Source organism: Oxalobacter paraformigenes (genome assembly GCF_000158475.2).
Lineage (GTDB): Bacteria > Pseudomonadota > Gammaproteobacteria > Burkholderiales > Burkholderiaceae_D > Oxalobacter > Oxalobacter paraformigenes.
Genome location: NZ_KI392031.1, coordinates 862707 through 920377 on the forward strand (window position 1 = coordinate 862707; position 57671 = coordinate 920377).

Here is a 57671-nt window from a genome sequence, read left to right on the forward strand (position 1 = left end):
CTGCAAAATCCCTCACGGCTCACAACAGAGAAACTGATGCACATGCTATCCGGACGCCGGATATTGCTGAATTTTTCACATTATGGAGACGTGAAAATAGATCTGATACCGCATAAAGGCTTTTTCACCACGCACGATGAAATACCGAGCATGATCCGGAAATTCCCGGATTTCATGTTTCCGGAAGAAGATGTGCTTCAGATTGCAAAAGCTTGTGTTGAACGCCTGGAAGTCGAAAGAAACAGCAGGAAGAAATCCCGGGATGAAACTCTGAACAGATCAAGAGGCGCGAAATGATTGACCGCATTTTCAATTGTATTGGCTGGCTTCTGGTCTTGATAGGCATAGGGGTTTACTGGATTTTGTAGGACAAGGCCCGCTCAATGCGGGCTGACTGAATGCGATTAAAGGATGAATAACCTGAAAAACGATTTGCGGTGCCTTGACAGTTTTTTTGGATGGGATCCGGAAGAAAAACATGAAATATGGAATGCGTCGCAAAACAGCGAGGAATTATGCCAGTGGTGGTCCCGGCTTGCAGCAGCGTACAGGGCCGGTTACCGCCAAACAGCTGAAAACGCTTATATCCGGCTCGTACAGTGGGAAAGGCAGCGTAAAGAACAGGGAACAAAAAATGGAAACAAAAAATAATAAACCGAAAGGAAAACAGGGTATTGCATTTGATCTCGTCAAGAAGTTTCCTGGCATTTCGTCCGTTGAGATGAAATCGATAGCGGGTTTTCCATGCGCTGCGATTTTATCGCATCTTTATACGCAAGGTTTTCTGATAAGGGTGGGGAAAAAAGCGAATTACCACTATTTCGTGAATCCGCAACCAGGGAAAAACGAAGTTTTGCATTGCTCGCGAGTAGAGGCTAAAGGCGCAGGATGGAACAGTTTTATTGAAAACTGCAAGCTGTATGACAGGCTGCACAGTAATTTCGTGAGGATGTCGGTATGAAATCAAGAATTCTTGCACTTGGACGTCTCAAAACAGGACAGATGAACAGGACAGAATCTGAATATGCACAACATCTTGAATGGCGGAAACGTGCAGGAGAAATAGTCTGGTATCGGTTTGAAGGCATGAAATTCAGGCTTGCAGACAACACGTTCTATACACCAGATTTCTCGGTCATGCGCTCTGATGGCGCATTGGAAATGCATGAAGTCAAAGGGTATTGGCTCGGTGATGCCCGAGCCAAGATCAAGATTGCGGCAGATCAGTATCCGATTGTGTTTGTGGCCGTCAGAAAAAAGGCGAAAAAGGATGGCGGCGGATGGTCTGTCGAAACATTCTGATGGGGAAACGACCATGACCACGATTCATATCATCCGTCAGAACATGGAAATGCCGGACAGCAAGGCACTTGAAGGTGCGAGGAAACTGTTATTTGGAGTGATTGACGGACATACCGACCAAGATCGCAGAGCATGGCGACGTTGGTGGAAAATGATCTTCAGGTCGCAAATCGGCGAGTTGTTCGTCATGGAGTACAAGTTTACCCGGTCCAGTAAATTCCATCGCTGGTCCATGAAGATTGAAGGCGCTTTTTTTGATGCACAGGAACGTTTCAGTGACAGGGAACAGTTCCGGAATTGGGTCAAGATCGGAGCAGGTTGGGTGGATTGGGTGCCGGGTCCGGACGGAGGTATTGTGCCATTGCCGAGATCAATATCTTATGCTGCAGCGGACGACCAGGAATTTCGGGAATACCACGAAAAAATGGTGAGCTTTTTCCGGTCCGGACGTGCGTCGGCATACCTGTGGCCGCATCTGACAGAACAGCAGGCAACAGATATGGTTGAAACGATCTTACAGGAATTCGAAGATGACGACAGTCAGAATTTTCGCTAATGGCAAATGCATCAAGGTTGACCCGTTACTGCATCCAGATCGTCTGTGTTATGGCCAGAACTGTTATTTGCGTATCAAGGGATGCAGAAATGATCAGCGAACGGTGGTGCCTTGTCACGCCAATCTGTTGGAACTGGGCAAGGGTAAAGGCATCAAGGTACCCGATATTTATACCGTTCCGGGATGTTTTTATTGCCACCATGAGCTGGATCAGGGTTCCAGGTTGAGTAAAATCCAGCGGCGACGGACATGGCTTGCCGGATATGCACGCTGGGGGAAATTCCGGGAAAGGCGCTACGGAGTCAAATACTGCTCGCTGGATTTGGTTTGACATTTTTACGGAGGTGCAGGCATGGAAATTGGCTATACAACAATGGATGGGATCCCGGGACAATACTTTTTCTGTGCCGCATATCAGGCAACTATAGCGGTTTCGCGTTGTGCCTGTATGTATAAAGCCTCGAAAAAAATCAGGGTCGGCGAATATCACACACTGCAGAAATGTATCGGTTGCAAGATTGGCGCCTTGCATGCCGGAGAACAGCCGATTGTCATGCGAAGCGGAAATCTGCCAAGACACATGTGCGTCAGATGTCATTGTTATGCCGATCGGCTCCTCTCAAACGGGGTATGCGTCTCATGCAGCAACCGGGCCGCAGAAGTGAAAAAAGGGAGAAACGCGAAAGGATGCACACCTTCTCCGTCAGACTGGTTCTGGCGGCGTCCGGAACAGATAAAAGGCAAGGGGAAAACCGTATGGTTATACCCGGTCAGGCTGACGACGAAACAGGGCAGTGACGTCCGTTATCAGGTTATCGATGATGCCTCGAATACGCTTGAGGCCATGTTGAGGATTTTGCGCCTTGAGCGCGAAGAAATCGTTTTCGGGCGTCGTCCTGCGATCAAGGTAGATACAGTACAGATGTCATTGTTCGGAGGGCTGCATTAATGCGCAGATTTGTATTGCTGGATCATGTATGTCGTGTTTGTTACGGACGGCTGGTCGCTGAAATCAGTGTCGAGGGGAAAAGGACTGGAAAGGTCAGGTGTTCCGATTGCGGCCTAGAAGAATCGGGAGGCTATCGGGCATTATGCTGTTGCGGGCTGAAATTGAGAAACGGCAAAGACGCCGGTTTCCGATGTGTCCTGAATCTGGATATCACACCGGAAATGCCGGCGGAGATAATCGTCAAACATGTGGATGAATGAATTCGTTCGTGACGGAATAATGGGTTGATTACGATAAACGGATTCGTGAAATGCCTATTTATCTCCTGCTTAAAGCTACAACCACCAAGACAATTACGGTTCCGGCATATACCCGCTCAGACGGGACGATAGTTCCGGCACATCAGAAAACCGTTCATGTGGATCCGGATAAAGATTCACACGAAGTTGTGTCCGGTAAAGGGACGTATTCACAGAAACTGGCGCATAAAAAGCTCTCGAAAATGCCAGGATGGGAGAATTTGCCTCATGAACACAAACTGGCGCATATTCTCTCGTCGGCGACAAACCTTCAGAAACAGGCATCGTTGAAGTCCAGTATCGCCGGATTCAAAAAATTTATTGTTGCAGGAAAGGTCCCGTACAACAGTCAGACAAGTGCCTTCGTGTCACAGCCGAAAGACAAGATGCTTGGCATGATGACAGAGCTGAGCGACAAAGTCGGCGAGGAAAAATTCAATGGATTGTTTGCGAGCGCCTTGCGGAAACTGAAGAAAGAGGAACTGCATAAAGAAGGGCAGAATAACGAGAATCCAAAAGTCGAACCTGAAAAGCCGAAAAAATCGGAAGAGGATATTCAGGCTTCACAAAAAATTTCGGAGGTGTTGAAAGGGCAGTACGGTTACTATGTCAAAAAAGCTGCCGAATCGCTGTCAAACGATGCAAAGTGGCAAATGTCCACGCCGGTTAATCAGTTGAAAGTGATCATCGAGAAAGGCAAGGAGTTGCAAAAGGACGCGGCCAATGTCCATGGTTTCCATCAGTCTATCCTCAGCGCTCAATTGCCGACAGCCGAACAGTATGCAGCATTTGACAAGCTGGCGCCGGAAAAGAAAGAAGCGGCCATAGCGGAGTTGACGCGTGGTGTCGGTAATGAGGCGGAGAAACTGCTTGGGGAGGCAAAACAAAAATATTCGGGCAGTCCGGAAGAAAAAACAGAGCTATCGGAAGTGATGGAATCATCCGGACAGGCGAAACCGGGTAACGAAGTGCCTGTTCCGGCTGCTGTCAGAGTTGCCAATCAACCGGATTCTCCTGTCGAGAACGCTGACGATAACGAAAAACAGTCCCCAGTCAAAACCGAACTTGAATTCAAGGATGACAAGTCCAATAAATTCTGGTCGATCGAAGTGGACGGGGAAAAAATCATTACATCGTGGGGCAAGATCGGCACCAAGGGAGTACAAAAAGAACAGTCAGCGCATTCTGCCAAGGATGCAATGGACACGGCGAAAAAGCTGCTTAACCAGAAACTGAAGAAAGGGTACAAAGTCACTGGAAAAGACGAGTTGTCCAATGGCATGAAAGAAGAGGCCAATTCAGTCAATGTCATGGATGGGAAGAATGATGAAGTGACTTCCGGAAAAGCTGCAGCAGAACCGGAAAACACCGGTCCACAGGACGGCGATACCAAACAGGGGGCGGAAGGCACTCTTGTATTCCAGAATGGCAGGTGGCACAAGACAGAAAATCATTATGCGCCGAAAGTGGTATCGATCCACGAGGTAATACGGCAGGATGAAAAAGACATAAGCGGCTGGAAACAGGTCGGTGCGCAGGAAGGATCGAATGAAGGCGGTTATTTCGAGGACGAGGCCGGACAGAAGTGGTATTGCAAGTTTCCGTCCGATGAAAATATGGCCAAGTCTGAAGTACTGGCCGGAAAACTTTACGAGGCGTGTGGTATCGAAGTGCCGGCTCTGTCGCTCATCAAGCGAAACGGAAAGGTCGGGGTTGCTTCGAAATTTGTTTCGGGCTTGCAGAAAGACAAGGACAAGTTGTCGAAATTATCGGGTGTTGCAGAAGGTTTTGCTGTCGATGCATGGCTCGGTAACTGGGATGTAGTCGGTCTCGGATACGATAACCTGCAATGCAATGGCAAAAAGGCAATACGAGTCGATGTCGGGGGTGCCCTTGAATACCGGGCACAGGGCAAAAAGAAGGGAAATGCTTTCGGTTTGACCGTTTCCGAAGTCGATACCTTGCGCGATGCATCGGTGAATCCGCAAGCCGCACATGTGTTTGCCGGACTGACGCAGGACCAGATAAAGGAATCGGTCAAAAACGTCCTGAAGCTGTCTGACAATTCCATTCGCAGCTTGTGTTTTGCCTATGGGCCCGGATCGAAAAAAGAGATAGGAAAACTGGCTGACAAACTCATCCAGAGAAAAAAGTATCTGGCAGTGAAATATCCGGAAGTAGCAAACGAATTCCGCCCCAAAACGGAAATCGTCATTCCGGGAGCGCCGAACTTTCTGGAGTGGCACGGAAAAGGGAAGGGACTATCCAGCAAAGCGCACCTGAATCAACAAAACCAGGAGCTGGCCAACCAGATTCATTCTCTGGGAAAAGAAGGGAATCTGCAAGCGCTGCAGGATTTCAAATTCCAGCCGATCAGTTACGATAACGGTAATGCAACAGGCGATCTGTCTCATATTCAGAATCACAAGTCACAGCATGTGGTCAAATATTGGCAAGACGTGGTACATGCCATCGAGAATCCGATAAAGGTAGCGCCAAAAGGTATTGTTGAGGTTGCGGTATCCACTGTTGGCGGCATCTTCGGTTCGCTGGCCAACCTTTTCAGGGATACCCGCAAACTGGTCGGCCACAGCCACAAGTTGGGCCGGTATGCCGTTCTCGGAAAAGTGGTCGGAGGCGATTTGTTTCAGGGCTGGCAACCCAAGAAGAGGTCGAAAAGCGAAGTGTCCATGAATACACACGAGATGTACATACAATCCAAGCAATCCTTTGCGGCCATGTCACAGACGCACCAGCAGGCACTGATGGATTATACAGGGAGCGCTTACACAAAAATGAATAACCCGGCTACAGGCGTGGGTACACATGGCAAAACCGACTATGTGATCGATTGCGTTGACAAGGCAGCCGTGCATATTCCAGCCGGAACGGTTTTATCGAGGCGATTTTCATTCCACGAAAATCCCAGCTTTAATATACAAAAATTATTGGAATCGGAAGGATCGGTTATAAAGGACTTCGGAATTATTTCAGCCAGTACCAAACCGAACACATGGAGCGGCGATATCCAGTTGAGAATTGTATGTGGGGAAGGGGTCAGGGGACTTTATGTCGGTCAGGATCCCAAAGGGAATGGGAGTGCCATTTCGCATTTTGCCAGTGAATCGGAATGTATTTTGCCGTATGGCAGTAAATTCTACGTCCGGAAAATCCATAAAAATGAGGTGATAAACGATGAATACGGGACGTGGGGAAAACATTGCAAATATTTGGTGGAAGTCGTTGCGTTACCGAATTGAAAGGGATTAAAGCATGTTTGAAGAATCATTGCGGGACATGGGAAGCAACCGGAATCTGGGTTCCACCGAAGTGGTCGATCAGCTGGTCAGGAAGTTTGTCCATGACGTGCTGACGGCAGACTCGATTGATGATGTTTATGGTGCCGTAAACCGTGCTGCAGAAATTTTTTCCGGGACGGACACGTCATATCGGACGATTGACGGCTGGTCGGGAAAAGCCGGACTGAATGACGAGTTGGCAACCCGTTTGCAGATCGACTCCGGTCAGTCGGATATGGATATGCTGAGATCGGCTTTCGGTCTGTTCGCCCAGTATCTTTTCGGGATAATCCGGAAGAACAGGGGGGAAGAAGAGATCGACAAACTGATCGTTTATATCGATTCACTGATGCTGGGAACGGTCAGTACGCTTTACCCGCACGCAAGATTCTGGTTCGAAGGGCCAATTGAGACTGGAGAAGCGCTGGCAAAGGCGCATAACCCCGGATATGTCAGAAAAGACGGGACAGTCGTAAAACCGTTCGACGATAGCAGAGCATCCCGAAGGGACAATGATTATCCCGATGCGGAAGATCATCCATCGCCTGATGAAAACGGGAAACCGGTCAATATTCTCCATCCCTCAAAACCGACCGGCCCGGAAACCTGGAACGATCCGCGATCGATTGCCGTTTTTGTTCCGTCGGGAAAGGCGCCATCTGAACTGAACGGGATCCCATTTGCAGAATGGGCAGACCATCCGGAAGGCGAGGATTGGGAGAACGTTCCTGGCATTATGGAAGATCTGGATGAGCCACCTTTGCGAATCCCGCAAAACAAGGAAGCGGCGACAGGAGTTGTCATTGAGGAACCGGATGGCAGAATTTGGCTGGTGTCTCCGACAAACGGTTTTGGCGGCTATAAAACCACTTACCCGAAAGGGCGGCTTGAAGACGAATTATCGTATCAGGCAAACGCAATCAAAGAAGTATTCGAAGAAACCGGCCTGAAAGTTGAAATAACCGGTTACATTGGCGATTTCGAACGGACGACGACGGTTACCCGGATGTATCGGGGACGGAGAATAGGAGGTTCACCGGTTGATGTTGGCTGGGAGACGCAGGCGGTTCAACTGGTACCGAAGAGCCATCTCGAACAGGCTGCGGCAAACAAGACGGACCAGCCTATTCATGAACTGGTCAAGAAAATGTGAGGTAAAAACATGTGGATTATGATGTCAGATTGCTTTTTCAGTATTGTTCATAAGGATTGTGCTGAGGACGAATTGCTTGTACGTGCACGACGACCGGGGGATATTGAAAGGGTATTCCCGGAAGTGTTTGTGATGGAAACACCAGATAATGATTACCGGTACCGTGCGATCGTCAAACGTATAGAAGTCTGCGATGCGATGAGTGATGCTATTTACAATATTTCATATCCGAATTTCAAAGACAGCGTGTATGAAAGGGATTTGCACAATGCATACATGCATGTCTGGAACGATATGGAACAAATTCAACCGGATGGCGCATACGGGCGGAAACGATCGTTACAGTGATGATGGAGAAGGATAAGGGAGCTTTCGTAAGCTCCTTTTTTGTGTTCCGGAGGTATGGTCGCAGCTTGCACGTCGTGATGGGAAAATAGTTGCAGATTGCTGCAAGGAGATCGTACATGGCAAAAATGGTAGCGCCGCAAATAAAAGTGGAAAGCTGGTTTTATCTCGTCCCAAAGCCGATTGACGGTTTTCCTGAAACCGCTTATCCACGGTTTTACAAAGTAGTGGAAAGGGATGAGGACAGTGTCGGTATGCGTGAGTTTTCTGCTATGGCTGAGCGGCTCGAGACGACGGAAACAAACGAATATGCCTTTTCACCCATCGAGACGAGATACCATACCTTTGACAAAGACATATCAACGTATGCGCTGGAGCCGTCTGGCGTGATCAAAGTCGAATCCGGTACCATGCAACCGTACAACCGGAACAAGAAGATCATCGTTGATGTGCCGATTCAAAGATGGAAACCCAAAAACCCTTACCTCAAAGATGGTGTTCCGCCGAAAAGAAACACAATTTTTTGCCCTGTCGTGATGAAAGAATAGTTGCAAAGTTGCAATGCAAAGAGTTGCATTAGTTGCAAAGTTGAACATCACGGAGGAATCCAATGGCAAAGTTGACCCTTGAGCAATGGCAAGAGATCAGGGCGAAACGGGAAGCGGGCGCGAAGTTCCAGGAGCTTGCCAGGGAGTATAACGTCACTCATCAGGCTATCCAGAAACGGGCAAAAGCCGAGAACTGGGGTGACGGGTCCGACGTGGAAGACGTTATACGGCGAAAAGTTGCAGAAAAAGTTGCACGAATCCGGAGGACTGAAAATCCGGAGAAAAAAGCGGAAGCCATTGACGCAGAAGCCGAACGGAAAGCCGCGGTAATCAGCCGTCACAGGGAAGAATGGGGGAAGGTGACGGATGTCATAGAAGCGACCGTACAAAGTCTTGAGAAAAAGGATAACAGGACAGCATCCGGTCTGGTCAAACTCGCGAAAACAATGGCCGAAGCCACCAAAATCCAGCAGGAAGGTGAGCGCAAGGCGTGGGGGCTGGATATCGTTATCGATCCGGCTTCGTTGCGAAAAATGACCGACGCCCAGCTTGAAGCATTGGCTTCCGGCAAAACGATTCTTTAAAAGGCGGAAATGGCAAGGCCCAACATATCCCTGATGGCGGCTGCGGAAATCGAATTGCGGCGTCGACGCAGGCTGAAACTGGAAATGCCCCATAACATCCTCATTCCGGAAGAGCAAACCTTTACGCAGTGGTGCGAACAGCTGGGCAGAGAAGGCCTGCGTGTTGATGGTATTCCTTTTTCACTGGAAAACCGGCCAGCCATGCGGTTTCTCTATGATCTGCTGCCGTCTACGCCCGAAGAAGCCTTCCGGAAAACCATCGTGCTGCAGAAATGCGCCCAGGTCGGGTTTACTGTCATGGAAATGCTGTATGCCATTTACGTAGCCATGAAATGGATGCCTTGCAAAGTCGGGATGTATCTGCCCGGACGCGATCTGGCGGCCATCAAATCGTCAGAGCGTTTTATCCCGATTGTCAGGACCATTCCGGTCGCCCATAACTGCCTGACAGATGGCAAGGCGTCCGAAGGCAATGTCCTTGTCCGCAGTATGGGGGATTCCCGGTTTCATTTTATGTGGACGTCGGGGAAGACTTCAACCGAATCCATACCGCTGGATGTGTTGACGTTTGATGAAGTGCAGGAAATGCTGGTGGAAGATATGGAAAAGACGCAGGAACGTCTGTCAGCGTCTTCCATAAAATGCACGTTGATGGGATCGACGGCAAACTGGCCCGAAGCCGATATCAATTGGTGGTATTTGCGTGGATGTCAGTACCGGTTTCATACTTCTTGTCCGCATTGCCGGAAATCGTTCATTTTTGACGATCATTTTCCGGCGTGTGTTGCTTATAACCATGGTCAAATAGCGGGTGCACCGTCAGACGATTACTGTTATGTCTGCCCTTATTGCCAAGGCTGGATTGCCGATCCTCAAAACGGGGAGTGGATTGCCGACAATCCGGGCGCCGAAATCATTTCGGCCCATTTTTCGCAGTTTCTGTCGCCGACTATTTCTCCGAGAGAAATCATCGAGAGTTTTTACAATGCCAAAAATCTGAAGAATTTTTACAACCGCAAACTGGGAAAACCGTACATGGATCCGTCTCAGGTACCGGTTACGATGGCCATACTGGAAGAGTGCGAGCGGCTGGGTATGAAAGCCGGATTGCAGTGGAAAAAATCGTCAAGGGAAGCGTTTATGGGCGTGGACAATATGGGCGGTTTTGCCTGTGCGTATCTGGCGGAAAGAATGCCGGACGGACGGATGGCGGTTATCCATGCCGAGGCGATTTACGGACTTGACCCATGGTCCCGTCTGGATGAATTGATGGACGATTATCATGTCGTAGTCTGCTGTTGCGAGCAGCTACCGAATTATGACAGTGCAAAACAGTTTGCATCCCGTCATGTCGGCAGGGTGTTTCTTGTATCGTCCTATACCAATATCGAAGACGACATGATCCGTTGGGGAGACGCCAGTCTGTCACAATCCGACCGGAAAACGGCCGAAGAATACCGGGACAGATATACCTTGTCGATTGACCAGTACAAGCTGATGTCATGGGCGATGGCGAGGATAACCCGGAAAATGACACTTTTCCCGGCATCGGGAGAATTGACGCAGGAAATCGATATCAAGGGCCGCATGGAAAAACGTCCGATTCTCCGGGACATGGTCTGGCCACATTTCACGAAAACGGCGCTGGTGACAGAAACGAGTGAGGATGAACACAAAATCAGACGCAAGGTCGTGAAAGTCGGTCTGGACCCGCATTTTTCTTTTGCATACATGTTGTGCTGTGCGGCATGGTGCCGTGCGTATGGCTCGGCAACCTTTTTGATGCCCGATACCGGGAAAAGCGAACAAAGAAAAGAACTCGAAAAGCAAATGCCAGGTTTGCCTGAAAAGGTGCTGGATATTCTTGAGGACAACACTGAAAGCCATACCTGTTCAAAATGCCTGCATTATCAGGATGGCCGGTGCATGGAAAGGCAGTTCCGGACACGAGCATCAGATGTCGCATGTGACTGGTTTATTGCCAAATAGCCGATGTCGTGACGGTACAGTGATCTTTGTATCAAACACTCAGACCCGTCATGTCCGAACCCACAAATAATTCTGCGCATGAAGACGCTCAGGCTGCCCTGAAAGAGCGGCAGGCGTTACACACGCCCAAGTCCGACTCCGATCTGATTTTGCCTTTTAATGACCTTGTCTCGATCGTCAATGGCATAAAAGAGGATTTCGCGCAAATGGATATGGCAAAAGCCGCCAGAATTCTCGATTACGCCAATGATTACCGGCATTCAGACAGGGGGATGCAGTCCGTCAGCCTCGATCAGTTCCAGCTCCAGCAGTCTGGCGAATACTACGAACGTCCCTCTTACCTGACCTACGAAAACATGCGACGGATGGTCCAGCAAACTCCGATTCTGGAATCCATTGTATTGACCCGGACACGGCAGGTGATGCGGTTTTGCAAGATTCAGGAGAGCGGTCATGGACTGGGATTCGTTATCCGGCATGTCGATAAAGACCATCAGTTAACTCAAAGCGAACAGGAAACGATTTCCCTGCTGCAGCAATTCATCATGAATTGCGGATGGGAGTTCAAGCCGCGGGAGAGGAAGCGTCTGAAGCGGTCCAATTTCGCTACATTCATGGCACGGTCGGTACGTGATTCGCTCATCATGGATTCGGCGCCGATCGAGACCGAGATGAAAAAAGACCGTTCGCTTGGGATTGACGGCTTTTATACGGTGGATGGGTCAACGATCCGGCTTGTCCCGGAATCGGGTTTTCGGGGTGACGAAGATGTGTTTGCGCTGCAGGTTATCCAGGGGAGGATTATGACGGCCTATACCCTGGACGATCTGATTTACGAGCCGCGCAATCCCCGAACGGATGTCGATCTGGCCGGTTACGGCATGTCGGAAGTCGAGTTGCTGGTCAAGATCGTGACGGGTTTTTTAAATGCCTTGCAACTCAATTTGAGGGGATTTTCCGAGAATTCCATTCCACGGGGTTTTATCAATTTGATCGGCGATTACAAACCGGATGATCTGGCGTCGTTCCGGCGGTACTGGAATTCGATGGTCAGCGGCGCAAACTCGTCGTGGTCGTTACCGGTACTGGTTGCCAAGGATCCCTCTTCCAGGGCGACGTTTGAACGTTTCGGTATTGATTTTGACGAGATGTATTTCAGCAAATGGATGACGTTTCTGACGTCCATTGCCTGTGCTGTTTATGGCATTTCCCCCGACGAAATCAACTTCGAATCTTTCTCGGTCGGGAAATCGTCTCTTTCCGGTTCGGATACGGCAGAAAAACTGAGCAATTCCCGGGACAAGGGATTGCGGCCGTTGTTGGCCTACTATGAATCGCTGATATCCGATTACATCATTTCTGATTTCGACGAGAAATACTGTTTCCGTTGGACCGGCATTGACGACGAAGATGAAACACAACGGCACGAAATGCGCAAACTGGTCATGACCGTAAACGAGGCCAGAGCACGCGAAGGAATGGAAGCCATGGATGGCCCGATCGGTGATGCCCCGCTGAATCCATCCCTGATTTCTCCATGGATGCAGATGCAGAAATCCCAAAACGACACAGAAGAGACGGAAGAAAATGATGACGAGAATTTCCGGCAGGGAGATCAGAACGACGAAGACAACAGCGAAACTGAAGGAGATGACGACCCTGAAGAGGACAGCGCCGAACAAGACGAGCAAGGCCCGATGGAAGCGGATCAAACGTCTTCTGAAAAAGAAGGTTTGCAGAAATCGGAGGATGCAGGAAATGGCGCTGTTCCGGTGATTTATCGGCTTGGAGATTACTGAAAGGATAAAAACGATGGACGAAACGGATTACGCAAACGATCTGGCCATGCGCACGACCGAACTCGCTATCCGGGAACAGCGTGAAAAAGCGGCCCAGATTCCGGCAGGGAAACCCGGAGAATGCGATTTCTGCGGAAAATGGTCCGGTCGTTTGGTGGATGGAGCTTGTGCTCCCTGTCGGGACAGGTACCATCTGAAATGAGTATTTTGATCGATATTGAACCTCTGTCGTACGGTTGCGCTGACCATGCACTCGAAGTCCTGCATAAGGCAATGTCCGAAGACGACGATATCTGGCGTGAGCACGAGAATGTCTTTATCCGGGAATTGGTCAAACGGGTATCGGAAAAAGGGATCGCTCATCTGGATAACCTGAAAAAGGATTTGTTGTCCTGGATCGGGAAAACGCCTACAGGACCGAGAATGGCAAAGCCAGTTGTCGGAATGGTGGGCCGATGGACCGTCAATGAAATGGCTGCGGCATATGCCTATCTGTCGGGGATCCCGAAAACGGCGTGGAAGGCAGAGGATTATCAGTTGCTGGTCGATTATCTCGTCCAGCGGCATTTTCCCGATAATCCCATACAGTGGGCCGATTACATCGTTAAACGGTCCGTTATGATGGGAAAAATACAGGCGGTTTCGGAGTCAGTGACAGAGCATCAGGCAAGGCAATTGCTGAACCACTTTTCAAACGGCAAGATTTTTGAAACTCTCGGACAGATGGCCGGGCTGAACCAGACGATTATCGATTACGGTATTGCCCATTGTGCCGATCTGATACAGTCCATCGAGGATTCCTCCAGACACCAGATCAAACGGATTGTGCTTGATCACCAGAAAAACCTTCAGCTCGGCATCAAACCGGAGCAATCTTTACAGACAAGGTTGTTTGACACGTTTTCACAGCTCAACCGCGATTGGCGCCGCATCGCCGTGACCGAACCGGGCGAAATGGCCAATCAGGGATTTGTGGCGTCTGTTGCTGCAGGCGAAAAGCTCAGGAGGGTAGAGCAGTATCACGGCGCCTGTCCATTTTGCCGGAAATGGGACGGGAAAATCCTGACGGTCGTTCCGCCTGACAAACCCGACAAGGATTGGGAAAAGGAAATCTGGATCGGAAAAAACAATTCCGGACGGTCCGTGTCTCCCTATAAACGTGTGGACGGGAAACTGGTCAAAAGAAGCGCAAATGAATTGCTGATGCCTGCGGCCGGTTTGTTCCATCCCCATTGTCGGGGGATGTGGCTCAGGGTTGCGAAAGGCGCGGAACCTGATGAGTTTACCGCCTGGCTGAATAACTTTCTTAAGGATATCAAGTAGGCAAAAGGACAAATTGTCGTGACGTTACGCTGTGTCCATCATGAACACAGGCAAACTTTATTTTCTCATCAAGGGCGGACAAGGTTCCGGAAATTTCGGCCATAAAGGACGGGCCGGCAAGGTAGGCGGAAGCGCCAAGAATGACGGACTGTCCAGCATTAAAGAAACCATCATCGCCCATGCTACACCATGGCGCCATCTCGATTTTTCAAAAGAAGCGTGGAAACAGGAATTTCCTGATGGTGGCGTACATACGCCAATCGGTTTTGTGAAACTGGGTGAAAACCAAACTGAAAAGCTGTTAGATAGAAAACGAAAGACATATTTTGGTTTGATAAAGCCGACCTTGGAAAAGCCGCTTTATATTGTTTCTGAACGCGAAACACCGGAAAAAATTCAGGAAAGGAAAGATAAGGGAGAGGGTGTAGAACGGGAAAACGTTATACATTTCATCAAACCATTCATAGTAGCTGATGGCAATGTACAGTGTTTTTGCTGCATTTCTATTAAAAGAGGGGAATTTGAAGTCGCGATCAGCTCATCGCCCAGAAAGATAAAGCAAGTTTTCAACGCGATCAGAAAACATGCACTGATTATTCCGCAGAGAAAACCGGGCATCGTCCAACTGCCAAAGCAGAGCTCTACCTTAACAGATGATGCCGCTTCATCTGGGAGGGACGATGACCTGGCTAAGGCGGCAACCTGTGTATATTCTATAACAAAATCCACTGAAAACAACGAAATATATGCCATTTGTTTGCCTGAATTGCATAAAGCCATTTGCGAAATTCCGGATGACACGCTTTTAAAGGGCGGCAAGGGATCAGGCAATTTCGGGCATGCTGGTCGCCTAGGAAAAGTTGGCGGCAGTAGCGCAGGACACGGTATATCGAGGGTTACTGACGAAAGCGAAAAGCAATACAGGGAAATAGAAGCGAAGTACAAGGGAACCAACGCATGGATGAAGGCCCCGAATGGGAAGCCCACCAAACTGACCGAACGGCAGTGGGTACAAGTCAGGACTCACAATTTCAAGCGATGGTTCGGCGATTGGGAAAATGATCCCGACAATGCTTCAAAAGTGGTGGACGAGAATGGCGAGCCACTGGTTGTTTATCATGGGACGGAAGCAGGGACCCGAAATGAAAGAGTCCGAAAAACGCCATCCCCCGAGTATTTTGAAAAAGCCCGGGAGATTTACCGTCAGTTCGGAGAAAAATATGAAGCTCTTCGCGCCGGAAGAGACTGGAGCGAGCTGAACAGAGATGAGAAATTTATTTCCGAAAGCCATGCCCTTGTCGAGTGGCGAGAGAGTGAGATAGCGAAACTGGAACGCGAGTATCCAGCGGTCGAAGTCAGGGAAATTATCGAACGGGAGCCGATTCAGGTATTTGACAAAAAACGTCTCGGACAGAACACAGAAGGCAACGCGAGCAACTTTGGACTGACGGGAACGGCATATACAGGGTTCTGGTTTAACGTAGGCGGTGACGTGACGATGGTGGGCAACAATGTGATATCGTTGTTCCTGAAAATCGTTAATCCTCACGATACAGGGACACTCGATGATCTGGCCGGAGATATCTCGGCAACCGGCAAGAAAACAGCGAAAGCTGCCGCCAAGGCGTATCTGGAGACACTCCGTTACGGGAAATACGACGGGCTTGTTCTGGAAGATACGGAGATCGGTGGCACGTCTTATGTCGCGTTCCGGCCAAACCAGATCAAATCCGCCACAGACAATCCCGGTGCCTTTTCAGCCAATGATCCGTCCATAATCAAGTCCTATGCCGACGTACTGTCCCCTGAAGGCAATCTGCTCGCATCCGGTTGCCTGATCAAGGAATCTTTTATGAAGAAGGCCCTGGAGGAGGGTGAACGGTGGGTAACGGTCCACCCCAATGGCGACGGAGCAAAGGGCGTCCCTGTGCTGATCAGGGAACATCCGGACGGAACGGCCACTGTCATTGGAGGCGCCGGCGGCAAGCTCAACCATCTCAAACTGCGAGGGATCAAACCGGAATCTGACTACAAAGAAGCCTTGCGTCAGAAAGAAGAAGATCGGAAGGCGGCCAGAAAACAGCAGATTGAGGCAGACAAGGCGTCGGGTATGCACGCACTTAAAGTGGCCGAACGGAAGAAGCTACAGGAACGGATGAAAAGCGAACGGGCGGAATTCGTCCAATCCGTTGCGAAACTGGCTGGCTGGAAACCCGAAGAACTGGATTTTGATGAAGAAAAACACGCTGGTTTGTCACCTAACGCACTCGAAAAGGCACGTTCAGACCATGAAAAGGCGCTTTTCCGTAAGGCCAAAGAAACAGTTGATATTAACCGCAAGCGGCTGATTGAAGATGCAGAGGCGAGAGCACAGGCTGGACTGGGAGAAGTGCCGTTGCATTCAAGTTCTCCTGATAGTCTTTCAGTTCAGGACATTGCTCCATTACCGGAAATCAATGCATCAAAGCTTGGCTTCAATCCGGAATACCAGTCCCGATCCGGGATAAGTGCCGATCAAGCAAAACAGGAAGGCGCTTTATTTTTATCTCATCCAGATTCTGATGATCAGAATTCAAAGGATGTAAAAAGCGATTTAAAAGAATCCATTAATAAAGAAATATCAGAATTCACTTTAAATAATCCCGATTCGGTTTTACCGAAACCACGGATTCTTGAAGACGCTCAAAAAGCCGCTGATCTGCTCAGATCGTACAAGCGGTTGAAAATGGTCGAAGCAACTGCAAAGGACGCACAACGCAAACTGGATACGGCAGATAAGGTCGAATCAAAAGCGCAGATTATTGAAGTTTCTGATGCAGATGTCGATGAAAAAACTCGGCAGGATATTGAACAAAGTGTTCGTACAGCCGGGGCAAGATCATTCCTTGATGAACTGAACAGACGTGGCGGAGAACTACATCTTGCTGGCCATGTGGCGTCTGGTGCATTTAACGCACTGAACGGCGCGGCATTGGCAATCGGTGGAGACGCTTTGATTGACCGGTCAGTTGTGGATGTTCTTGGCGTGTCCGGTGCTGCTCAGGTACTTGCCAGACGGATATACAACGACATGGCAGCTGACACGGATAAGGTCAGGCAAGCGATGGAGGAGTATCACGTCAGCCGTTCCGATGAACTCCAGAAAACGGCTCTGGACAAGGCCAGACAGTACTACGATATCGCATCATCTATCGAATTGCCGGAAGCGTCCGATGGATTCGATCTGGTCATGGCACAGGAAGCCAATCACAAGCGGAGACAAGCAGTTTCAGAAGCGCAAAAGATACTGGGCCAGGCTCATGGTGAAATGACGGCCACTGCGTCACTGGTGGCGGCACTGCAAAGAAAGCCCACGGACCCGATTGAAGTCAATATGGGCGCCTTGCCTGCCGATGCTGCAGTGACACAGCTCCGGGCAATTGGCGTCCAGCCAGGCGAGTATCATCTGGCAAAAATCGGAAACTCCCTTGTCGCGACGATTTCTCCTGAAGGGTTGGACAATCTTTCCAGACCCGTAGATGTGGAAGGGATGGCACAGATAAGGCGAAATCTCGACATCATGGAAGGGAAGTATGACGAGGATGGCTGGTTGCCGAAAGGGTTTGCGAAACGTCCTGATCTGTGTATGCGGGTGGAGCCGGGTGTCGCGGAAAAACTGACCGAGCCATTTCATCCGGGAGAAAACTTGCAGGAGTCACTGCGGGACTATATCGGTTCCCGTATGGCTGATGGCGATGCCATGCAGGATATTTTTGCCGATATCCAGTCCAGCCACTTTTTCCAGAAGTCAGGCGATCCGGACGCTTATCGTGACGCGCTGGATACGGTTGCGTCGCTGAAAGACACGAACGGGAAAATACGTCCGCTTGAAACGCTTCGCCATGCCTGGGAAAAGATGGCAGACGAATTCGTACAGAAGCGATACGGTACCAGTCGTGCTCCGATTCATCGGCAGACCTTCGATGTTGACCAGACGTCGTGCGATGCCCTGCATCGGGCCTTATCCGAAACCCCCGAAGGGGTGCTGGCATACAAAGCGATTGGCGATCTTGCGTCCGGTGACAGGAGAAACCTGAAAAAATGGTGGGAAAACCAATCGCCCGGAAAATCGTGGTCTTCTTTTTCCGCTTTGCATGATTCACCGGTACAGGCGTTCGAATCTGTCCAGCACATGATCCGTTCCCGGATTGTGAAAGGATTCGCTGATGCGCATAACCGGCTGAAAACGGATGCTCCACTTATGGTGGGCAGGAATAACAAGCTTTACACGATCGGTCACGCTGCAGAACAGAAGCTGGCGGGCATGATGTCGGTTGTCGGAAAGAATTTCAAACCCGGTCAACCGGTCAAACTGTGGCAACCGACCATGTCCGGTGGCAAGGCATATGCCCGGCAACGTTTCCTGAAGCTGTTTGAAGCCAATAAACGGATTGTCGGGGCTTTGGGGACGGGGTCTGGAAAAACGTCCCTTCAACTGGGTGGATTTACTCACTTGCATGAGCAGGGTAAAGCAAAGCGTGGTCTGATACTGGCGCCATCCGTGGTACAGGCTCAATTCGGCGGGGAAGCACTGCGTTATCTCGAACCGGGCAAATACAAGTGGCATGCCGATCCCGGCGCGTCACGTAACCAGCGTCTTGCTGCATTGCGTGACCCGTCCACTCATATGGTCGTCGCGACACACCAGTCGTTCCGTGACGACATGATTCATCTGGGCGCAAAGCAAGCCGGTATTTCGGAACAGGATATGGCTAAACAGCTACAAACCATGTCTGACGACGACCGTTCGGCATGGGCGAAAGGCGTCATGAAAAAAGAAGGGATCGATATTGACTATCTGTCAGTTGATGAATCTCAATATACCCTTAACCGGGACGGGAAGGAAAATTCCAGACTGGCCAATGTGGTGGATGCCGTTGCCGAACATATGCCTTATTACATGCTGGCAAGTGCCGATCCGGTCAAGAACGATGCATCGGAGACATACGATCTTTTGCGGAAGATGGACCGCAAACGTTATGCGGACAAAGGCGCTTTCATGCGACGGTATGGACGTGATGCCATATCTGCCAAGGATGCCCTGAAACGCGAAATGGCAAGGTATGTTTACGCTTCGAAAATTGATCCCGACGTCAAAGCCGACCGGAAAGAAATTGCTGTTCCCCTGAACGACAGTCAGAAAAAATCGCTTTCCGATCTCGACAAGGCTGTGTCGGAAATCCGGATATCGGCGATGGAAGGCAAGACAGCCACGGAATTGGTGAAAAAACTCTGTCCAGAACATTTTGCCGGTGTTCCGTCAACCAAACACGAAGAAGTCGCCAAAGCATTGCAGAAAAATGCTGGCCTGCTCAGAAATGCCGCGATCAAACGCATCATCAATACGAGCTCAACCAGCGCAAAACTGGACAAGGCCGCTGAAATCGCCGATGCCCGAAAAGGCAAGCCGGGTGTCATTTTTGCGCACAATCTCGAAACAGTGGAGAACCTTAAAAAACGGCTGGAATCATCTGGACATCGGGTAGTGGCGCTGACAGGCCATGACTCGACGTCAGAAAAAGACAGAAAACGCCTGATGTTTGCACCGGAAAAAGGAGAAGCCAAGGCTGATATCCTGATCGCGTCAGACGCGGCAGCAACGGGTTTGAATCTGCAACGGGGCCAATGGCTGTTGCAATACGATACGGCGGATACAGCCATGGTCCATGCACAGCGCAATGGACGTATTTTCCGGACAGGGCAGAAAAACGATGTGGAATTGATGGATTTGGTTGCCGATCATCCGGCGGAAAGGGCAGCACGTGACAGGCTGGCCAGAAAGTACGAACTGCGGGAATTGCTGACGTCGCCCATGGAAGGACTGGACGATACCGGTCTGGCCTGGTATTTGCGTCAACGACTTGGAGGGGCCAAATAATGGAACAAATGCTGACGTCGCTTGCCGTTTTGTCCGCCAGAACGGAACTGGCCGAAAAGAAAATCCTTGATGCCGCCATCGCACGGCGAAAAACCATTATCGAGCAAATGAATACGCTGCGTACTGATGCGTTGCTCGATGAAAACGGGAGCGCTGGAGAATACATGCATCTGGTAACGGAATTCGGCCAGCTTGAAAAAGTCATTGCACTGGCAAAAGATCGCCTGTCCAGACAGAACTGACTCTTCAAATCACGCAGTCGTGACAAGACCATCGGGGGTATGAAAACTGATGATTTCCTGTTATCCGAGATTCCCGATTACATCTGTTTGGGTGGGATGCTTAAAGCAACCCCGAAAACGGAAAGGGCTTCTCGCATCCTCTACCTCGAAGCCTCCAACGAAGATATCGATCGGCAGAATGAAATCGTGCTGCAGAAAGCCTTGTCAGACAGTGCCGATTATTACTTGCGTCACGGCAATATCGACATCTCTCATTTTTCCCTGATCGGCCCCAAGGCCGGCCTACCGGATTACATGGCATACGAAATCGGAAAGCCTGTGGCTGTCAAAGTCGATGGGAAAAGGACTTTTGTCAAGGCGGAACTGTATCAGGGAGAAAGCCCGATGGCGAAGAACGCCAACATGGTCTGGGATTCCCTGACGAAACAGACGCCTCCTGCCCGCTGGTATGCATCGGTTGGCGGTTCGGTCCTGTCGAAAGCGATAAAAACGGATGAAAACGGTAATCGTATCGCGGTGGTCGACAAAGTCCGCTGGAACAACACGGCACTGGACCGTTGCCCGGTCAATAAAACGGTCGGGGAGGTATCGACCGTTCCGATCGGCGTTTTTGCCAAGTCACTCAATGGATTTGTCCTCAAGGGACTTTCATCAGGATACGAAACCGATTCGGCTTTTTTAACAGGAGGAGAAGCGCTGCGCAAGCAGTCTCTGGAAGGCGGCCGTATCAGTTATATCGAATTCCGCAATCGTCTGGCTTCCCTGATCAGGGCAGGAAAGATGGATAGCGGCAAGGGAGCGCGGGGACTCTGCGCATTGGTCCAGCGTGAGATGGGCTTGTCCGGATCTCAGGCTGCCGAGTGGGTCGACAGATTCCTGCGCGACCTTAAAAGACAAGGAGATGGAAATGGAAAAAAGTGAATTTGAAGAATTGTGCAAGGAGCTGGATTTGCTGAAGAAATCCCAGTCTGACGAAGATGATGGCGACAAAAAAATCAAGGCCGCGTCCGAAGAAGATGAGGAAGGCAGCGATGACAATGTAAATAAAAAAACGGCTGATACGGAAGACAATGAAGACGAAGAAGACGCTGAAGATCAGTTTGGCAAATCGTTGCCCGTTATCTTGCCATCCGGTGAACAGGCCGTGGCTGTTGATGCCGGTCAGTTGATCAAGTCATTGCAGAATGGCATTGATCGTCTCGGAAAAGGTCTAAAAACCGACCGCGAATCTTTTGCGAAGTCTCTCAACGTTTTGACCGAAAAAATGGAAGAACAGGGCAAGGTCATCAAAGCGATCGGCGAGCAGGTGATCAGGATGGCGAAATCCGGTTCAGGGCGAAAATCCGTCGTTGATCTTGGAACGTCAATGACCAAAAGCCAGCCACAATCGCTTTCGCCCAGTGTATTGCTTGCCAAATGCGAACAGGCGATGCTTCAGGGGAAATTGACCGGGTATGAGCTCTCTTCGGCAGAAACCTATGTCAATCGTGGGATGGAAATCCCACAAAGCATCCTTTCAAAACTGGTTTAACGAAATCATTCTATAAGGAGAAAAAAGTGGATTTTTTAAATGGTTTGAATAACGCTCCGGCAAATATGGTTTCGTCGGGACAGGCATCGATGAATGATGTCGAGGCCCTGAACAAGGCTTTATCAGCCGGATATGGTACTGATGTCGCTGGTTTGACAGGCGGTGCCGCTCTCAGAGTGCAATCGCTTGATAAAACACTGATGTCTGTTATCCAGGACAACAAGCATTTTGTCCTGTTTAATAAACTGCCAAAGCCAAAAGCAGATGCAACAGTTGACGAATGGACAGAACAGTCTGGCATCGGTGGTTTCCTGGGTGGCTCGAGCAATTCTGAGCTCGGCATCATCAAGGATGCGACCGGTCAATATGCCCGCAGGGTTGGATTTGTGAAATATCTGATGACAAAACGTCAGGTTTCTCTTGTGCAGACTCTGCAGGGATCTATTACTGAAGCAGAAACAGTTGAGCAGCAAAACGGCGCAAAGCAACTGCTGACGGATGCTGAATTTCTATGTTTCGAGGGCGACTCCAGTGTTGTTCCGACGGAATTTGATGGCATTGTCGCGCAAATTGTGTCATTGGATTCGGCAGATCATGTGATTGATGCAGAGGGCGAATCCTTGTCCTCTATCAGCGCGGTTGTCAACGGTGCTGCGACTATTGGCGGTTATGGTAACTTCGGTACGGCAACGGATTTGCTCGTATCGCCAAAGACCGGCGCTGATCTTGACTTCAACCTTGACCCTGCCTATCGGGTTGTTTTACCGAATGGACAGGAAGCCAAACGAGGTACTCCTGTACGAGGTATTGTGACGGCTCAAGGGGATATCGCGCTCAATCGTGATGTGTTTATACGTGATGAAGAAATGCAAATCCCGTTCCAGCTTCGCAAGGGCGAACACGCGAAAATTGCAGCAAACAATGCGTTTGTACCAGTAAGCGTGACTGTTGATGCTACTGCGACGGATACGAGTTCGAAATTTGCGGCCAAACATGCCGGGAATTATTACTATGCCGTCGCCGGTGTCAATGCCGATGGTCAGTCCGTTATCGTCAAATCTGAGCAGGTCGCTGTGACCGCAGGGAAGAAGATTGTGTTGACCATTACAGCATCGACTGCAGGCACAGAAATCGGTTACGTGATTTATCGATCCCGCCTGAATGGTACGAACGAAACGGGCGATTTCCGTGAGATGTGCCGCATTCCAAAAGCGGGTGCAACCACCACATATACCGATCTCAACAGGGAAATTCCTGGTACCACTAAGTCATATATCCTGAATATGAGCCCATCGGATAATTCGATCACCTGGCGTCAGCTCTTGCCTATGCTGAAATTCCCTCTGGCTACCGTAAATCAGGCTGTGATTCCATGGGCGCAGCTCATGTTCGGTTACTTGCGCATGGCCAAGCGTCAACATCATGTTGTCATCAAGAACATCGTTCCGAGTGGCGCACGCTGGAAACCGTTTGGTTAAAGGAGAAAACGGCGCCCTTCGGGGCGTCAGTTTAAAAGCATAGGGTGAATTTATGAAAATTATTTGCAATCTGCCAAATGCATCGACATTGATCAATGGTATTCCGTTCGAAAAAAACGCTGACGGGAAACTGGTGTCCGTTGACGATGTGCCGGAAAACATGCTTCCCATTTTTCTCTCTATCGAGGGATATGCCGAATTCCCGGAACAAACCGGCGATGACAGCGGTGGGGCTGATGACGGCGATCCGGATGATCACGATAAAGGCGGACAAGACGAACCCGGCCCCTGGGAAAATGAACCCGGTGAAACGGATACGGAAACTCCATCCGGCACTTCTGATGACGAAAGCGGAGATATCGAAAAAGATGATTCCGGAGAAACCCCTCAAACACCGGAAGGGAATGCATCCGGATCCAGCCGTCGCCGGAAACGTTAATACTGTAAGGACAAAAAATGGAAATTGGACAGAAAGCCCGGCTTATCCAGCCGGTTATTCAGGGCGAGATTATCGATACCGAGTATGACAAGGATGCGAAAGAATTGCGCCATCTGCTTGTTTATGAGGATACATCCGGGACGCGACAACAACGCTGGTTTCTGGAATCTCAGCTGGAGGAAGTCAAATGAAAAACGAAAAAGCGTCCGCAAAAACCAGTGAAGGTGTCGGACTCGGCCGGAAAGGGGTGATGTCGGAAAAGGCAGAGGCCCATGGACGATATTTTGTCGAATGCCACGATGCTTTCGGCAATCTGAAATTCCGAGATATGATCGACAATCTGGTCACAACGGCCGGAAAGAATGACGCACTGGATAAATACCTGTCAGGAACCGGTTATACGGCCAACTTTTACATTGGTCTTGTTTCGGGTACGGGATATACCACAGGTGCCGTTGCAGCGGATACGGCAGATAATCATGCAGGCTGGCAGGAAGACGTCAATTATTACGAGGCCACGCGTCCGGCGGCGGTGTTCGCTTCTGCGGCAGGCGGCAGCAAATCGCTTTCGGCCGCGCTGACGTTTTCGATCAGTGAAACCACGACCATCAAGGGATGTTTTCTGGCGACGGAATCGACCAAAGGCGGCACGTCTGGCATCCTGTATTCGGCGGGACTGTTTTCCGGCGGTGACAAGATCGTTTCCGATGGCGATACGTTGAGTGTATCGTACACGGCATCGCTGTAACGTGACATGGCTCTCGTACAGGCAAATCAGCTGGAGGCGATAAACTGCTGGCACGGCAGCTGGAAAGACGGCACGTGGGCCAGCAAGGGCGCTCCCAAAGACGAATCGTCAAGAACGGCAGAAACGAGAGCCGCTGCCGTCGATTCGTCTGCTTTGCAGGATGCCTGTTATGCTTCTCCGGCAGTCTTTCGCGCTTCCGCCCAATCGCCGGCATCGCTGGATGACCATACGGCAGCGATTTATACCACGACGGGTATCTCCCACAATCCGGCGCGGATGGTGGATGACTTTTCCGGAATCCATGTTACTTATTCGGATATTGCGGAAAATGTCTCGTCGAACGATCGGCTGCAAAGTATCAAGTACATCGGATGTGCCCGTCAGGAAATGATTTCGCCTCTTGCCCTGGCCGACGCATTGCAAAGGTATGGCGGTATCGAAAAGGCAATGTTGACAGCATCGGATGTCCAGGCTGCTTTGATGTCGGCTATCGCGCTGCAGAATGAAAACCTGTTTCTGTCGGATTCAAACCGGGCAAATGCCATTCACAGAATCGGAGCCGTGGAGCAGATATACGCTTATTCCCGTGCCATGTTTTCGAGGATGCTTCATGCCAGTTACAAGGCCGAGGGAAATTCCGGGGCGGTATCGACTGCCAGCTATCGTATCCGGGCTTTTGCAGAGGGAAACGGCAAAGCGAAAGCACGTACAGGGGCATGGCTTGGCGCAAATGCTGGGCTGTTGCAGGAACTTGCTGCTGCACGGGATACGGCTTTGTTGCAGGTTCGCTTCCCGGTCAAAAATACGGTTACGCTTGATGCGACAGATGACTTAAAGGCGCAAATCGGTGCCATAAGCGCCGTGCTTGAGCCTGTGGCCGCGATTGCCATACCCGGTTCGGTTATCGCAACACTGTCGAATGTACGGGAAAACATGCGTCTTGTCGAAACCGCATTGGCCTTTTCGCATCGTTTCGCGGACGCAAAAGAAAAAAACGAACCGGACACCGTCGAAAGCGTTCTCCAGACGTTGCTGGCGCAGCATACTGCCTTGGCGAAAGCCGGGGAAGAGCAGGTTGGTGGTGCCCTTGTCAGGAACAGCCATGATGCAATGGCTGCAGCGGGTGATAACATAATTGTCACTACAGGGGTGACGGCGGGTCTTTTTGAGGCTGTTGTTCCTGGCACGTGGTCCACTTATTGCTATGTGACAGCGGGCGCTCAGGAAGAATCCGTCATACCGCTTGAATGGCAGGTGGCTGCCAGCCGGTATGCCGGTCTGCTCTATGACATTCTGGCTGCCTGTGACAGGGAATACGGTCACTTCAGGGCTTTCCCGTATTGCATGGAACGGTCGGATATGACTGGACGGGGAGCGGCACGGACGCGGCGCGAAGCTACCCTTTCTGAACAAGTGACCCTGCGGGAAAACCGGTTTGTGCTGCATCTTACACCCACTACTGTGAGAGAGGTTCTCAATGCGGTCGATTTCTGTTTTGTTCCCGACCGGATGCAGCCAGTCGAGGGGAGTTCTGCCGCCAGGCGTATTTTCAAAGTCCTTTCGGACGCCAGAATCTTTACCCTGTCGTGATGTTACTGTCCGGATGAGGCATACCGGACAATCATCATGGAACTCGTCAAATCAACAAACACTACTTTCAAAGCCGAACAGGACAAGGATGCTTTCCTTGATTATGCGATTGACTGGTCAGACTGGCTGCTGAAGGATGATGTTATTATCTCCAGCGATTGGCAGTCCGATTACGGGTTGACACTGTCTTCCGCTTTCATTGACGGCGCCTGCACGACTGTGTGGGTGCAGGGTGGCATACCGAACCGGTGGTACAACGTGACCAACACGGTCAAAAGCAAATCTGGACGGATTGACCAGCGGACGTTCCAGCTCCACATTGTTGACGAAAAAACCGAACTGGAAGGAACGGCGCTGTTTCCGGATATGGGAAAAGCCGTTGAATCCCTGAAAAACAATCAGCTTGCAATCACGTCCTGTTTGCCTCAAACGGATTTTTCCGAAGACTATCTTGCCGCAAAACTTCGCGCCGCCGAAGCGGATGCGGAAAGACGTTTGCGCGTTTTCTTTTCCGAGACCGTCGTTTTCGCCTACGAACCGACACAACAGGAAATCGATGAACTGCCTGAAGGCATGCGCTGGCATGAGGAAGCGGCCTACGATTACGAGCCGTCTCTCTGGACGTCGGAAGACTGGGGGTATCTCGTTCTCCGGAAGACGCCTGTTCTGGCCGTGGAAAAATGTGTGTTTTCTTATCCGGCGCCAACAACGGGATTTTTTACCGTGCCGGACAGCTGGATCCGGGTGGATAAAAAAGCGGGGCATATTCGCTTTGTGCCAAGCGGAAGCGCTCTTGGTGTGGCACCTTTGACCGGTTTCGTGATTTCCGCACTGGGAGGGGGATGCCAAATTCCCGACATGATCCGGTTGCGCTATCGTGCCGGTTTGAGAAATGCAGGCAAAGACTATCCTGATCTGGTGGATATCGTTAAAAAGATGGCTGTCCTGCGTATCCTGCACGACGCTCACATTCCCCAGTCGGGGTCGATTTCGGCCGACGGATTGAGCCAGTCCACATCGTTGCAAATGGCCGCCTTTCAGGATGAGATTGATTCGGCGCTGGATCATCTTGCACAAAGTATCCATGGCGTCAGCATGGTGATTTTATGAAACTGAATCCGACTGCTTTCAATCGTTTTTTGAATCACATCGGGCAGGATATGTTGTGGCGGAAGTCGTTTTTATGTCCCTGTCGCAATGAAAATTCCGGTTCCGCCCTGTCGGACTGTCCATTTTGCATGGGCAAAGGGTGTTACTGGGACGATGGAAAAGAAGGACGGGCAGGGATTTCAGGCATGGACGTCCAGAAACAATGGTTCCAGTTCGGGCAGGCGGAAACAGGCGATGTGGTCATTACCATTCCAGGGGATACGCCACTGTATGACATGGGACAGTTTGACCGGATCACCTTGAAAAACTCGACACAGCCTTTTTCACAGGTATTGAAACGCGGAGAAGAATATCTGTCGTTTGTTCCGGTTTCCGTTGATTATGTCAGCTGGATTGAAAACGGCAAGATGGTGCATGGCAATAAGCCAATCATCGAACAGGGCAAGCCGAAATGGATTTCCGATGAGCCCCCGGAAGGGACCGTTTATACCATGGGGGGACGTCGTCACCCTGAATATTTCGTTTATCGGGATTTCCCACAGGACAGGGCGCACCACCATGGATTGAGACTGCCCCGAAAAGTGGTCCTGAGAAAATTCGATTTGTTCGGACGGTAAGCATGTACAAACTCAAGGCATCGATTCCCGAGATCCCGGCAACGGTGGAATACGCTGTCGGGCAGGTCTTGCAGAATGTCACGGTAGCAGTCGAAAAGACGGCGCAGGAAGTGCAAACTGCCTGGCAGGCCGGAATCATGAAAACCAGTGGGGTCTGGCTGGATTACAAGAAATCGGCCGTTGCCTCGATTCAGTACCAGATGCAATCGTATTCTTCGGCAGAGGTTTTTTCAGAGGCAGAAAGCGCAATCCGGATTGAAGAAGGGTTTCCGGAACGCGATCTCAAGCTGATGCTGCAGACGTCGAAAAAAACCCGGGCGACGAAAACCGGAAAGAAATACCTGGTTATTCCATTCAGGCACAATGTTCCGGGATCGGCTGCACTGGCGCCAGCCATGCCGAAAAACATCTATGCCAAGGCAAAGTTGCTGAGTCCGTCGTCTGTGGTCGGAAAAGCGACAAGAGTATCGGCAACCGGCCATGTCGTCCCACAGTCGAAATACCAATGGGGCGGTTCATTGCCAACCGGGATGGCACCCAAGAAAAAACCGCAGCATGCAACCGATATTTATGCCGGCATGAAACGGTTTGATACGTCTTCCGGAAAAGCGAAATCGTCCTCTTATCTTACCTATCGGGTCATGATGGAAGGTTCGTCGAAGTGGCTGGTACCTGCAAAACCGGGCCATTATGTGGTCAAGACCCTGTCGGGCGCCATGCAGCCACGGCTTGAGAAAAATCTGAAAGACGCCATTGCCGATGCCCTGTCGTGACGCAAGTATCGTGTCATGACTATCGCACTGTTAAGACCATCGCCTGTCGGCAACGCCATCCGGGTTTTCATCACTCCACCACAAAAAGCGGAACGATGGAAAGTCATGCGCAGGATGGATGAGGCGTTCCGCGACGAAAACGATCCCGATGCTGTATGCATTTACGATGGCTGCGACGAAAAGACGTTTCTTGATACTCATTTTCTGACGAACGGGAAAACGTATTTCTACCGGCTTTTTTGCAAGGCAGGCGAGACGTGGATGGTTGACGACACGAAAAGCGCCGTTCCGGAATGTACGTTTACCAGTGGAGGAGAGGATCCGCAACTGATACTGCGGGATCGGCTTGATTACGGTCTGGCCGAGCTGCTGAAAAGAAGGCAATTGCATCACCCGCACGGGAAAATACCTGTCCTGACGGCGCCCCCCACTTTTGACGGGACGACTTTCCCGGTGGTGGTCGTCCAGTTCACAAGTGGAGCATCTGCCGAATATGGCGTGGGCGATTTTCTGGGGGAAAGTCTCGATGAAGACGACGATGAATGGGAAATCGATGAGGGATGGTTATCGCAAGTCCAGCTGACAGTGGTGGCCTGGAGCCTCAATGCCGATGAACGAATCAGATTGCGCCGGGCTATCGAATATCTGCTGATTGCGAATATGTCTGTTCTGGACGCGTCCGGCATTTCGCAGATCAGCTTGCAGCAATCCGATCACGAAGACTATCAGTCTTATGCCGTGCCCATGTATCAATCCGTATCGACAATCAGTTGCCTGGCACCACGCTACGTCGGCCATCGGGAAGATCGGATACGTCATGTTAATTTGCAAATCAAGGGAGTCTGAGTATGGCAACGAAAAGTACAGAAAACACGGAAGCTGAAAACAAGGAAGCTTGGGTTGCGGGGAAGGAAGAGCATTACCCGGTGACGCTTGACGAATTTTGTCGGCGCTTATCGACCAGTGACCGTCGTGTCGAAATGATCGGTGCTTTCGAGCATGTTGAAAAAAGTGCAGGACGCACGAAAGATACGGAGTCGGCTTACCGGGTCCGGTACGAAGAATTCATCAATCAGCCAGTTTAAGGATGAAAAATCATGAGTGTATTTTTTAACGGTCAGAAATGGACGACACCCGGCGTCATGAGCCGTATCGATGACGAGGCCATGTATAACAACAACCTGAACATCGGTAATGTCGCCGCTTTCATCGGGCGATCTGAGGGCGGGCAACCCAAGACTGCCTTGCGCTTCGGAAGTCCGTCGGAGGCGAGAAATGCGCTGTTGTCAGGTGATTTGTTGACGGCCATCGAACAGGCATTCGACCCCTCTGCTGAGACCAATGCACCGTCCCAGATTGTCGCTATCCGCGTCAATCCGGCTGTCCAGGCGTCGGCTGAAGTCAAGGATTCAAGCGGGTTTACGACGGTCATAAAACTGTTTTCCACCGATTATGGACGTCGTGCCAACAGCATCCGGTACAAGATCGAGACCGGAACGGAATCAGGCAAAAAGATCACGACCCAACTGGGCGATACATACTATACCGCCGACAATATTTCCCGGTATGTCTTTTCCATACAGTACAGCGGCACGGAAGCGTCTGCCACTATGACGGTGACAGATACCTCGGTGATCTTGTCGGCTCCGGCAGGTGTCGAGGCAGACATGATTGATCTGCACAGCTATGAAACCATCCAGAAACTGGTCGATAAAATCAATACTGTTCCAGGTTTCTTCGCCGAAGTGGTGGATAACAATGGCGAAAAAGAGACATTGAATGGACTGGATATGGCCAGCGCGATCGACGTCCGTTCGGACAAATGTATTGCCACGGCACATGTACAAGCCATTGTCGAGTGGTTCAACGGTCTTGGTGAAGAATTCGTTACAGCGGAGCGTGTGACGGGGATCTATCCGGCCAATGTGTCGTGGACTTATCTTGAGGGTGGTTCGGATGGCAATGTAAGCATGTCCGACTGGCAAGATTGTTTCGATGTGCTGCAAACGCAGGATGTGCAATGGGTTACACCCTTGTCCCCGGAACCGGCTATCCACGCCATGTGCGATACTCATGCCAGTTACATGTCGACAGTCGGGCGAAAAGAACGACGGTCCATTGTCGGCGGAAAGGCCGGTGCAACCGACAAGGAAGCGATTGCTGCCGCCAAGGCACTTGCCAGTGACCGGGTGTCTTATGTCCACCTTGGCATGTACGATTACAATTCGACAGGAAAACTGACCCTTTTTCCTCCCTACATTCTGGCGGCTAAAATCGCAGGCATGTTTTCTGGGGTCACTCCGGGTTATTCGCTGACTGGAAGAACACTCAAAATCAAAGGAATCGAGCGAAATCTGAAAAATCCAACCGATACAGACCAGCTGATCGAAGGTGGTGTTCTTTGTGTGGAAAATACCGACAACGGCTATAAAATTGTCCAGTCGATTACGACATGGCGAGCCAATAACAAATATACCCGTGTCGAAGTGTCCACGGGAGCGGCGGTTGATTACGTTGCCAGAACAGTACGAGAGAGAGCAGAAAAAATTATCGGTGGCGCTCCGGGCAGTCCAATAAAGTTGTCGACTGCATTGCAAGAGGCTGATACGGCACTTCGTCAACTGACGACTGAAGGCATTATTGTCGGCGATGAAACCAATCCGTCATTCAAAAATCTGATCGCATCGCTGGAAGGGGATGTCCTGAGACTGGAATTCGAGGCAAGCCCGGGAATTCCAGTCAACTATGTTCTGATCACTATTCACTGTGTGCCGTATTCGGGCAGTGTATCAGCCTGATTTCCTATGTCGTCGTGGAGTTTGCCCGGTTTTGAAACCGGGCTTTTTTATCAGATGCGCCGTAAAAAAAAGAAACTCGAACTCCGTGTGTCGTGACACAACAATGCCAGTATCCACAATTGAAACTGGAGAAAGTAATGGCAACCCAGAACAGAAATGTCGTGTCCGGTAACCGGCTTGTCGTTCAATTCGACGGCAAATCCATCGGACTTGTCCAATCCGCTGATCTTCGGGACGACTATGCTCCCGAACCGGCAAGCGGTATTGGCGATATTCATGTAAAAGAATACGTTCCAACCATGGCGCATCACTCGGTCAATGTCGAGGAGATGGTGTTGAACAAGGCTTCCATGCTGAAAGCCGGTATTTCACTGGAAAATGGCGACGATGCCCTGAAAGGCATGGTTTTCGACATTTTGTCCATGAACAAGGAAACTGGCGAAGTCTACCGTAAATATATGGGGTGTTCTTACGCATCCGGCAGTATTTCCATTCGCAAGCATTCCATTGTGATCGCAAGCGGCACGTTCAATGCTCTGGATGTCGTCGGCGGCGTGTAAACCATCAGGAAAGAAAAAATGAGACAAAAATCAGAAAACGATTTTGAAATCGACTTGCCCGGTGTCGGCAAGTTTGTTTATGGACAGCGCACGATTGGCGATTTCATTGCTATTCGCAGACGATATGTCGAACTGGCTGGAGAAAACGTGAACGATGCCGTGCTGTCGAGTTTGGCCGGTATTGTCGCCGCCCATGATGTCATGTGCGTTTCCTGTCCGGAAGGTTGGGAAAACCTGATGAATTTCTCCATGGCAAATTCCAAAGAAGATTATCTGCAAAAAGTCTTGGAACTCGACCGGTTGATCGGAGAAAAAGAAAACTCCTTTCGCGAAAACAAGACAGGCGAGAGCGAAGAAAAGAGGGCTTGAATTAAGCAAGACGTTTTCATACTGGTTCCGAAACAAATTCAACCTAACGCCAAACGATCCGCTTTATCTGTCCATGACACCGGAACAGATCGAAACGGAATTCTGGGCGGCCCATTATTTTGACAAACCAGTATCGGAAAGCGTGGTCGATGACGAATTCGATCCGGAAGAAGTACAGGAACTGATGGAACGTGACGACTGGGAGGATATCTTGAATGTCAAACAAGATCGGAGTTGATGTCGAGGTCGGTACATCCGGTCTTGAAAACGATCTCAAGAAGGTGACACAGGCGGCCGGTCATGCCGGCAAGTCGATGGAGGAAGCCTTTTCGGGCATCAGTACCCGTCGTATCCGGGCACAGGCGAGAGCGTTAAAAGAACTGGCGGATGAATACCGGAGGCTGAACGATACCTTCGGGAGAATGGAGAAGTCCGGAACTTTTGGTGGTCTCGGCCTTGGCCGAAGCGGCAGGGGATTCAACCGGTCGCAATATGGATCTGTTGCCGGAATGCTCGGTGGCGCTTTCGGATCGCTTATGAGTGGCGGCGGAATTGCCTCGACCACGGGCAATCTGTTCGGATCTCTGGCCGGCCGGGGTATTGGGGCTTTTGCGGGTCCCGGAATCGGCTTTGCAGCCGGAACGATTCTCTCAAAAACGCTTGGCGCCATCGGCAGTCGTATCGACAAGGGAATGACGACGGCGCAAAACAACCTGATCGAAACATCCGTTTTACGCCATTCTATCGGTTCTGCAGCAAACGATTTCAACCTGCTTTCCGCCTCGATCAAATCGGCGTCAGACAATGTGGGCGGCTTGCTGGATTCCGAGACGATCAAACTGTTCAAGAGCATTTCAAAGGCTTCCGGAGCGACGAGTATCAGCAGGTTGTACAGCGACAGTCTGGTGGCCGGGCAGTATTCCAAAGCGATGGGGACAGACCTGTCTGCAACCGGCAGTTTCTTCGGGACAATGCGTTCTCTCGGGATCTCGACAAGCGACCAGTCCAGCAGGCGTATCGGGACCATTATTGGTGAAGCGATCGGCAAAACAGGAGCCTTTGCCAAAGCGGATGAAATGATGTCGGCCGTGTCCAATTTCGCGTCGATTTCAACCAGAACGACGCTGATGGCGCAGCCGCGTGCGATGGAAGGGTATGCCGGTCTGCTTTCCACTATGGCGTCCGGTTCTATCAAGGATATATCCGGTATTGCCTCCATCATCGCGCAAGCGGACGCTTCTTTCCGTGCCGGTGGCGGCATGGGAGAGGCTTCATGGAATGCCCGCCTTGCTTCTTACCAGCAGGGATACAGCTCGCGTATCAACGGTCTGGATGTCCAGTATCTTAACGAAATGGGCATGATGGGACATGCCAGTGATGTTTTCGGCAAGAACAGCAAGTTCTATCAGTTCGGTACTTCACGCGAAAAAGCACGGTACGACGCAATCATGGCCGATATGAGGAAGAGAGGAACGCTCGGCAAAAGCAATTTCGACGTTGTGCTGCAGAATCTGGAGCGCCAGACCGGTGGCGGTTATCTGATGGCCAGTTCGTTGGCAAACGATTTCCGGATTACGTCCAGTCAGGCTATTTCCCTGATTGAGGCGTATCGGCAGTACGGCGGTACGGCAGGTTTGGGCAACGAATTGTCCAAACGGGGATTGAAGGGACTTTCGCCAGATCAGGTTATCCGTGCATCGGCTTTTTTGAATGCAGACCGGAATACCCTGAACGAAGGCGCCGATGCGCTCCTGAGTGGTGTCGGGTACAACAATGCCTTGACAGCAGGACAGCGCAAGCAACTGGAAGCGGCAAGAAATGGCGGAAATGATGAAATCCTGAGGGAACTGGTTCTCCAGTTTACGGCAACGCGTACCTGGGAGAAAGATCAGGGTAAGGCGACGGAATTCGCAATAAAGGGGGTGGAAACTGCGATTACTCGTGCTTCGGAAAGCATGGTCGGGTCCATGAATGAAGTGCGGGATGCAATCGTCATTTTAGGCGGGAAAAGCTATGCCGACTTTGAAGCGATGAAGGCAACATATCAGCGTGACAAAGAGATCAGCGGCCGCGAAGCACAGGCAATAGAAGCCGCCAGAACCGATGAGAATGCTCCCTCCGAAGATATGTTGTTTGGCCTCACAAATGGATACACAAAGTCAAAAAATGCTGCCGTAAGGGATGCCATATCGTTCTTCAAGTCCAAAGGAGCCAGTACTCAACAGGCGGCGGGTATTGTCGCCAACCTGTCTTCTGAGAGTGAACTAGTTGCGGATGCTGTTGGTGATGGTGGAAGAGCTTACGGTGTTGGGCAATGGCATAAGCCCAGACAAGAGCGTTTCAAACAAATATTTGGAAAAGACATTCGCAAATCTTCACTTAATGAACAGTATGAGTTTGTTTATCTGGAAATGAAAGAACGTGGAGAGTGGGACAAACTCATGCAAATAAATGGCGCGGGTGAATCTGGTAGATTTATCTCAAGAAAATATGAACGGCCGTATGACCCATACGGTAAAGAAGCGGCAAGACGTGGCCGTCTGGCTGAAGAATATGCTGCAAATCTCAGAGAAGAAGATGTTGGCACAATACCAGCTGATGTAACTACACCTGGTGGAAGAGGTGTCGCAAGCAGTAAGGACACTGTCAATGTTCATTTGACCGGGGATTTTTCATTGTTGGATTCGTTCGGAAAGGTTGTAGGCGAAGTAGCAAGAATGAATGCAGAGATTCGCAAACCAGGAATAGGATGGTAGATCATGGGAGTACCTGTTTATGATCCCGATATCGATATCAAGCTGTTCAAAGTCGTCAACCGGACAGAAATTGCGAAAGGTATCCGGACAAACGACAGGATGGACGAACTGATCGAAATCCAGCTCGACCTGTTTCTGGGCGATGGCTGTTCTGTCCGTGTGTCGAAAGGCGTCAAGGAGCCTGCTGGGACGTTCGTTCTCACTTTTATTGACCGGGAAGTCCAGGATCTGGATTCGATCTACGGTCTTGTCGAACCGATGGATCTGGTGGAAATCCGGATGGCGCACCATCAATGGGATAAAGAGGCCGGCTATCATCTGCCGATTGTCATGCGCGGATTTGTGACGGAATTGCGGCGCACCGAGGGAATCGGTGAGGATGGGAAGCCAGAGCGCCGCGTCATTGTTTCGGGGCACGATTACGGCAAGATTTTCCAGACTTACCAGATTATCTATATCAATAACGCTGCGGTCGGGGACAATATTCTTCATTCACTCCCTTTTTCGACCAAATACAATATAGACGTCACCAGTGCGCCACCATGTAAACAGTTTGTGGCTGAAATTGTTGAAAAAATCGGGCAGAAGTTTATAAACAATGTGCAATGGAAGGATTCGCATGGCACAAGACCGTTTGCAACCTTGACTCCGTTGTGTTCTTCGGTCGGAACCATTTCTAATCATCAGGTCAATTCATGGCCGGGCGGGGACAGTATTTACGGTCTGATTGCCAAAGTGTGTGACGTTTCCAACGGATTCAATGAATTTTTCACGGTTGACCGCGAAGAGGATGTCGGGGTAGTCGTAAGGCCGACACCGTATATTACTCCCGACGGAAAACTCATCTCGCCGGCCGACACGAAGAAAGACTGGTATCCGGAGGAAGTGACGGTTACCAATGACGATATCGTTTCCATTACGACTTCCCGATCGGATTCCACTGTGGCCAACGTTTTCTGGGTCAGAAATCCACCGTTTACCTACAGTAACGATATGCAATTGAGGCTCAACGACCAAGTAAAGCCCGTTGAAGATGTTCCGAACTGCAATCCTAAATTGTATGGTATCCGCATGATGGAAGCGACGATTTATCTGGGCGCTCCCCGAAACAATGCCGGGGAATCCCCATCCGAAACCAAGATGAAGGAAGTCTTTGTGACGGAGGAAGAATGGCGCAAGGAACACTTGAAGATTCTGCAAAAAATTGGTCAGGATGCAGTTGTGTTCGAGTCGGGTACCATGCGATTGAAAGGGAACGAGAAGATCAAGGCGGGTGGATTTCTGAACGTTGTCCGGAATGGTGTGAAAAGCCGGTGTTACGTCGAGCACGTGGAACAGGAGTTTCTTCCGTATCACGGCATGTTCACTACCGTGAAATTCCGGCAGGGAACCGGCTTTATCGAGCGGTCACAGTATGAAAAACCTTACCGCATGGAATTGACGGTGTCCGGCGCTTATGGGGACAGAAATGCTTGATATCGGCAGAGTACTTGGCGTTCATCCGGAGTCCAATTCCGTCGATGTTGTACTGGTTTCCGACGGCAGGAGACTTGTCAATGTGCGGGTCAGCAGTACATCGGCATCAGGCAGTACGGGGCGTTTCGACCTTCCGGATCCCGAACTCGGTGTTGGCGGAAAAGATCCGGCATCAAGCGATATCGGGGAACGCGAGCTGTTAGCAGTTATCGGATTCACAGAGTGCGGCCCTATTTGCCTGGCATTCGTTTTCCCGCAGGTTTCGCAGCTGATGTTTACCGACCGGAACCGGAAGATAGATCGCCATGTGTCGGATGTCTATTCCACGGTTGACGGGAATGGAAATTTCGAGTTTTATCATCCGTCCGGAGCCTATGTCCGGATAGCGTCCAGCCCGGAGCATGAAGACTTGACGGGGAAGGATTTCGACAAGCGCTGGAAAATCAATAGCAAACCGGCCGGTCACATCCACGTCCAGCAAGCCGGTGGAACAGCATCCGTCAATATCGATCCTTCCGGTAATGTCACGGTTAAATCCAATGGCAATATGGATTTTAGTGCCGCTGGCAAAATGAATTTAACAGCGTGCGATTCCATGACGCTCAAGGCTCCACGAATTGATTTGAATCCTTGAGCTGACCGGAGTTTTTTTATGGTGTACAATCTCTTTATGGTGCAAAATTGTGAATAAAAACAGATACTTGGGTCAAGACCTCCTTCCTATGAAGCGAGGTCTTTTTTATGGCAAAAGTTAGGTAACATGATCGTGAAAAGAGAAAATTATATGATTTCTCATACACTTACTTTCATGTTTTTTTGGTATATTTATAAATATAACTTGTTATGCTTTCTAGGATACTTATATGAAATCCAATTTTTTTGATGGAATCCGAGCGATGCTTGAAGCTTCCTCAAAAACTGAGGAGGAAATACGTAGTAGTGCTACTCTTATCATAAGAGGCATGGAACAGAAACAGGCTGAGTTCAAGAAAAAACAGAAGGAAATTGAAAATGACATTAGAAGGGGATCAAACCTCTCAAGAGGAAAAATACCTCTTTGATTTTCTTTATGTAGATAAAGAAAGAATTGCAGCATATTGTGCCCAACTTTTTCCGAATGGGGTGCATACGACAACAAAGACCTATTCCTCAGATCAGTCGAAACAAACAGAAAAAGTATCTCTTGGTTTCCCCAAAATAGTAGCAACTGAGTCGGATTCAACAGATTACATAACCAACAGTATTGAACGTCAATATGATGCTACATGGCATAGGACGATCAGTTTTCTTCAGGAACTGAACGAAAGAGGTTTCATTAGTCATGATTTGACAGATGCATCCTTGGGAGGAATAGCTCTCATTAAAGGACGGTTACAGATTCTTGATATACGCATGATAAAAGATATGTGGGATAGCATATTTGAGTATCAGCTTAATCAGATGCCTGAGAACACTACTTCTGAACGCCAGAATAAACAAAAGATGCGTACAGAACTGAAGTTAACAGCTAATGTCGCCAAGAGTATGCCTCATACAATCCAGCTTCGGTGTTTTAATGATAAAACTGATTCTTGGGCAACTCTGAAACCAGAGGGACTTATTATTAATCCCGATGATCTTGCTTACAAGCACGGAGCTTCTATTCCTGGAGAATGGATTATTATCTGCATACTGGATGCTTATCCAGATTCATCTGATGATACCGTATTTCCTCCAATCTTAAATGATATGGAAGTAGGTATGCTTAAGATGCTGATTCAGATGAAAGTCATGTTAGGGAAATCCTTTAATAGTTACGGTATAACACCACTTGTTATATATAGGCCAATTGCCCATTTCGGGCATAAAAAATCCGCTGATTGACGGAACGACCGCTTGGATCTTAGGAAGGCTCTCAATATGGTGTGAAAATACTGAGACTGTCAACAGCCATTTTGTCGTGATGCTAAGCTATATAAGAACAGGCAAACAACGATTTTTTGTTATTTTCAAAGATGCGACAGGCTGCAGAAATTTTGAGAATATCGACCGGCCAGGACAGATTGTTGAAAGAGAGCGCAAAACAGAATGACCTGGACTCCTGACCCCGCCATTATTCCTTTTATGGATGTCCACGAAGATGAAAAGTGGGTATCACCCCTTATATGCATGTCAAGCGATTCCACTGAAGATGATACAGAATCGGGCGATTCTTCGGCTGGAGGCATGGCACCCGTTCCATTATCATACGAAGCGGAATTTGTCGGTGAGAGCATGAAGAGTGTTCAGGTTATCGCCGATGAATCAGGGGTCATTTTGAAAGTCGAGGAACCGACAGCAACCGTGTTTCCTCCTGTTGATATCGAATATCAGATTCTGGGCGGGGATGTACCCCCGTACCGGATTACAAAGCACTGCAGAAATTTTGCCGAGTTACCGGGCAATGTGGACGAAGTGATCCGTTATATTCCTTGCCCCACGAATACGAAAGATTTCACTGTTCGGGTAACGGCCTATATGCCCGGTGGTTCGGTCGAAACCGCTGATTATGTGATTCGCGTCTGGGCAAATTATTCAATAGGTAAAACGTCGTTATTGGAGGCCATCAATGCCAGCCGTAGCCAGAAAAGGTGATACCTGTACAGGACACGATTGTTTTCCGCCAAGAGCGAACGATCAGGGATCCGGAAATGTTTTCTGTAACGGGATTCCTGTACATCGACAGGGCGATCACTGGGTAACGCATACGTGCGGCCATACGAGCCATGATTCGGTTCTGGCGGCCGGATCCTCAACTGTCTTTGTCAATGGAAAAGCACTTGCCCGTATCGGGGATACTGTTGCCTGTGGAAGTGCTGTTGCGTCTGGTTCAGGGGATGTTTTTGCGGGACGATAAAAGGGACATTACAATCAATTTTTTTTGTAATGTGTCTTGCATGAAAGGATTTCAATCACATCATTGTTGACTCGATATACCAACCTGTTTTCCTCATCAATCCTTCGGCTCCAGAACCCTTGTAATTCATATTTCAGTGGTTCCGGTTTGCCTATTCCAACACTTTCATCACCGGTTTCTTCATGATTACGTTCGATATCCTTCAAGAGAATATGGATCCGTTTTAATGTCTTTTTATCTTGTTGTTGCCAGTAAAGGTAATCTTCCCAAGCATTGTCGGTCCACAACTTATTCATCAGGAAATACCTCGTGTCTGGATGCCTTTCCTGATTGGAGCTGATTCAGACTATCCCGTAAGCGAGTCATGTTTGCCTCACTGTAAAAAGGATCTGCCGAAGGTCTGAAGGGAAGAGCATTTTCCCGAACCATCTGACACAGGAACATGCGAACTGCCGACGCCAAATCCAGCCCCATATTGCCCGCTACTTCCTGAGCTTTGTTCCGAAGCTCGTCATCAAGTCTGATCTGTAAGTTTGCCATAAAATTTCTCCTTCTAAATTACTCATATTGTAACGCATATCATTTTAAATGTAACCTATATCATGCAAATATTTGAGCAAGAGAAAAGATTTTGGAAATCATGATGCATGGCTAAATCTGAATGCGCATTAAAACATTACAGACGTGTGTCATTTAACAGACAAGAAGTTGCATACCATCAAGAAATTTGACAGACTGAACAGTCTGAACAGTTACGGAGAAGATTGGACAATTACGTGTCGAGGTTTAATCGCCACCAGATTGCTCGAACCTATCGGTTATATCCCACCCGCAGAGCTATAAGGGACAAGATGTATTACTTTCAGGAGACCATCTAATAAAAGTTTGGTTGGATACAGTCGGAAAATTTAATTCGTGTCGTTTTATAAAATTCGCATTTTCAATACATGGGGTTGACAAATGAAGGGGTTTCTAACGGTTGTATTGATGTCTGTAGCACTGGTGGGGTGCAATGGTGCTGAATCCGAAAAACTTAAAGCAGAAAATGCAGCACTAAAAAGCCAAGTGGAAAAGCTGGAAAGTGAAAATAACAAGTTGCGTGAAACTGCTCAATATCATTTCCGTTTGGCACAAGACCACATTGCAGCAAAGAACTGGAGTGAGGCAATTGCATCCTTGCAAACTGTGATTACAAAATATCCTAACGATGCCTTGGTTGGTCCTGCCAGGGAATCCTTGTCACGGGCGGTGCAAGCACGTGATATGGAACGTGCAAGGCTTGCCGAGCAAGAACGGTTAGAAAGTGAAGCAAGGGCTAGGGAAGTGGCTGAAAGTGGAGAGCCTGTCTCTTATGGCGCGTTTTATGCAAAAGCAAAAATGGGGAATGACGTTGGCAAACGCTACAGATTTGACGCTTGCCTCAATCAGATTCCATGTATCTATCCTATGGGAAATGGTAATAAACAAGATATTTGCTTGGTGAAACCAATGTTTGATGATACAGGTGAGCTGGAGCAGTGGTTAAGTAGTGGTGAAAAGCACTGCGGAACAATAGTTGCTGCTGTTGGCTCCAGAGATGAAGCTATAGTCTATCGTCTACATTAGGTTGAAATTTTGAGGCGACTGTCAGCTTAAACAAAAGGATAAGGTGTGAAGAAGCTCATATTAGTATTCTCTCTTGCTTTGTTTTGTGCAGTAGCCTCCGCACAAGTCGTAATGTCAGGCGGCATAAAGCCAGAGCATAGAATTCAAACCGCTTTTGCTTCATTCAAGGTGCCCGGTGATGGATACATGGTTCCATCGGCGACCTACCTATCGCACGAAACCTGCGCACACAAGAAAATGGTTGGATGGAGTAAAGCTATGAGAATCACTCCGCCACCGCCAAGACATATGGGCAAAGCTGGTGCTTGTTGGAAAGACCAAGGTAAAACAATTAAGTTATGTCCTTTTACATATAACGGGGACATGATGTTATGCGAAACAATACATAAATCATGGTTTAAAAAAATTTGACCTACTACATCTGGTGAATTATGAAAAAAATTGTGCGCTGGCGGTAAGCATAGTCGCGTGGAGCCGCAAGTTCGCCAGCAGTTTCCTTGGTTACGCGGCTCCAATCGGAATGGGAACTGGTCGATGAACCGGCACCGGAATCCCGGAACCAACATGAGGACAGCCATTACAGCAATATTATGGCGTTGTGCAATGCGGCCATGTTGTCCTTCGAACGCTGGCCTTTGATTGCTGGCGCTCTGCATAAACTGAACAAGGATTTGGCGGCAAAGATAGCCTTGCCGATAACTGAAGGTGATATTCTGGCCAGAATGGTGTTGAAGCAATTCAAACAGGAAATAAAGACTGTACAGAACAGGGAACTACCATGCAACCGCAGGAACGAAATGCCGGCGGCACAGTTTCTTGCCAGGCTGAGCTGAGCCTCAACAGGATGTCGTGACGCTATAACAGCGTCATGGCACCTCCATCCACACAAAAAGCCTTTTTCAAGCCGATCGCTTTCATGCTCGACCCGGGCGGCAGCGAGGATGTCGAGTACGTCAATCTGTACATCCGTCCCGAAGACCTGAGCTATCCAGAACCGTCCCGGATTACCACACATCAGACTCTTGGCAAAGCATGGGTAGATAACTATGGCGAAGGGCTCAAACGGCTGACCATCTCCGGAAACACGGGATGGAGAGGAGAGGGCCTTATCATGGTCGAAGACGGAATCGAACGTTTCCAGATATTGCGTCAGGTGGTTTTCGAGAAATGGCACCAGTTACGACAAACCAAACTTGAAAATGGTGACGATCCGAACGATGTCAAACTGATTTATGCGGACAAGCTTAACGATATCTGCTGTACCGTTGTTCCCATCAGTTTTACGCTGAAACGCTCAAAAAGCAGGCCGTTACTCATGATGTACAACATCGTCATGGATGTGGTCGATGCCGACGCCAGCGATGCGTATATATCCATGCTGGATACCGCCCTGATCGTCGATGAAATAGCCGCGCTGGACAGTTTCGGTGCGTCCATCAATAACCTGGGCGATTTTGCCAAGAATCTGAATCTGATGACCGGCATTGCTGCCGTATCGTCAATGGTCAAGTTTGTTGGAATGACCAAAAAAGTCATGGAAACGGTTTCGGATGCCTATAAAAGCGGTGGGATCGTCAATGCTGTTTTAAAAACCAGCGCCATGGGTATATCTGGCGTTGGAGTCAACGTTTGCCGATCACTGTGCCAAATGGTCGGTTTGCCCCAAGACACACTGCACAATCTGATGTGGGGCGCATCAGTCTACGGAAACATGCTCTGCATCCTGAAAAACGCTTTCCGTTCCGACCTGATGTATCCCGATTATTCCGACATTTACGGAGCCTCATTCTGTTCATCGACTGTAGGCGGCCGTCCCATGACCCCTCTGGCCGGACAAAATCCGTTCAGTTTGATATCTCCGGAAACATCCTTGCCGATCAGCATTTCGCAGGATGCGATGAGCGCCATGTCAGCCATGCAATCGATTGATCCGGTATTGACGTCGGTATCTGTCGGGAAAATCGAAAATGCCCTGGACAGAATTGTAGAGGGAGTCGTTGTATGAGTTTTGAGAAGAAACTGAAAGGTTATCGGTACATCGCCACCTTTTGGGGCGAAACCATACAAAAGTTTGCTGCGCGGGTCATGGGCGATGCCGCCAAATGGGTTGAAATCGCCAACCTCAACAACCTGATGCCTCCATATCTTGCTGCAGAACCGGATTCTGACCGGGTTGCCGCCTACGGCGATATGTTGATGGTGCCGGCAGCCAAATCGATGGTGACGGTCGAATCGGATCCCGATGCGGTTTTCGGGGTCGATATCCTGCTTAACAGGGGAGCGCTGCTTGTCGAGAATGGCGATATCAAAACCGTTTCGGGCGTCAAAAATTACGTTCAGGCGATACGCCATCGGGTCGAAACCGATACGGGGGAACTGCTTTTTCACAGGGACTATGGTTGCCGTGTCCGGTCCGTTATCGGTCTGAACAATGCCTATTCCGCCGGCATGATTGCCGGGTCTTATATCAAGGCGGCGATCAAATCGGATGTACGCACCAAGAATGTGCCATCGTGTCGTGTTGGAATCGCCGGTGACGTCATCAGTATTGACGTGGATGCGGTACCGGTCTCGGGACGTCCGGTCCAGTCCATTGCATGGGAGCTGAAATGACATTCCAGGTAAAAGATTTCCGGTCCATCGTGCTGGCCATGATCAATCATGCCAAGGCGACACAAGATAAAGTGACCGATTTTCATGTCGGGTCGGTGGTCCGCACTCTTTTTGAGGCGCCCGCTGTCGAAATCGACGAATTTTATCAGCAGGTATTCCGTGGCTTACTGGATGCCATACCGGTAGCGGTTTACAAGGCGTTCGATCATGATTTGTTACCGCCTGCCTATGCTTCCGGTTTTGTCAGGTTCTGGGCAAAAGAAAAAACGGATAAAGCCATTGTCATACCGGCAGGATTCGAAATTTACCGGGAAGATTCCGACGTCAAATACGCTACCCGTGATGCTGTCACGCTTGCGGCCGGAACATCGTACATTGATGCGCGTGTCACTGCGTTGACTATCGGTACGGCTGGAAATGCCGATATCGGTGTCCTTTCGATCATGTCATCGGCTATCGAAAGTATAACCAGTATATCCAATCCGAAGCCGGTTACAGGAGGACGGGATCACGAGACCGAAAGTGAACGGAAAAACCGGTTTCTCGAATTTATTACCTCCTTGTCGAGGGGCACTGTCCCGTCAATTATCTACGCTGCAAAACTGGCGACCGTGACCAATGCAGAGGGAGAAATCGCCGAATATGTGACGCGAGTCGGGATTGATGAAGGTCCCGGATACATGGATGTTTACATTTATGGGTCCGGAGGAACACCCAGCAATGAACTGATCAGAAAAGCGCAGTTCATTATCGATGGCGGTTATGATGAATCAACCGGTGAACTTGTCCCTGGATATCGTGGCGGCGGAGTCAGTGTCCTGGTTTCTCCCATTGTTGAACAAAGTGTCGATTTCGATATACAGCTCAAAATGCTCAACGATCAGTATAAAACGGATGAAATCCAGGAAGAGATCGAAACGGCTTTGCATAACACGCTTTTATCCGTAAAAGCAGGCGAGAACATTTCCATCGCGGAATTGCGAACGGTTGTATTGAGTATTCCGGGCGTATCGAAAGTTATTTTCGATATGGAAACCAATGTCGAATGTGCTGCCAATCACGTATTGAATATCGGGAAACTACATGTCGAGTGGCTATGATGAAAAACAAACTGCTCTCGCATTTACACCGAGTTTATGACAAGGATCCGCATGCTGTTCTGGCATTGCGGATACGGCATCCTTCGATTCTGGTTTGGTCTGTTTCGTCCCGCGAACTTTCTCTATCGCTGAAAAGCGGCAAGGCATTGGGGGTGATTCCGCTTTCCGGGTTGCGATTAAGCGATCTGGCCAGAAAATTAAACGAACTGGGATGTACGGTGGAATATCTCAATCCCACTTTACAGGACAGGCTGGCAGATGCCCTGCTGGAAGGGTCGGGAAGAGAAGACACGAGTAATGGTGACCATCTGTACTGCTACGATTCACTGCTCTGGGCACTGGTCGATGCCGTTGCGTTCGAGCTGGACGATGTCAAGTCCAATGGGGTCGTCGAAGCACTGAAACAGGCGTATCTGCATTCCGCTGACGGATTCTGGGTTGATTTTTGGGGCGGTTTTTTTGGCGTCTATCGTATCAGCGGCGAAACGGACGAGTCATATTTGTTGAGAATCCTTGCCGAAACCTGCCGGATTCGCTGCAATTCGACGGCAATCCGTCTGACGATCAAAGAGCTGACGGGGATTGATGTCTACATCCACGAAATGTGGGAGGAAATCTTTACGCTGGATTATTCCGAATTGTCCGGCAGTCACGCCTTTTGTGATGGCGTTTATTACACATGGGGCGTCATCGAACCGATCGTGTACCAGCCGTTGACGGACGAACAACGCAAACAGATCAGACAGATCATCGAACGCAACCGGATGGGTGGTTGTGTCGCCACAGATCCTACCGAATCGGCATCCTATGTCATACAACGTGATATCGATTATTCATCGATGTTTTATCAGACATACAAATCGGTTACCTGGGCAGACAAGGGTAGCTGGACAGGAAAATGGACTGATAAAAAACTGTACGGCATGTCCATTGCCATGTCTGTCAGATCGCTGATGGATGAAGTCGAAACCGGTTTGTTTGTGCTTAAACAAAACATCGATTATGCCGTTGTCACATCACAAGAATACAGACCGGTAACGTGGACAATTGGTCACGACTGGACCGTCGGGAAATGGACCGATATGAAGCAGGTCGGCATGTCTATTGCCATGTCTATTTCGTAGTCGTGACATTACATTCACTGCATAACATATGCGGGTGAACAATGGCGATTCTGACGAATTCAGGGCGGCTGGTCATAGCGAAAATCATGAAATCTTTACCCTTCTATCTGGCATGGGGAGAGGGTGATGTCGCCTGGGATGAAAATTTCATGCAACCGACATCGACAGACGTGGCACTCGTCAACGAAATCGGACGCCGTGAAGCCAATATCGTCGAATATTGCACGCCTGATGAAAACGGCACGATCGAAGTGTCAAGCGGCAAATTCTCGCCATCTGAAACGGAAACGCTTTATATCCATTTGCGTTTTGATTTCACGTTGGCCGATTCTCCCAGTTGCGTGATACGGGAGTGCGGTGTTTTTGTCGGGACTGAAATCAAGGCGGACACTCCTGCCGATATCCGGTATTTCCTTCCAGAGCATATCCAGAAACCTGGCAGCCTTGTCATGGTGGAACGCTTCGTCGCACTGAATCTGGCTACGGACTTCCGCCGCTCGTTTGACTTTGTTATCACATTGTAAGGGGATTGCTATGGCAGAACAGATGCCGGCAGGATATTTCAACCGATTCCGCGAAACAGATGGCTACGAAGAACATCTGTTTAGTGCAGGCCGTCATCTGCAAAATGCAGAGCTCAATGAAATACAGAGCAAGTCACGCAATCGGTTGAAGAATGTGGCAGATGCCGTCTTTCAGGACGGGCAGGTTGTACGCGATGCCACGATTGTGATTGACGCCGAAACCGGAGAAACGGTTTGTCATTCCGGAGCAATTTATTTGCGTGGTGACGTCCGCGGCGTTCCCGAAGCCGTTTTGACCATTCCGGTCAAAGGAAAACTGACGGTCGGTATCCGCCTGATCGAAACTGTCATTACCGCCAAAGAAGACAAAACGCTGCTGAACCCCGCGGTCAACTCGCGGACGTATCAAAAACCCGGCGCTGACCGGCTGAAAGTGACAACAGAATGGGGTTACGAAGGAGACGGAAAAGAGGGCGATTATTATCCGGTTTATTACGTTCAGGATGCCCAGATTATCCGGCAGAGTGCGACCGATTCAATCGAAATCGCCCTGGCGCAATATGACCGCGATTCCGCTGGCGGAACTTATGTGACTGACGGCATGGTGGTCAGCATTGCGGATGACACAGACGATGGGCGACAAACCTATGTAGTTGCCAAAGGCCGGGCACGGGTTCATGGCAGTCCCGTCACATTTTACGCAGACAAGCGTGTCGAATATGACGCGCAACCGTCAGTAAGGCGTGTCAGCGGCGAAACACACACCGCTGTCGGCGGAACGGAACGTATTGAAGTAGTCAACAAGCCGATCTCAACCATCGAACAGGTTTTGGTAAAAAGCCAGAAGTCCGTAAGCATGACCCGTGGACTGACAGAAAACACGTCCGACAAGCTGCCGGATACCTCTGTTTTGTCCATCGTATCCATCGAGGGGTACACGCAAGGAACGGATTACAGACTGGTCGGCAATACTGTCGACTGGTCGTTATCGGGGTCGGAGCCGTCGAGCGGGACCACGTATAACGTCGAATACCTGTACTGGCACGAAACCGAACCCACCGACCTTGATTCAAACGGATTCACCGTTTCCGGCGCTGCTGCAGGTGATGGAAATATTATGCTGACTTACAGCTATTGCGTGCCACGTGTTGACCGCCTGTGCCTTAACAAAGATGGGGAACTCGTTTTTATCAAGGGACTGGCATCGGACTATAACGCGAAACCGGCACGGATATCGGACGAATTGCTCGGACTGGCACTGATTTACCAGACTTGGGACGATAACCGTTATGTGGAAACAGACGGGGCGCGTATGGTCCCGATGTCTGATCTTGCGAAAATCCAGAGCAAACTTGACCGATTGCTGGTGCAGGTGGCGCAGCAAGCCTTGAGGCTCGATGCCTCAATGCGCGAAACCGACCTGAAGAAATCGCTTTTTGTCGATCCTCTGACCGATAACGATATGCGTGATGCAGGACTCGAACAGAACGCCGCGATTTGCAATGAGATGTTGATGCTGGCCATCCCCTTAAAGTGCGATTACTTTACCAAGGATCCGGACCAATACATCCTGTCAGGCTCGCTGGTAACGGAAGTCGAACAGTTGCTTAAAACCGGGTCGATGAAAATCAACCAGTACATGGCCTATGTGCCTGATGCTGTGACTGCAGCACTTGATCCTGCGGTGGACCGGTATGTCGAAACAGTCGACGAGCGGACGGGATATTACGGCGGCTCCAATACTTATGCCAAAAACAGCGCGGAAATGGAATTGCTCCTGTCAAGACTGCATGATATTTCACTGGTTCTGAACAGTTCTTCGACAACAACCACTACCTCGCAATATTTACGGCAAATTGACGTCTCTTTTACAGTGACCGGTCTCCAGCCGCACGAAAGCCTGACCGTCAAATTTGACGGAATTACCGTGCCGACTTCACCTGCCAGCATTACGGGTGATGTGAACGGTATCGCCGCCGGCAAGTTCACAATCCCCAAAAACGTGCTGGCAGGGACAAAACAGGTGGATTTCATCGGGGTATGGGGCAGCGAAGGTCATGCCCTGTTTACCGGCTCGTACACGATTGTGACGACTGTAAAAAATTACACGATTTACGACCCCCTCTCACAGACATTCCGGGTTACCGAACGCTGCCAGATCGGGGCGGTTGAAATATGGCTGACAGCCAAAGGCGAGACACCCATTACGGTACAGATTCGGGAAACGGCAAACGGTTATCCGACCAATGCTGTGCTGGCCGAAGCCACGATCAACACAAATAACTTGACCACCGATCAATTCAACCGTTTTACGTTCCGGTACCCGGTAACGTTATCTGCCGATACGGATTATGCACTGACCGTCCTCTGTAACGACAGCGATTCGGAAATAGCGATTGCACAGATCGGCAAAGCCGATACGACCTATCATCAGTGGGTTACCGCACAACCGTATCAGATCGGCGTTTTGCTGTCGTCGTCCAATGCCGTCACCTGGACGGCTCATCAGGACATGGACATGACGTTCCGCCTGTTGCGATACGAGTATTCCGAAAACACGCATACGGTCGATCTTGGTGATATTTCGCTGCCTGATACGTCTGATCTGCTTTTGCTTGGGGTAGAAGAAACGCCCGATGAAGTGACACGGGTGGATTATCAGATCACCGCACCTGACGGGACGGTTCATGAAATCGCGTCTGACCAGACCTTGCAGTTGCCTGCAGTACAAAAGGGGAATTTTGGCGTCAAGGCGGTGATGTACGGCAACGACAGGCTGTCTCCGATCCTTTATCCGGACGGCTCGATCGTACATGGCAATATCAACCAATCGGGCACATACATTACCCGTGCAATGAAAGCCGGAGAAAACAGTCGTGTCAGGATAATTTATGACGCGGACTTGCCGACCGGTTCAGTATGCAAAGTTTCCCTTTCCGTGAATGAGCAGTACATCGATGTACCGGTTTTATCGACATTGGTACTGGACGATGGCTGGATTGAAACAACTCATGAAATAAAGAGTGTCAACGAGGATTTTGCCCGGACAAAAATCGAATTGAGTGGAAACACTGCAGCAAGACCCTTTATCAGAAATATTCGCGTAATGGTGATGTGATGGAAGAAAGCAAAGAAATAATTGACGATCGCACCAGCAACCTGTCTCTGCAACTGCCGCACAAGAATAACGGACTTGAAGTCGACGTGTCGCGCTTGAGAAACGCATTCGTTGAAATCGATGCGATGCTTAAATGCACGACCGTCGACAAGGGTGTAATTACGGCAGGTTCGACGGTGACTTTTCTGTTTTCCGACGGCGAGTTCCAGTCCGCCACGTTTCAGACCGGTCCGGTGAATATCGCCATAGACGGGTACGACGAAACAAGGCGCCGCTATATGATGCTGCAGCTTAACGGAGCCGGGCTGATCGCGCTGACATTCCCAACGATTTACTGGGTCGCTGCAGACGGAACCTATACGACCGATATCGCAAAATACCTGGAAATCATCGGACGGGAAGCGCTGTCTCCAACGATGCCGACCTGGATTCTGGTCTGGCAGGTTGGGTCCATCATTTACGGGAAAATGCTATGAGCTTGCTGGCATTACTGGCCTTGTCCGGTGGCTCATACATGCGGATGACGGAACGCATGACAAGTCGCATGACAACTACAACATTTCCAACATTGTACGGTTCTGAATGGGCGACGATCACGCAATGGACGACATCGCAGGTCACATCGCAAAGTACGTCATCCTCCTATCTGACACAGTGGATAACATCACAGGGCACATCAAATTCCTGGACAACTACGTGGATCACAGCTGGCTAAGGAGCATCAATGGGATCGTCATCACATAACAAATACAGCAGGGCATCGCATGCTACCTCACAGGTCACAACCAATTACTGGACAACGTCATGGACCACAAGTGCAGTCACAACTGTATGGAGACAGACGTCGTACGACACATCCTGGAGCACGCAAGAAAGCGTCATGACCTCTACTCAAACAGAAGTTATGACCCAACGGGAAACCGAAGTCAGCTTTCTGACGCAATACATGACCCGAATCACTTTCTAGGAGACTAAATGAAAGCACCACACGCTATCTCATTACGGGAAAGACATAAAAATCCTCAGGCGGCTTACGGCAATGTGGAACGAGACAAATCACTGGAGGCGCTGTTTTATCTGGAAGATATGGCCGATGCAATGGCACCTTTGCCGACGACATACGACGTACTGGCGATCCAGCCATATTATTTTTCCGAGTTCGGCTACACCGATCTGTGGAACGGCCTGTACTTGTTTCCGATGGGGTATGAAGTGGCGGCCCGTGTCATGGAGCAAGCAGTAAATGATGTAACCGAACAGGATCTTTCAAGCGTGAAGGTGCCTGAATGGAAAGACAAGTATGCACTCTATCGCGGTACAGAAAAACACAAACGCATCATTTTTCTGCCAGGCAGCAACATGCTGCATGTTATCGATTTTGATGCCGTTGAGCGGCTCTTGCATCACGACAATTCGATCATGGTCAAGCCCCATCCGATCATGACTCTGGAGGGACTTCGGGTTCTGGGTGCCAAGATTGGCTTTAACCGGATTATCGATCCCAGGGAATCCGGTATGGATTATCTCAAGAATTGCGAAATGGCATGGGGAACAGCCAATTCGGAAATCGGCATGAGGGCGGCTCTACTCGGTATCCCGTATCGTGATATTACCCGCACCCAGTTTTATCCCAATATGACCTATGCATCAATCCATAGGCTTTTCACGGATGATACCACTCACAATAAACAGGTCGTCCTGGCTGCACTGGCTTCCAAGAAATCGGGAATCATCAGGCCGTCAGAAAAAGAAGAGGAAGTGGCGGAATGCATGGAAGGCTTTTTCGAGCTGGCTATGACCATCCGCGAACAGTACAAGCCTATGTATCCGGTACACGTCCCGATGCAGTTTTCCCCGCGCCAGCAGAAAGGATAAATCATGCTTTACGTGAAAGTCGATAAGAACGGCGTGCCCTGCGAATATCCCATTGCGGAAAAAGAACTGCGGTATCGTTTGCCCAATGTATTTTTGCCAAAAGAGCTGACACCGGAGGTATTGGCGTCAATTGGTTTTGTACAGGTTCCCGAGCAACCCGCACCAGAACGGGTCAGCTTGCATGCTACTGTCCCGGATATCCCGATTATTGGAGACAACGGCGAGATTGTCAGAACATACGAATTTGTACCTTATACGGAAGAAGGACTTGAACATCGTAGAAATGAGTTACGAGCAAAACGGGATAAATTGCTTAAGGAATGCGACTGGACACAGTCGGAAGATGTACAAGCGGGCATGACGGCTGTCGAGCGACAGCAGTGGAGCGATTACCGGGCAGCATTGCGCAATATGACCGATGACTTCGAGGATCCCAACATCGTCACCTGGCCAGTCAAACCGGCTGCTCTCAAATTGCCCAAAATTGACACACGTTCCGATGCAGAAGCGGTCAAACGTCGTCTGGCAGCAAAGCGGATCGATGTGCAGGGGGCGGGGATGACTTACACATTCCCGGATGGCACTACCGGCACTGTCCAGACTCGCAATGCTATCGATGTGATCAATATTACCGGACAGGCTGTTGGTGCAATGGCATTGTCCATGCAAGGCGATACAACGACATTATTGCCATTTCGGGATGCCCAGGATATCACTCATGAGTTGACGCCTCTCCAGATGGTTCAGATGGCGATGGCAGCACTGAATTTTGTGTCTGCCACGTATCTGAAAAAATGGGAACTGGAAAATAAATTGGATGAACTCACTGCCAATGAGGCTTCCGGAGAAGAATTGGTTTCTGTCGTGGAAAGCTGGACACCATGACAATTATTATCAGTGAAATCCTGTTCGAGCCGACGTTCGAGTGCAATTTACGTTGCAAGTATTGTTACCTCGGCAATGCCCGGAAACAGCGTCGAACGACAGATTGGTCATATGTGACAGATGCGGCACGGCGTCTGACAGACAAATTCCTTGCTGAAGACTACAGGGTACGTAATGTCCTGTACCACGGTGCGGAAGTCACCGTTTTGCCGCCGGAAGTATTGGCGGATGTCTGCAATATTTTTGACGAAATCGCTCCCGATGACTATGGATTTCAGGCTATTCAGACCAATGGTACATTGATCACGCCTGAATATATCGAGACATTCGAGAGTCGATTGCATGATGGTATTCGATTGCATTATTCCATTTCTGTAGACAGCCCGGAAAAGTTCAACGATACGATGCGTGGACGTGGCACATATGAAAAAGCGATGGCCAACGCCCGGAACTTGTTGAAAAAGGGCTATCCGGTACATCTGTTTGGCTGTTTTACGCCAGAGATGTTCGCTCATCTCGATGACATGAAAAGCTGGATTCAGGCACGTCAGGCTGAAGGTTTTATCTGGAAATTCCAGATCGCTTCCGCACCATTTAATTTGTCGGATGAGCAACAGGTGAAGTTGGCCTACTGGCTGGACGAGAATGACTGGATCAGACGATTTAACACGCTGGTCCCAGAGATGTGCGGCAATTTCGGTAATGAGTGTGATGTCAATCATTTTTGCGCAGACGGACTGTATCCTCCATGCGACCGGCAAACCGGCGAGATTGTCCCTCTTTGGCTGGATAAGCCTGTTTCCCGATTGCTGGAAATGCGGCAAGGCGCGTTTGCCGGCACGCCGACGTCGCCGCAATGCCAGTATTGTCCCGTCAGACCGGTTTGCCATTCCGGGTGTCCGAAATTCCGGGTGGATGGCAGAGCGGTGGACTGTATGCTGAAAAAGACGATTTATCGGATCCGTGCAAACAAATTGGGAATCCCGATGCACAAGGCTATCAAGCTGTACCAAGGAACGTCGAATTTCAACCCGCCCAATGACGGCATCCCCACTATTGCCGAAATCAGGAGAAAAGGGGCATGAAAACACTCGAGATGATCCGTTTCCAGTCGACTTATGCCTGCAATCTCAGGTGTCGGTATTGTTATCTTGGAGATCGTCGGGAAAAGCCGGGCAGGGATTTTTCGTATGTTTCCGAGGCGGCGCGAAGTTTTGTCGGAATTATGGAAAAAGGGGATTACCGGGTCAGACGGTTGATTTACTTCGGCGCGGAAACGACCCTTTTGCCCCCAGATATTCTGGCTGAAGTCTGCAATACATGGCATAGCGTGGTTGACGAGCATCAGTCGCTGCAGACTAATGGGCTGTTGTTGACAGATCCTTATCTGGACGCATTCGAACGGATCGTTTCGGATGATGTACGGTTATCCGTTTCAGTATCAATTGATGGACCACAGCTGTTGACCGATATGCAACGCGGTCGTGGCGTGTATCAACGGGCGATGGCGAACGTCCTGCGCTTGAAAGAGCGCGGTTACTCAGTCAATCTGTTTGCATGTGTTACTCGCCAAACAATGACCTGTTTGCCTGAAATCGAAGAGTGGGCGCGAAACCTTGAAGAGCAGGGTATCGGTGTTGGGTATCAGCTGGCATCGGCACCGTTCAATCTCTCGGACGACGAACAGGTGACTTTTGCCAATTGGCTGTTTGAGCATGGCTGGCAGAACAGCGTCAGGATACTGGCGCCCGGTGCCTGCTCACGCGCAGGTAACGACTGTTTTGTGTTGTCGGTCAACGCTGACGGAACATTGTCTCCCTGCGATCGGCAATCCGGTTGTGGTCCCTTGTTATGGTCAGACAAGACAATGGACGAGATCGTAGCGATGCGGCGCGGATGGTTTGCCAATACGCCAATCTCTCCAAAATGTCGCTATTGTCCTGTCAAGGTGCTCTGTCATTCCGGTTGTCCGGCGTTTCGCACAGCCGATGGCAGATCACTGGATTGTGCCTTTACTCGTGCCATTTACTCACTCGAAGCAATGCGACAAAAAGTACCGATACCTCATGTCCGGAGACCGCTTTGGGCTTCTTATCAACCTCCCCGGATGTCGGAGATTAAAAAATGATTATTTCCCATTCCAGACACTTTGTTTTTGCCCGTGGCATTCGCAATGCAGGAACGACCGTGAAAGCAGCGCTCTCGACGCTGTGCAACGACGACGACCGGATTGCAGCATACAATCCGGCCGAAATCCCGATTTTGCAGAAAGCCGGTTACCGAACAGAACAGCATAATACTGCACGAAATGGACGAACGCTGATCCCGTATCGATCCCATTGGGATCTCGATGATCTGTACAAAACATATCCCACTCTTGCCGATTTTGACGTTATCGGAATTTGCCGCAATCCATACGACAAGGCTTATTCATTCGGCAAGTGGGCACTGATGCGAATGCGATATAACGCCGGTCTCGAACCCGTTCCTGCCACACCAGGGCGTATCTGTACATTCATGATGGGATGGATTACCAAACGCTATTTTAAAGAGGATGCCATTACGAGCCATCGTAACGTCTATAACGACAAGACCACGGGCAACGTCACGCTTATCCGGTATGAAAACCTTGAAGCTGATCTGAAAAAGGTCTTTGACCATTATGGCGCGCCGATGCCGGAACTGTTCCGCTTCAAGGATTCGTCGAAAGTGTGCAGTCTGCCTTGGCAAGAAGTTTTGACTAGAAAAGAAATCGATTTCATTAACAAGTTGATGGAAAAGGATTTCGAGATATTCGGCTATGAAATGCTGTGAGGGAAGAATGAAGAGGATAGGGTTACTGGGGTTTTGGGCATTGTGTGTACTGGCCGCGTTATTTTCCCTAACAGTGATGTTGATTGAAGCGATCAGAGGACGTGAGAAAGCACTGGATATCGCTGTCGGTTTTGATCAAACAGCCAATGCTGCTATTAACGGCGACGTGGATGAAACAATCAGCTCACGAGCCTATAGAAAAGCATCTGAGGGTAAGTGGGTGTGGGAATGTCTTAAAGCTCTGCTTGATTGGTTACAGCCGGGACATTGCAGAGCGGCGTACATGAGTGAAACGGAGCACGCCAAATCGTGGTTATCGTCAAACGAAAAGTAGTGGTGGTCGTGACGTAACAATTCGTTTAACCAATTATTCCAGGAGTGACGCATGACGAAATTTGATCTGCCAGATGATCCCGAGGCGGTACATGCTGTCCTGCTCGAACGTATCACTCAACATGAAAAAGCAATTTGCGAATCGCAAGAAGGAATCAACAGACTGCACGAAGAAAATAAACGGCAGGACGAACGACTGGAACGGATCGAGAAAAACACGGCCACTCTGGTCGATATCTTCCGTGCCGGCGACGGAACGCTCAAAACCGCCAAATGGTTTGGAAAACTCCTGATCTGGATCGGCAGTGTTGTATCCGGCACGTACGCGCTGTGGTTTGCAATCACCAACTGGCCGCACAGGGGAGGCTGACATGGCAGGAAAAAACCTCCGTCTCGGCATCGGCGCACTGGGCATCAGCGCGACCGTACTCGTTTCCATCGCCCTTCACGAAGGCTACCGGGATAAAGCGTACAAAGACGCCGTCGGCGTGCCGACCGTCGGATACGGGGAGACAGCGGGCGTCAGGATCGGAGACCGGACCACACCGGAGCGGGCGCTGGTGCAACTGCTCAAAAGCACGGAAAAACATGCCGACGCCATCCGGCAGTGTATCCACGTACCGTTATACCAGCATGAATTCGATGCCTACGTCAGTCTGGCCTACAACATCGGGGCGGGCAACTTCTGCCGTTCCACGCTGGTTAAAAAGCTCAATGCCAAAGACTATGCCGGGGCGTGCCAGGAAATAAAACGCTGGGGCAGGGCGGGCGGCAAAGTCTTGCCGGGGCTGGTCAAGAGAAGAGAAGCGGAATATCGGATGTGTACTGGAGAGACAACATGAGTTTAAAAATTGCTGCTGTAACCGGCTTGCTGGCGTGGATTATCGGAGGAGCGTCCGGTTACTGGCTTTGCCACACTAAATGGGAAGCGGAAACGGAACGTATAAATGCCTCACAGGCGCAACAGGAAACAGAACATCTTGAAAAAGCAATGGAAGAAAACCGGAAGCTGCATGAAGCGGTTAGCCAAATGCAAATCCGGCTGAAGAAGGAGAATGATGATGCAAAACGTAAAAATGATGCTTTGCTTGCTCGCATCAATCGTGGTGTTATCCGGGTGTCAGTCCCCGCCAATTCGTGTCGCGACGTGTCCGACGCTGGACGTTCCGGTGCTACAGATCGAAAAACGAGAGCCGAACTTGACCCGGAGACTGTTGAACGTATTCTCTCTGTCGGACGAGACGGAGACGTCGCAATCCGGGATCTAAACGTTTGTATCGATCAGTATCGAACTGTGGCTCAAATGTGTGGGGAGAAGCAACAATAAAAAGACGGTGCGACTTCATCAGATGCGGGAACATCTGACAAAGCCACTTCCAGCAGACCAACCTGCTTTCAGCCGAGGCACCGACACTGCGCACAGCGCTGCCAAGGCTATCATGCTGGTAATAAAATGGGAAATAATAAAAATCTATTTGGAGATTTCGAAACTGTTAAAACAACACCGATTGTAAAATGGATAGGCGGTAAACGCAGATTGGCAAAACACATTTTGCCGAAGTTTCCTGAACATCTGTGTTATGTCGAGGTTTTTGCCGGTGGCGCCGCCTTGTACTTTCTGCGAGACCAACAAGCCGAAGTAGAGGTTATTAACGACATCAATGGTGAACTTGTAAATCTGTATCGAGTCGTCAAAAACCACATTGAAGAGTTTTTACGGCAATTTAAATATGCGTTGTCTTCCAGGCAAATTTTTGAGTGGTTGAAAATGACTCCGTCAGAAACTTTGACTGATATACAGAGAGCAGCCCGGTTTTTCTATCTTCAACAACATGCTTTTGGCGGGAAAGTAGGGAACCAGACATTTGGCACGGCAGCAACACGACCGGCTATCAACTTAATGCGTATTGAAGAACATTTATCAGAGGCACACCTACGCCTTGCAGGAACATACATTGAACATCTTGACTGGGCAAAATGCATTTCAAAATATGACCGGCCACATACGCTGTTTTATTGTGATCCGCCGTATTGGGACACGGAAGGTTATGGCGTCGATTTCGGACTGGAGCAGTACCATGCCATAGCTGATACGTTAAAGACTATCCAAGGTAAAGCCATCTTGAGTTTGAACGACCATCCAAGAATGCTGGAAATTTTCAAGGATTTTCGTCTAGAAACAGTCCAGATTAATTATACGGTTGGGGGAAGTGGTAAGAAATCAGTAAAACGTAATGAGCTGATTATTTATAATT

At 49.7% G+C, this 57671-nt stretch carries 63 protein-coding genes (2 of these 63 cut by a window edge); 61 read left to right on the top strand and 2 right to left on the bottom strand.

Annotated elements, in window-relative coordinates:
• From OFAG_RS12950 to OFAG_RS14540, 41 genes are all read left to right on the top strand, one after another.
• A protein-coding gene (locus OFAG_RS12950; protein WP_231371685.1) for a BRO-N domain-containing protein crosses the window boundary here: on the top strand, positions 1–297 show its end. 645 nt of this gene lie to the left of the window's left edge; 297 of the gene's 942 nt are visible here — the last part of the coding sequence; the start codon falls outside the window, past its left edge; the stop codon is at positions 295–297.
• Between the two features lie 193 nt (positions 298–490).
• On the top strand, positions 491–961 hold the full coding sequence (locus OFAG_RS07895; RefSeq protein WP_187138748.1) for a hypothetical protein: 471 nt from the start codon (positions 491–493) through the stop codon (positions 959–961).
• On the top strand, positions 958–1302 hold the full coding sequence (locus tag OFAG_RS07900; protein WP_005876838.1) for a DUF1064 domain-containing protein: 345 nt from the start codon (positions 958–960) through the stop codon (positions 1300–1302). Before OFAG_RS07895 ends, OFAG_RS07900 begins: the two co-directional genes overlap by 4 nt.
• A gap of 13 nt (positions 1303–1315) precedes the next feature.
• Entirely contained in the window at positions 1316–1858 is a 543-nt protein-coding gene (locus OFAG_RS07905) for a DUF1367 family protein (RefSeq protein ID WP_005876836.1), read from the top strand.
• Complete coding sequence (locus OFAG_RS07910) at positions 1833–2189, top strand: nuclease domain-containing protein (protein ID WP_020995108.1); 357 nt, start codon at positions 1833–1835, stop codon at positions 2187–2189. The genes OFAG_RS07905 and OFAG_RS07910 overlap by 26 nt, the downstream gene beginning before the upstream one ends.
• Positions 2190–2210: 21 nt before the next feature.
• On the top strand, positions 2211–2807 hold the full coding sequence (locus OFAG_RS07915; RefSeq protein ID WP_020995109.1) for a hypothetical protein: 597 nt from the start codon (positions 2211–2213) through the stop codon (positions 2805–2807).
• Positions 2807–3067, top strand: coding sequence for a hypothetical protein (locus OFAG_RS07920; protein WP_020995110.1), 261 nt, complete (start codon positions 2807–2809; stop codon positions 3065–3067). The genes OFAG_RS07915 and OFAG_RS07920 overlap by 1 nt, the downstream gene beginning before the upstream one ends.
• Before the next feature lie 50 nt (positions 3068–3117).
• Positions 3118–6366: a WGR domain-containing protein gene (locus OFAG_RS12955; protein ID WP_005876831.1), complete on the top strand. Its 3249-nt coding sequence runs from the start codon at positions 3118–3120 to the stop codon at positions 6364–6366.
• A 13-nt stretch (positions 6367–6379) separates the two neighbouring features.
• A complete protein-coding gene (locus tag OFAG_RS12960; RefSeq protein ID WP_005876830.1) occupies positions 6380–7558 on the top strand; it encodes an NUDIX hydrolase in 1179 nt (392 codons plus the stop codon).
• Between the two features lie 129 nt (positions 7559–7687).
• Positions 7688–7906, top strand: a complete 219-nt coding sequence (locus OFAG_RS14170; RefSeq protein ID WP_196806227.1) for a hypothetical protein — start codon at positions 7688–7690, stop codon at positions 7904–7906.
• Positions 7907–8022: 116 nt separating this feature from the next.
• On the top strand, positions 8023–8451 hold the full coding sequence (locus OFAG_RS07940) for a hypothetical protein (RefSeq protein ID WP_005876827.1): 429 nt from the start codon (positions 8023–8025) through the stop codon (positions 8449–8451).
• A 62-nt stretch (positions 8452–8513) separates the two neighbouring features.
• Entirely contained in the window at positions 8514–9035 is a 522-nt protein-coding gene (locus tag OFAG_RS07945; protein ID WP_005876825.1) for a helix-turn-helix domain-containing protein, read from the top strand.
• A gap of 9 nt (positions 9036–9044) precedes the next feature.
• Entirely contained in the window at positions 9045–11024 is a 1980-nt protein-coding gene (locus tag OFAG_RS07950) for a phage terminase large subunit family protein (protein WP_005876823.1), read from the top strand.
• Positions 11025–11074: 50 nt separating this feature from the next.
• Positions 11075–12823: a phage portal protein gene (locus tag OFAG_RS07955; protein ID WP_005876821.1), complete on the top strand. Its 1749-nt coding sequence runs from the start codon at positions 11075–11077 to the stop codon at positions 12821–12823.
• Between the two features lie 13 nt (positions 12824–12836).
• Positions 12837–13025: a hypothetical protein gene (locus OFAG_RS07960; protein WP_020995111.1), complete on the top strand. Its 189-nt coding sequence runs from the start codon at positions 12837–12839 to the stop codon at positions 13023–13025.
• Positions 13022–14146, top strand: a complete 1125-nt coding sequence (locus OFAG_RS07965; protein ID WP_020995112.1) for a hypothetical protein — start codon at positions 13022–13024, stop codon at positions 14144–14146. Before OFAG_RS07960 ends, OFAG_RS07965 begins: the two co-directional genes overlap by 4 nt.
• Positions 14147–14903: 757 nt before the next feature.
• Positions 14904–20063: an ADP-ribosyltransferase-containing protein gene (locus OFAG_RS07970; RefSeq protein WP_147617653.1), complete on the top strand. Its 5160-nt coding sequence runs from the start codon at positions 14904–14906 to the stop codon at positions 20061–20063.
• On the top strand, positions 20063–20305 hold the full coding sequence (locus tag OFAG_RS07975) for a hypothetical protein (protein WP_005876815.1): 243 nt from the start codon (positions 20063–20065) through the stop codon (positions 20303–20305). The genes OFAG_RS07970 and OFAG_RS07975 overlap by 1 nt, the downstream gene beginning before the upstream one ends.
• A 39-nt stretch (positions 20306–20344) precedes the next feature.
• Positions 20345–21226 carry a hypothetical protein gene (locus tag OFAG_RS07980; RefSeq protein WP_005876813.1) on the top strand — a complete coding sequence of 294 codons (882 nt, stop codon included), beginning with the start codon at positions 20345–20347 and terminating at the stop codon, positions 21224–21226.
• A complete protein-coding gene (locus tag OFAG_RS07985) occupies positions 21213–21836 on the top strand; it encodes a hypothetical protein (protein ID WP_020995114.1) in 624 nt (207 codons plus the stop codon). The genes OFAG_RS07980 and OFAG_RS07985 overlap by 14 nt, the downstream gene beginning before the upstream one ends.
• A gap of 26 nt (positions 21837–21862) precedes the next feature.
• Complete coding sequence (locus OFAG_RS07990) at positions 21863–23314, top strand: hypothetical protein (protein ID WP_005876809.1); 1452 nt, start codon at positions 21863–21865, stop codon at positions 23312–23314.
• 52 nt (positions 23315–23366) lie between these two features.
• Complete coding sequence (locus OFAG_RS07995; RefSeq protein ID WP_005876808.1) at positions 23367–23753, top strand: hypothetical protein; 387 nt, start codon at positions 23367–23369, stop codon at positions 23751–23753.
• Positions 23754–23770: 17 nt separating this feature from the next.
• Positions 23771–23944 carry a hypothetical protein gene (locus OFAG_RS13890; protein WP_005876806.1) on the top strand — a complete coding sequence of 58 codons (174 nt, stop codon included), beginning with the start codon at positions 23771–23773 and terminating at the stop codon, positions 23942–23944.
• Positions 23941–24501: a hypothetical protein gene (locus tag OFAG_RS08000; RefSeq protein ID WP_005876804.1), complete on the top strand. Its 561-nt coding sequence runs from the start codon at positions 23941–23943 to the stop codon at positions 24499–24501. Before OFAG_RS13890 ends, OFAG_RS08000 begins: the two co-directional genes overlap by 4 nt.
• Positions 24502–24507: 6 nt before the next feature.
• Positions 24508–26091, top strand: a complete 1584-nt coding sequence (locus OFAG_RS08005; protein WP_005876802.1) for a hypothetical protein — start codon at positions 24508–24510, stop codon at positions 26089–26091.
• A 36-nt stretch (positions 26092–26127) separates the two neighbouring features.
• A complete protein-coding gene (locus OFAG_RS08010) occupies positions 26128–27201 on the top strand; it encodes a phage fiber-tail adaptor protein (RefSeq protein ID WP_005876800.1) in 1074 nt (357 codons plus the stop codon).
• A complete protein-coding gene (locus OFAG_RS08015; protein ID WP_005876799.1) occupies positions 27198–27818 on the top strand; it encodes a hypothetical protein in 621 nt (206 codons plus the stop codon). The genes OFAG_RS08010 and OFAG_RS08015 overlap by 4 nt, the downstream gene beginning before the upstream one ends.
• Before the next feature lie 2 nt (positions 27819–27820).
• Positions 27821–28591, top strand: coding sequence for a hypothetical protein (locus tag OFAG_RS08020; protein WP_005876798.1), 771 nt, complete (start codon positions 27821–27823; stop codon positions 28589–28591).
• 15 nt (positions 28592–28606) lie between these two features.
• Positions 28607–29437, top strand: a complete 831-nt coding sequence (locus tag OFAG_RS08025) for a hypothetical protein (RefSeq protein WP_005876797.1) — start codon at positions 28607–28609, stop codon at positions 29435–29437.
• A gap of 2 nt (positions 29438–29439) precedes the next feature.
• A complete protein-coding gene (locus tag OFAG_RS08030; protein WP_005876796.1) occupies positions 29440–29676 on the top strand; it encodes a cyclin family protein in 237 nt (78 codons plus the stop codon).
• Between the two features lie 12 nt (positions 29677–29688).
• Entirely contained in the window at positions 29689–31389 is a 1701-nt protein-coding gene (locus tag OFAG_RS08035) for a hypothetical protein (RefSeq protein WP_005876795.1), read from the top strand.
• A 137-nt stretch (positions 31390–31526) separates the two neighbouring features.
• Complete coding sequence (locus tag OFAG_RS08040; RefSeq protein ID WP_020995115.1) at positions 31527–31949, top strand: hypothetical protein; 423 nt, start codon at positions 31527–31529, stop codon at positions 31947–31949.
• 18 nt (positions 31950–31967) lie between these two features.
• Positions 31968–32318, top strand: coding sequence for a hypothetical protein (locus OFAG_RS08045; RefSeq protein ID WP_005876793.1), 351 nt, complete (start codon positions 31968–31970; stop codon positions 32316–32318).
• Positions 32319–32391: 73 nt separating this feature from the next.
• Positions 32392–32556, top strand: coding sequence for a hypothetical protein (locus OFAG_RS13895; RefSeq protein WP_005876791.1), 165 nt, complete (start codon positions 32392–32394; stop codon positions 32554–32556).
• Positions 32534–35074 (top strand): phage tail tip lysozyme, encoded by a 2541-nt coding sequence (locus tag OFAG_RS08050; RefSeq protein WP_005876790.1) that lies wholly within the window; start codon positions 32534–32536, stop codon positions 35072–35074. The genes OFAG_RS13895 and OFAG_RS08050 overlap by 23 nt, the downstream gene beginning before the upstream one ends.
• Positions 35075–35077: 3 nt before the next feature.
• Positions 35078–36550, top strand: a complete 1473-nt coding sequence (locus OFAG_RS08055) for a hypothetical protein (protein ID WP_005876789.1) — start codon at positions 35078–35080, stop codon at positions 36548–36550.
• Positions 36543–37184 (top strand): hypothetical protein, encoded by a 642-nt coding sequence (locus OFAG_RS08060; RefSeq protein ID WP_020995116.1) that lies wholly within the window; start codon positions 36543–36545, stop codon positions 37182–37184. Before OFAG_RS08055 ends, OFAG_RS08060 begins: the two co-directional genes overlap by 8 nt.
• Before the next feature lie 229 nt (positions 37185–37413).
• Positions 37414–37611 carry a hypothetical protein gene (locus OFAG_RS08065; RefSeq protein ID WP_020995117.1) on the top strand — a complete coding sequence of 66 codons (198 nt, stop codon included), beginning with the start codon at positions 37414–37416 and terminating at the stop codon, positions 37609–37611.
• Positions 37562–38413 carry a hypothetical protein gene (locus tag OFAG_RS08070; protein WP_005876784.1) on the top strand — a complete coding sequence of 284 codons (852 nt, stop codon included), beginning with the start codon at positions 37562–37564 and terminating at the stop codon, positions 38411–38413. The genes OFAG_RS08065 and OFAG_RS08070 overlap by 50 nt, the downstream gene beginning before the upstream one ends.
• Positions 38414–38617: 204 nt before the next feature.
• Positions 38618–39163 carry a hypothetical protein gene (locus OFAG_RS08075; RefSeq protein ID WP_005876782.1) on the top strand — a complete coding sequence of 182 codons (546 nt, stop codon included), beginning with the start codon at positions 38618–38620 and terminating at the stop codon, positions 39161–39163.
• Positions 39138–39425: a PAAR domain-containing protein gene (locus OFAG_RS14540; RefSeq protein WP_005876780.1), complete on the top strand. Its 288-nt coding sequence runs from the start codon at positions 39138–39140 to the stop codon at positions 39423–39425. The genes OFAG_RS08075 and OFAG_RS14540 overlap by 26 nt, the downstream gene beginning before the upstream one ends.
• Positions 39426–39439: 14 nt before the next feature.
• On the opposite strand, the gene OFAG_RS08085 is transcribed toward OFAG_RS14540, so the two are convergent.
• Together OFAG_RS08085 and OFAG_RS08090 are read right to left on the bottom strand one after the other, a co-directional pair.
• The gene (locus tag OFAG_RS08085) at positions 39440–39721 is read right to left on the bottom strand and encodes a Txe/YoeB family addiction module toxin (RefSeq protein ID WP_020995118.1); all 282 of its coding nucleotides are present in this window, start codon (positions 39719–39721) and stop codon (positions 39440–39442) included.
• Positions 39714–39965, bottom strand: coding sequence for a type II toxin-antitoxin system RelB/DinJ family antitoxin (locus OFAG_RS08090; protein WP_020995119.1), 252 nt, complete (start codon positions 39963–39965; stop codon positions 39714–39716). Before OFAG_RS08090 ends, OFAG_RS08085 begins: the two co-directional genes overlap by 8 nt.
• Positions 39966–40412: 447 nt before the next feature.
• On the opposite strand from OFAG_RS08090, the gene OFAG_RS08095 reads away from it, so the two are divergent.
• The 20 genes from OFAG_RS08095 to OFAG_RS08190 all read left to right on the top strand — a co-directional run.
• Complete coding sequence (locus OFAG_RS08095) at positions 40413–41030, top strand: tetratricopeptide repeat protein (protein WP_147617652.1); 618 nt, start codon at positions 40413–40415, stop codon at positions 41028–41030.
• A 45-nt stretch (positions 41031–41075) separates the two neighbouring features.
• Entirely contained in the window at positions 41076–41441 is a 366-nt protein-coding gene (locus OFAG_RS08100) for a hypothetical protein (protein WP_147617651.1), read from the top strand.
• Positions 41442–41527: 86 nt separating this feature from the next.
• Positions 41528–41863, top strand: a complete 336-nt coding sequence (locus OFAG_RS08105) for a hypothetical protein (RefSeq protein ID WP_020995120.1) — start codon at positions 41528–41530, stop codon at positions 41861–41863.
• 35 nt (positions 41864–41898) lie between these two features.
• Positions 41899–43035, top strand: a complete 1137-nt coding sequence (locus OFAG_RS08110) for a hypothetical protein (RefSeq protein WP_005876775.1) — start codon at positions 41899–41901, stop codon at positions 43033–43035.
• Positions 43032–43643, top strand: coding sequence for a hypothetical protein (locus OFAG_RS13900; protein WP_005876772.1), 612 nt, complete (start codon positions 43032–43034; stop codon positions 43641–43643). Before OFAG_RS08110 ends, OFAG_RS13900 begins: the two co-directional genes overlap by 4 nt.
• Positions 43640–44743, top strand: coding sequence for a baseplate J/gp47 family protein (locus tag OFAG_RS08120; protein ID WP_020995122.1), 1104 nt, complete (start codon positions 43640–43642; stop codon positions 44741–44743). Before OFAG_RS13900 ends, OFAG_RS08120 begins: the two co-directional genes overlap by 4 nt.
• Positions 44734–45867, top strand: coding sequence for a hypothetical protein (locus OFAG_RS08125; RefSeq protein ID WP_005876768.1), 1134 nt, complete (start codon positions 44734–44736; stop codon positions 45865–45867). The genes OFAG_RS08120 and OFAG_RS08125 overlap by 10 nt, the downstream gene beginning before the upstream one ends.
• A gap of 41 nt (positions 45868–45908) precedes the next feature.
• Entirely contained in the window at positions 45909–46391 is a 483-nt protein-coding gene (locus OFAG_RS08130) for a hypothetical protein (protein ID WP_005876767.1), read from the top strand.
• A gap of 10 nt (positions 46392–46401) precedes the next feature.
• Positions 46402–49509, top strand: a complete 3108-nt coding sequence (locus OFAG_RS08135) for a DUF4815 domain-containing protein (RefSeq protein WP_005876765.1) — start codon at positions 46402–46404, stop codon at positions 49507–49509.
• Complete coding sequence (locus OFAG_RS08140; RefSeq protein ID WP_005876764.1) at positions 49509–49985, top strand: hypothetical protein; 477 nt, start codon at positions 49509–49511, stop codon at positions 49983–49985. Before OFAG_RS08135 ends, OFAG_RS08140 begins: the two co-directional genes overlap by 1 nt.
• A gap of 499 nt (positions 49986–50484) precedes the next feature.
• On the top strand, positions 50485–51384 hold the full coding sequence (locus tag OFAG_RS08145) for a hypothetical protein (protein WP_005876762.1): 900 nt from the start codon (positions 50485–50487) through the stop codon (positions 51382–51384).
• 3 nt (positions 51385–51387) lie between these two features.
• On the top strand, positions 51388–52269 hold the full coding sequence (locus tag OFAG_RS08150; protein ID WP_005876761.1) for a phage tail assembly chaperone: 882 nt from the start codon (positions 51388–51390) through the stop codon (positions 52267–52269).
• The gene (locus OFAG_RS08155; RefSeq protein WP_005876759.1) at positions 52266–53354 is read left to right on the top strand and encodes a radical SAM protein; all 1089 of its coding nucleotides are present in this window, start codon (positions 52266–52268) and stop codon (positions 53352–53354) included. Before OFAG_RS08150 ends, OFAG_RS08155 begins: the two co-directional genes overlap by 4 nt.
• Positions 53351–54397, top strand: coding sequence for a radical SAM protein (locus OFAG_RS08160; protein WP_005876758.1), 1047 nt, complete (start codon positions 53351–53353; stop codon positions 54395–54397). Before OFAG_RS08155 ends, OFAG_RS08160 begins: the two co-directional genes overlap by 4 nt.
• A complete protein-coding gene (locus tag OFAG_RS08165; RefSeq protein WP_005876756.1) occupies positions 54394–55083 on the top strand; it encodes a hypothetical protein in 690 nt (229 codons plus the stop codon). The genes OFAG_RS08160 and OFAG_RS08165 overlap by 4 nt, the downstream gene beginning before the upstream one ends.
• Positions 55084–55090: 7 nt before the next feature.
• Positions 55091–55417: a hypothetical protein gene (locus OFAG_RS08170; protein WP_020995126.1), complete on the top strand. Its 327-nt coding sequence runs from the start codon at positions 55091–55093 to the stop codon at positions 55415–55417.
• A 51-nt stretch (positions 55418–55468) separates the two neighbouring features.
• On the top strand, positions 55469–55786 hold the full coding sequence (locus OFAG_RS08175) for a hypothetical protein (protein ID WP_005876754.1): 318 nt from the start codon (positions 55469–55471) through the stop codon (positions 55784–55786).
• Between the two features lies 1 nt (position 55787).
• Positions 55788–56258 (top strand): lysozyme, encoded by a 471-nt coding sequence (locus OFAG_RS08180; RefSeq protein ID WP_020995127.1) that lies wholly within the window; start codon positions 55788–55790, stop codon positions 56256–56258.
• Entirely contained in the window at positions 56255–56743 is a 489-nt protein-coding gene (locus OFAG_RS08185; protein WP_005876750.1) for a lysis system i-spanin subunit Rz, read from the top strand. The genes OFAG_RS08180 and OFAG_RS08185 overlap by 4 nt, the downstream gene beginning before the upstream one ends.
• 126 nt (positions 56744–56869) lie before the next feature.
• A protein-coding gene (locus tag OFAG_RS08190) for a DNA adenine methylase (protein ID WP_005876748.1) crosses the window boundary here: on the top strand, positions 56870–57671 show its 5' portion. It continues 5 nt past the right edge of the window; the window shows 802 of its 807 coding nt (coding positions 1–802); the start codon lies at positions 56870–56872; its stop codon lies beyond the right edge, outside the window.

Excerpts from the sequence above, each read along its gene's own strand:
- OFAG_RS12960 (WP_005876830.1), top strand. The coding sequence starts at position 6,380 with ATGTTTGAAGAATCATTGCGGGACATGGGAAGCAACCGGAATCTGGGT.
- OFAG_RS08075 (WP_005876782.1), top strand. The coding sequence starts at position 38,618 with ATGACCTGGACTCCTGACCCCGCCATTATTCCTTTTATGGATGTCCAC.
- OFAG_RS07965 (WP_020995112.1), top strand. The coding sequence starts at position 13,022 with ATGAGTATTTTGATCGATATTGAACCTCTGTCGTACGGTTGCGCTGAC.
- OFAG_RS08025 (WP_005876797.1), top strand. The coding sequence starts at position 28,607 with ATGACTATCGCACTGTTAAGACCATCGCCTGTCGGCAACGCCATCCGG.
- OFAG_RS13890 (WP_005876806.1), top strand. The coding sequence starts at position 23,771 with ATGGAAATTGGACAGAAAGCCCGGCTTATCCAGCCGGTTATTCAGGGC.
- OFAG_RS08050 (WP_005876790.1), top strand. The coding sequence starts at position 32,534 with ATGTCAAACAAGATCGGAGTTGATGTCGAGGTCGGTACATCCGGTCTT.
- OFAG_RS08015 (WP_005876799.1), top strand. The coding sequence starts at position 27,198 with ATGAAACTGAATCCGACTGCTTTCAATCGTTTTTTGAATCACATCGGG.
- OFAG_RS08135 (WP_005876765.1), top strand. The coding sequence starts at position 46,402 with ATGGCAGAACAGATGCCGGCAGGATATTTCAACCGATTCCGCGAAACA.
- OFAG_RS08020 (WP_005876798.1), top strand. The coding sequence starts at position 27,821 with ATGTACAAACTCAAGGCATCGATTCCCGAGATCCCGGCAACGGTGGAA.
- OFAG_RS07910 (WP_020995108.1), top strand. The coding sequence starts at position 1,833 with ATGACGACAGTCAGAATTTTCGCTAATGGCAAATGCATCAAGGTTGAC.
- OFAG_RS13900 (WP_005876772.1), top strand. The coding sequence starts at position 43,032 with ATGAGTTTTGAGAAGAAACTGAAAGGTTATCGGTACATCGCCACCTTT.
- OFAG_RS07985 (WP_020995114.1), top strand. The coding sequence starts at position 21,213 with ATGGAAAAAAGTGAATTTGAAGAATTGTGCAAGGAGCTGGATTTGCTG.
- OFAG_RS07945 (WP_005876825.1), top strand. The coding sequence starts at position 8,514 with ATGGCAAAGTTGACCCTTGAGCAATGGCAAGAGATCAGGGCGAAACGG.
- OFAG_RS07900 (WP_005876838.1), top strand. The coding sequence starts at position 958 with ATGAAATCAAGAATTCTTGCACTTGGACGTCTCAAAACAGGACAGATG.
- OFAG_RS08130 (WP_005876767.1), top strand. The coding sequence starts at position 45,909 with ATGGCGATTCTGACGAATTCAGGGCGGCTGGTCATAGCGAAAATCATG.
- OFAG_RS08065 (WP_020995117.1), top strand. The coding sequence starts at position 37,414 with ATGAAATCCAATTTTTTTGATGGAATCCGAGCGATGCTTGAAGCTTCC.
- OFAG_RS08110 (WP_005876775.1), top strand. The coding sequence starts at position 41,899 with ATGGCACCTCCATCCACACAAAAAGCCTTTTTCAAGCCGATCGCTTTC.
- OFAG_RS08000 (WP_005876804.1), top strand. The coding sequence starts at position 23,941 with ATGAAAAACGAAAAAGCGTCCGCAAAAACCAGTGAAGGTGTCGGACTC.
- OFAG_RS08005 (WP_005876802.1), top strand. The coding sequence starts at position 24,508 with ATGGCTCTCGTACAGGCAAATCAGCTGGAGGCGATAAACTGCTGGCAC.
- OFAG_RS08010 (WP_005876800.1), top strand. The coding sequence starts at position 26,128 with ATGGAACTCGTCAAATCAACAAACACTACTTTCAAAGCCGAACAGGAC.
- OFAG_RS14540 (WP_005876780.1), top strand. The coding sequence starts at position 39,138 with ATGCCAGCCGTAGCCAGAAAAGGTGATACCTGTACAGGACACGATTGT.
- OFAG_RS08160 (WP_005876758.1), top strand. The coding sequence starts at position 53,351 with ATGAAAACACTCGAGATGATCCGTTTCCAGTCGACTTATGCCTGCAAT.
- OFAG_RS08150 (WP_005876761.1), top strand. The coding sequence starts at position 51,388 with ATGCTTTACGTGAAAGTCGATAAGAACGGCGTGCCCTGCGAATATCCC.
- OFAG_RS08155 (WP_005876759.1), top strand. The coding sequence starts at position 52,266 with ATGACAATTATTATCAGTGAAATCCTGTTCGAGCCGACGTTCGAGTGC.
- OFAG_RS07940 (WP_005876827.1), top strand. The coding sequence starts at position 8,023 with ATGGCAAAAATGGTAGCGCCGCAAATAAAAGTGGAAAGCTGGTTTTAT.
- OFAG_RS07895 (WP_187138748.1), top strand. The coding sequence starts at position 491 with ATGCGTCGCAAAACAGCGAGGAATTATGCCAGTGGTGGTCCCGGCTTG.
- OFAG_RS08185 (WP_005876750.1), top strand. The coding sequence starts at position 56,255 with ATGAGTTTAAAAATTGCTGCTGTAACCGGCTTGCTGGCGTGGATTATC.
- OFAG_RS07920 (WP_020995110.1), top strand. The coding sequence starts at position 2,807 with ATGCGCAGATTTGTATTGCTGGATCATGTATGTCGTGTTTGTTACGGA.
- OFAG_RS08175 (WP_005876754.1), top strand. The coding sequence starts at position 55,469 with ATGACGAAATTTGATCTGCCAGATGATCCCGAGGCGGTACATGCTGTC.
- OFAG_RS08045 (WP_005876793.1), top strand. The coding sequence starts at position 31,968 with ATGAGACAAAAATCAGAAAACGATTTTGAAATCGACTTGCCCGGTGTC.
- OFAG_RS08035 (WP_005876795.1), top strand. The coding sequence starts at position 29,689 with ATGAGTGTATTTTTTAACGGTCAGAAATGGACGACACCCGGCGTCATG.
- OFAG_RS08180 (WP_020995127.1), top strand. The coding sequence starts at position 55,788 with ATGGCAGGAAAAAACCTCCGTCTCGGCATCGGCGCACTGGGCATCAGC.
- OFAG_RS08070 (WP_005876784.1), top strand. The coding sequence starts at position 37,562 with ATGACATTAGAAGGGGATCAAACCTCTCAAGAGGAAAAATACCTCTTT.
- OFAG_RS08145 (WP_005876762.1), top strand. The coding sequence starts at position 50,485 with ATGAAAGCACCACACGCTATCTCATTACGGGAAAGACATAAAAATCCT.
- OFAG_RS07975 (WP_005876815.1), top strand. The coding sequence starts at position 20,063 with ATGGAACAAATGCTGACGTCGCTTGCCGTTTTGTCCGCCAGAACGGAA.
- OFAG_RS08055 (WP_005876789.1), top strand. The coding sequence starts at position 35,078 with ATGGGAGTACCTGTTTATGATCCCGATATCGATATCAAGCTGTTCAAA.
- OFAG_RS13895 (WP_005876791.1), top strand. The coding sequence starts at position 32,392 with ATGACACCGGAACAGATCGAAACGGAATTCTGGGCGGCCCATTATTTT.
- OFAG_RS07960 (WP_020995111.1), top strand. The coding sequence starts at position 12,837 with ATGGACGAAACGGATTACGCAAACGATCTGGCCATGCGCACGACCGAA.
- OFAG_RS07980 (WP_005876813.1), top strand. The coding sequence starts at position 20,345 with ATGAAAACTGATGATTTCCTGTTATCCGAGATTCCCGATTACATCTGT.
- OFAG_RS08120 (WP_020995122.1), top strand. The coding sequence starts at position 43,640 with ATGACATTCCAGGTAAAAGATTTCCGGTCCATCGTGCTGGCCATGATC.
- OFAG_RS08030 (WP_005876796.1), top strand. The coding sequence starts at position 29,440 with ATGGCAACGAAAAGTACAGAAAACACGGAAGCTGAAAACAAGGAAGCT.
- OFAG_RS12955 (WP_005876831.1), top strand. The coding sequence starts at position 3,118 with ATGCCTATTTATCTCCTGCTTAAAGCTACAACCACCAAGACAATTACG.
- OFAG_RS08060 (WP_020995116.1), top strand. The coding sequence starts at position 36,543 with ATGCTTGATATCGGCAGAGTACTTGGCGTTCATCCGGAGTCCAATTCC.
- OFAG_RS08165 (WP_005876756.1), top strand. The coding sequence starts at position 54,394 with ATGATTATTTCCCATTCCAGACACTTTGTTTTTGCCCGTGGCATTCGC.
- OFAG_RS08170 (WP_020995126.1), top strand. The coding sequence starts at position 55,091 with ATGAAGAGGATAGGGTTACTGGGGTTTTGGGCATTGTGTGTACTGGCC.
- OFAG_RS08040 (WP_020995115.1), top strand. The coding sequence starts at position 31,527 with ATGGCAACCCAGAACAGAAATGTCGTGTCCGGTAACCGGCTTGTCGTT.
- OFAG_RS07955 (WP_005876821.1), top strand. The coding sequence starts at position 11,075 with ATGTCCGAACCCACAAATAATTCTGCGCATGAAGACGCTCAGGCTGCC.
- OFAG_RS07905 (WP_005876836.1), top strand. The coding sequence starts at position 1,316 with ATGACCACGATTCATATCATCCGTCAGAACATGGAAATGCCGGACAGC.
- OFAG_RS07995 (WP_005876808.1), top strand. The coding sequence starts at position 23,367 with ATGAAAATTATTTGCAATCTGCCAAATGCATCGACATTGATCAATGGT.
- OFAG_RS08095 (WP_147617652.1), top strand. The coding sequence starts at position 40,413 with ATGTCTGTAGCACTGGTGGGGTGCAATGGTGCTGAATCCGAAAAACTT.
- OFAG_RS07915 (WP_020995109.1), top strand. The coding sequence starts at position 2,211 with ATGGAAATTGGCTATACAACAATGGATGGGATCCCGGGACAATACTTT.
- OFAG_RS08085 (WP_020995118.1), bottom strand. The coding sequence starts at position 39,721 with ATGAATAAGTTGTGGACCGACAATGCTTGGGAAGATTACCTTTACTGG.
- OFAG_RS07950 (WP_005876823.1), top strand. The coding sequence starts at position 9,045 with ATGGCAAGGCCCAACATATCCCTGATGGCGGCTGCGGAAATCGAATTG.
- OFAG_RS08140 (WP_005876764.1), top strand. The coding sequence starts at position 49,509 with ATGGAAGAAAGCAAAGAAATAATTGACGATCGCACCAGCAACCTGTCT.
- OFAG_RS08090 (WP_020995119.1), bottom strand. The coding sequence starts at position 39,965 with ATGGCAAACTTACAGATCAGACTTGATGACGAGCTTCGGAACAAAGCT.